Origin of the sequence: Acinetobacter haemolyticus (genome assembly GCF_003323815.1) — a bacterium.
Taxonomy (GTDB): Bacteria; Pseudomonadota; Gammaproteobacteria; order Pseudomonadales; family Moraxellaceae; genus Acinetobacter; species Acinetobacter haemolyticus.
The window spans coordinates 3,287,266-3,344,936 of the sequence record NZ_CP030880.1 but is presented as its reverse complement, the minus strand read 5'-3'; the positions used below and the strand labels follow the sequence as shown (position 1 = coordinate 3,344,936).

Annotated in this window: 57 protein-coding genes and 2 tRNA genes (1 of these 59 running past the window's edge); 43 read left to right on the top strand and 16 right to left on the bottom strand. The window is 41.2% G+C overall.

What is annotated here, in order from left to right:
* Positions 1-469: the beginning of an amino acid aminotransferase gene (locus tag DS737_RS15505; RefSeq protein ID WP_113997894.1), read on the bottom strand. 758 nt of this gene lie to the left of the window's left edge; 469 of the gene's 1,227 nt are visible here — the first part of the coding sequence; it begins with the start codon at positions 467-469; its stop codon lies beyond the left edge, outside the window.
* A gap of 442 nt (positions 470-911) precedes the next feature.
* Between DS737_RS15505 and DS737_RS15500 the strand changes: the two genes are divergently transcribed.
* The 13 genes from DS737_RS15500 to DS737_RS15440 all read left to right on the top strand — a co-directional run bounded on the left by DS737_RS15500 (position 912) and on the right by DS737_RS15440 (position 14,449).
* Entirely contained in the window at positions 912-1,622 is a 711-nt protein-coding gene (locus DS737_RS15500) for a GntR family transcriptional regulator (RefSeq protein ID WP_113997893.1), read from the top strand.
* Entirely contained in the window at positions 1,615-2,496 is an 882-nt protein-coding gene (gene prpB, locus DS737_RS15495) for a methylisocitrate lyase (protein WP_113997892.1), read from the top strand. The genes DS737_RS15500 and prpB overlap by 8 nt, the downstream gene beginning before the upstream one ends.
* Before the next feature lie 117 nt (positions 2,497-2,613).
* On the top strand, positions 2,614-3,771 hold the full coding sequence (gene prpC / locus DS737_RS15490; protein ID WP_113997891.1) for a bifunctional 2-methylcitrate synthase/citrate synthase: 1,158 nt from the start codon (positions 2,614-2,616) through the stop codon (positions 3,769-3,771).
* Entirely contained in the window at positions 3,771-6,377 is a 2,607-nt protein-coding gene (gene acnD / locus DS737_RS15485; RefSeq protein WP_113997890.1) for a Fe/S-dependent 2-methylisocitrate dehydratase AcnD, read from the top strand. Before prpC ends, acnD begins: the two co-directional genes overlap by 1 nt.
* A gap of 98 nt (positions 6,378-6,475) precedes the next feature.
* A complete protein-coding gene (locus tag DS737_RS15480; RefSeq protein WP_162784533.1) occupies positions 6,476-7,567 on the top strand; it encodes an SIR2 family protein in 1,092 nt (363 codons plus the stop codon).
* Between the two features lie 97 nt (positions 7,568-7,664).
* Positions 7,665-8,255, top strand: coding sequence for a hypothetical protein (locus tag DS737_RS15475; protein WP_113997888.1), 591 nt, complete (start codon positions 7,665-7,667; stop codon positions 8,253-8,255).
* A 558-nt stretch (positions 8,256-8,813) separates the two neighbouring features.
* Entirely contained in the window at positions 8,814-8,957 is a 144-nt protein-coding gene (locus DS737_RS15470; protein ID WP_113997887.1) for a zinc ribbon-containing protein, read from the top strand.
* A gap of 120 nt (positions 8,958-9,077) precedes the next feature.
* Positions 9,078-10,034, top strand: a complete 957-nt coding sequence (locus tag DS737_RS15465; protein WP_113997886.1) for a carbon-nitrogen hydrolase family protein — start codon at positions 9,078-9,080, stop codon at positions 10,032-10,034.
* A 171-nt stretch (positions 10,035-10,205) separates the two neighbouring features.
* Positions 10,206-11,093, top strand: a complete 888-nt coding sequence (locus DS737_RS15460; RefSeq protein ID WP_113997885.1) for a DMT family transporter — start codon at positions 10,206-10,208, stop codon at positions 11,091-11,093.
* Positions 11,094-11,841: 748 nt separating this feature from the next.
* The gene (locus DS737_RS15455; RefSeq protein WP_113997884.1) at positions 11,842-12,621 is read left to right on the top strand and encodes a 4-hydroxy-tetrahydrodipicolinate reductase; all 780 of its coding nucleotides are present in this window, start codon (positions 11,842-11,844) and stop codon (positions 12,619-12,621) included.
* Between the two features lie 151 nt (positions 12,622-12,772).
* A complete protein-coding gene (locus DS737_RS15450; protein ID WP_113997883.1) occupies positions 12,773-13,438 on the top strand; it encodes an RluA family pseudouridine synthase in 666 nt (221 codons plus the stop codon).
* Positions 13,439-13,460: 22 nt separating this feature from the next.
* Positions 13,461-13,946, top strand: a complete 486-nt coding sequence (locus DS737_RS15445) for a GNAT family N-acetyltransferase (protein WP_113997882.1) — start codon at positions 13,461-13,463, stop codon at positions 13,944-13,946.
* A 137-nt stretch (positions 13,947-14,083) separates the two neighbouring features.
* On the top strand, positions 14,084-14,449 hold the full coding sequence (locus DS737_RS15440; protein ID WP_004637429.1) for a ribonuclease E inhibitor RraB: 366 nt from the start codon (positions 14,084-14,086) through the stop codon (positions 14,447-14,449).
* 47 nt (positions 14,450-14,496) lie between these two features.
* Here DS737_RS15440 and DS737_RS15435 read toward each other — a convergent pair whose 3' ends face one another.
* Both DS737_RS15435 and DS737_RS15430 read right to left on the bottom strand, forming a co-directional pair.
* Positions 14,497-16,587, bottom strand: coding sequence for a TonB-dependent siderophore receptor (locus tag DS737_RS15435; protein WP_113997881.1), 2,091 nt, complete (start codon positions 16,585-16,587; stop codon positions 14,497-14,499).
* 153 nt (positions 16,588-16,740) lie between these two features.
* A complete protein-coding gene (locus DS737_RS15430) occupies positions 16,741-17,208 on the bottom strand; it encodes an Lrp/AsnC ligand binding domain-containing protein (RefSeq protein WP_004637431.1) in 468 nt (155 codons plus the stop codon).
* A 137-nt stretch (positions 17,209-17,345) separates the two neighbouring features.
* Here DS737_RS15430 and DS737_RS15425 point away from each other — a divergent pair, with 137 nt between their 5' ends.
* From DS737_RS15425 to DS737_RS15410, 4 genes are all read left to right on the top strand, one after another.
* Positions 17,346-18,602: a D-amino acid dehydrogenase gene (locus tag DS737_RS15425; protein WP_113997880.1), complete on the top strand. Its 1,257-nt coding sequence runs from the start codon at positions 17,346-17,348 to the stop codon at positions 18,600-18,602.
* A gap of 24 nt (positions 18,603-18,626) precedes the next feature.
* Positions 18,627-19,754 carry an alanine racemase gene (alr, locus tag DS737_RS15420; protein WP_113997879.1) on the top strand — a complete coding sequence of 376 codons (1,128 nt, stop codon included), beginning with the start codon at positions 18,627-18,629 and terminating at the stop codon, positions 19,752-19,754.
* Positions 19,741-20,100 carry a RidA family protein gene (locus DS737_RS15415; protein WP_004637434.1) on the top strand — a complete coding sequence of 120 codons (360 nt, stop codon included), beginning with the start codon at positions 19,741-19,743 and terminating at the stop codon, positions 20,098-20,100. The genes alr and DS737_RS15415 overlap by 14 nt, the downstream gene beginning before the upstream one ends.
* Positions 20,101-20,300: 200 nt before the next feature.
* Positions 20,301-21,725 (top strand): amino acid permease, encoded by a 1,425-nt coding sequence (locus DS737_RS15410; protein WP_171057913.1) that lies wholly within the window; start codon positions 20,301-20,303, stop codon positions 21,723-21,725.
* A 72-nt stretch (positions 21,726-21,797) separates the two neighbouring features.
* On the opposite strand, the gene DS737_RS15405 is transcribed toward DS737_RS15410, so the two are convergent.
* A complete protein-coding gene (locus DS737_RS15405; RefSeq protein WP_113997878.1) occupies positions 21,798-22,679 on the bottom strand; it encodes a LysR family transcriptional regulator in 882 nt (293 codons plus the stop codon).
* Between the two features lie 166 nt (positions 22,680-22,845).
* Between DS737_RS15405 and DS737_RS15400 the strand changes: the two genes are divergently transcribed.
* From DS737_RS15400 to DS737_RS15370, 7 genes are all read left to right on the top strand, one after another.
* A complete protein-coding gene (locus DS737_RS15400) occupies positions 22,846-24,363 on the top strand; it encodes a CoA-acylating methylmalonate-semialdehyde dehydrogenase (protein ID WP_113997877.1) in 1,518 nt (505 codons plus the stop codon).
* A 13-nt stretch (positions 24,364-24,376) separates the two neighbouring features.
* A complete protein-coding gene (gene mmsB / locus DS737_RS15395) occupies positions 24,377-25,267 on the top strand; it encodes a 3-hydroxyisobutyrate dehydrogenase (protein ID WP_113997876.1) in 891 nt (296 codons plus the stop codon).
* 82 nt (positions 25,268-25,349) lie between these two features.
* Positions 25,350-26,999 carry an AMP-binding protein gene (locus DS737_RS15390; RefSeq protein ID WP_113997875.1) on the top strand — a complete coding sequence of 550 codons (1,650 nt, stop codon included), beginning with the start codon at positions 25,350-25,352 and terminating at the stop codon, positions 26,997-26,999.
* A gap of 11 nt (positions 27,000-27,010) precedes the next feature.
* A complete protein-coding gene (locus tag DS737_RS15385) occupies positions 27,011-28,138 on the top strand; it encodes an acyl-CoA dehydrogenase family protein (protein WP_004956740.1) in 1,128 nt (375 codons plus the stop codon).
* Between the two features lie 21 nt (positions 28,139-28,159).
* Positions 28,160-28,933 (top strand): enoyl-CoA hydratase, encoded by a 774-nt coding sequence (locus DS737_RS15380; RefSeq protein ID WP_005085779.1) that lies wholly within the window; start codon positions 28,160-28,162, stop codon positions 28,931-28,933.
* A gap of 12 nt (positions 28,934-28,945) precedes the next feature.
* On the top strand, positions 28,946-29,971 hold the full coding sequence (locus DS737_RS15375; protein WP_113997874.1) for an enoyl-CoA hydratase/isomerase family protein: 1,026 nt from the start codon (positions 28,946-28,948) through the stop codon (positions 29,969-29,971).
* A gap of 118 nt (positions 29,972-30,089) precedes the next feature.
* The gene (locus DS737_RS15370; RefSeq protein WP_113997873.1) at positions 30,090-31,442 is read left to right on the top strand and encodes an MFS transporter; all 1,353 of its coding nucleotides are present in this window, start codon (positions 30,090-30,092) and stop codon (positions 31,440-31,442) included.
* Between the two features lie 58 nt (positions 31,443-31,500).
* On the opposite strand, the gene DS737_RS15365 is transcribed toward DS737_RS15370, so the two are convergent.
* Together DS737_RS15365 and DS737_RS15360 are read right to left on the bottom strand one after the other, a co-directional pair.
* Positions 31,501-31,576 (bottom strand) — tRNA-Gly (locus tag DS737_RS15365).
* A gap of 45 nt (positions 31,577-31,621) precedes the next feature.
* Positions 31,622-31,697 (bottom strand) — tRNA-Gly (locus DS737_RS15360).
* A 190-nt stretch (positions 31,698-31,887) separates the two neighbouring features.
* Between DS737_RS15360 and DS737_RS15355 the strand changes: the two genes are divergently transcribed.
* The 5 genes from DS737_RS15355 (at position 31,888) to DS737_RS15335 (ending at position 34,721) form a co-directional block, all read left to right on the top strand.
* The gene (locus tag DS737_RS15355; protein WP_017395392.1) at positions 31,888-32,196 is read left to right on the top strand and encodes a BolA family protein; all 309 of its coding nucleotides are present in this window, start codon (positions 31,888-31,890) and stop codon (positions 32,194-32,196) included.
* Between the two features lie 9 nt (positions 32,197-32,205).
* Complete coding sequence (locus DS737_RS15350; RefSeq protein WP_004637451.1) at positions 32,206-32,598, top strand: SirB2 family protein; 393 nt, start codon at positions 32,206-32,208, stop codon at positions 32,596-32,598.
* An 81-nt stretch (positions 32,599-32,679) separates the two neighbouring features.
* Positions 32,680-33,522: a ParA family protein gene (locus DS737_RS15345; RefSeq protein WP_113997872.1), complete on the top strand. Its 843-nt coding sequence runs from the start codon at positions 32,680-32,682 to the stop codon at positions 33,520-33,522.
* A gap of 9 nt (positions 33,523-33,531) precedes the next feature.
* On the top strand, positions 33,532-33,918 hold the full coding sequence (locus tag DS737_RS15340; protein ID WP_004637453.1) for a hypothetical protein: 387 nt from the start codon (positions 33,532-33,534) through the stop codon (positions 33,916-33,918).
* A 212-nt stretch (positions 33,919-34,130) separates the two neighbouring features.
* The gene (locus DS737_RS15335; RefSeq protein WP_004637455.1) at positions 34,131-34,721 is read left to right on the top strand and encodes a LysE family translocator; all 591 of its coding nucleotides are present in this window, start codon (positions 34,131-34,133) and stop codon (positions 34,719-34,721) included.
* A gap of 23 nt (positions 34,722-34,744) precedes the next feature.
* On the opposite strand, the gene DS737_RS15330 is transcribed toward DS737_RS15335, so the two are convergent.
* Entirely contained in the window at positions 34,745-35,386 is a 642-nt protein-coding gene (locus DS737_RS15330) for a DedA family protein (protein WP_004637456.1), read from the bottom strand.
* A 225-nt stretch (positions 35,387-35,611) separates the two neighbouring features.
* On the opposite strand from DS737_RS15330, the gene DS737_RS15325 reads away from it, so the two are divergent.
* On the top strand, positions 35,612-36,034 hold the full coding sequence (locus tag DS737_RS15325; RefSeq protein WP_004637457.1) for a DoxX family protein: 423 nt from the start codon (positions 35,612-35,614) through the stop codon (positions 36,032-36,034).
* Positions 36,035-36,166: 132 nt separating this feature from the next.
* The gene (locus DS737_RS15320) at positions 36,167-36,535 is read left to right on the top strand and encodes a NirD/YgiW/YdeI family stress tolerance protein (protein ID WP_113997871.1); all 369 of its coding nucleotides are present in this window, start codon (positions 36,167-36,169) and stop codon (positions 36,533-36,535) included.
* A 51-nt stretch (positions 36,536-36,586) separates the two neighbouring features.
* Here DS737_RS15320 and DS737_RS15315 read toward each other — a convergent pair whose 3' ends face one another.
* Positions 36,587-37,813, bottom strand: a complete 1,227-nt coding sequence (locus DS737_RS15315) for a DUF445 family protein (RefSeq protein WP_171055760.1) — start codon at positions 37,811-37,813, stop codon at positions 36,587-36,589.
* Positions 37,814-38,260: 447 nt separating this feature from the next.
* On the opposite strand from DS737_RS15315, the gene guaA reads away from it, so the two are divergent.
* On the top strand, positions 38,261-39,829 hold the full coding sequence (guaA, locus tag DS737_RS15310; protein ID WP_004637461.1) for a glutamine-hydrolyzing GMP synthase: 1,569 nt from the start codon (positions 38,261-38,263) through the stop codon (positions 39,827-39,829).
* A gap of 237 nt (positions 39,830-40,066) precedes the next feature.
* Here the strand turns inward: guaA and leuA are convergent, their stop codons facing one another.
* Positions 40,067-41,761 carry a 2-isopropylmalate synthase gene (gene leuA, locus DS737_RS15305; RefSeq protein WP_113997870.1) on the bottom strand — a complete coding sequence of 565 codons (1,695 nt, stop codon included), beginning with the start codon at positions 41,759-41,761 and terminating at the stop codon, positions 40,067-40,069.
* Positions 41,762-41,857: 96 nt separating this feature from the next.
* Positions 41,858-42,667, bottom strand: a complete 810-nt coding sequence (locus tag DS737_RS15300) for an AraC family transcriptional regulator (protein ID WP_228206831.1) — start codon at positions 42,665-42,667, stop codon at positions 41,858-41,860.
* A gap of 224 nt (positions 42,668-42,891) precedes the next feature.
* On the opposite strand from DS737_RS15300, the gene DS737_RS15295 reads away from it, so the two are divergent.
* The 7 genes from DS737_RS15295 (at position 42,892) to DS737_RS15265 (ending at position 48,288) form a co-directional block, all read left to right on the top strand.
* On the top strand, positions 42,892-43,893 hold the full coding sequence (locus DS737_RS15295) for a DUF1852 domain-containing protein (protein WP_113997868.1): 1,002 nt from the start codon (positions 42,892-42,894) through the stop codon (positions 43,891-43,893).
* Positions 43,894-43,920: 27 nt separating this feature from the next.
* Positions 43,921-44,949, top strand: coding sequence for a methionine synthase (locus DS737_RS15290; protein WP_004637464.1), 1,029 nt, complete (start codon positions 43,921-43,923; stop codon positions 44,947-44,949).
* Positions 44,950-45,134: 185 nt separating this feature from the next.
* Entirely contained in the window at positions 45,135-45,626 is a 492-nt protein-coding gene (locus DS737_RS15285) for a flavin reductase (protein WP_005085705.1), read from the top strand.
* Between the two features lie 266 nt (positions 45,627-45,892).
* A complete protein-coding gene (locus DS737_RS16400) occupies positions 45,893-46,042 on the top strand; it encodes a DUF2798 domain-containing protein (RefSeq protein ID WP_017394446.1) in 150 nt (49 codons plus the stop codon).
* A gap of 153 nt (positions 46,043-46,195) precedes the next feature.
* On the top strand, positions 46,196-47,143 hold the full coding sequence (locus tag DS737_RS15275) for a pirin family protein (RefSeq protein ID WP_005085704.1): 948 nt from the start codon (positions 46,196-46,198) through the stop codon (positions 47,141-47,143).
* Positions 47,140-47,538 (top strand): OsmC family protein, encoded by a 399-nt coding sequence (locus DS737_RS15270; RefSeq protein ID WP_075316387.1) that lies wholly within the window; start codon positions 47,140-47,142, stop codon positions 47,536-47,538. Before DS737_RS15275 ends, DS737_RS15270 begins: the two co-directional genes overlap by 4 nt.
* Positions 47,539-47,634: 96 nt before the next feature.
* Positions 47,635-48,288 carry a glutathione S-transferase family protein gene (locus tag DS737_RS15265; protein WP_005085700.1) on the top strand — a complete coding sequence of 218 codons (654 nt, stop codon included), beginning with the start codon at positions 47,635-47,637 and terminating at the stop codon, positions 48,286-48,288.
* A 58-nt stretch (positions 48,289-48,346) separates the two neighbouring features.
* Here DS737_RS15265 and DS737_RS15260 read toward each other — a convergent pair whose 3' ends face one another.
* From DS737_RS15260 to DS737_RS15250, 3 genes are all read right to left on the bottom strand, one after another.
* Complete coding sequence (locus tag DS737_RS15260) at positions 48,347-48,958, bottom strand: SPOR domain-containing protein (protein WP_113997867.1); 612 nt, start codon at positions 48,956-48,958, stop codon at positions 48,347-48,349.
* A gap of 302 nt (positions 48,959-49,260) precedes the next feature.
* Positions 49,261-51,060 (bottom strand): arginine--tRNA ligase, encoded by a 1,800-nt coding sequence (argS, locus tag DS737_RS15255; RefSeq protein WP_113997866.1) that lies wholly within the window; start codon positions 51,058-51,060, stop codon positions 49,261-49,263.
* Positions 51,061-51,231: 171 nt separating this feature from the next.
* Positions 51,232-52,152, bottom strand: coding sequence for a Dyp-type peroxidase (locus tag DS737_RS15250; RefSeq protein WP_075316384.1), 921 nt, complete (start codon positions 52,150-52,152; stop codon positions 51,232-51,234).
* A 160-nt stretch (positions 52,153-52,312) separates the two neighbouring features.
* Between DS737_RS15250 and DS737_RS15245 the strand changes: the two genes are divergently transcribed.
* A complete protein-coding gene (locus DS737_RS15245; protein ID WP_113997865.1) occupies positions 52,313-52,939 on the top strand; it encodes a LysE family transporter in 627 nt (208 codons plus the stop codon).
* Positions 52,940-52,949: 10 nt separating this feature from the next.
* Here the strand turns inward: DS737_RS15245 and znuB are convergent, their stop codons facing one another.
* Genes znuB through DS737_RS15230 form a run of 3 tightly spaced genes read right to left on the bottom strand, consistent with a single transcriptional unit; the run spans position 52,950 to position 55,021 of the window.
* Positions 52,950-53,759 (bottom strand): zinc ABC transporter permease subunit ZnuB, encoded by an 810-nt coding sequence (znuB, locus tag DS737_RS15240; protein WP_004637474.1) that lies wholly within the window; start codon positions 53,757-53,759, stop codon positions 52,950-52,952.
* Between the two features lie 3 nt (positions 53,760-53,762).
* Entirely contained in the window at positions 53,763-54,551 is a 789-nt protein-coding gene (gene znuC / locus DS737_RS15235; protein WP_005085692.1) for a zinc ABC transporter ATP-binding protein ZnuC, read from the bottom strand.
* A complete protein-coding gene (locus DS737_RS15230; RefSeq protein ID WP_004637476.1) occupies positions 54,524-55,021 on the bottom strand; it encodes a transcriptional repressor in 498 nt (165 codons plus the stop codon). Before DS737_RS15230 ends, znuC begins: the two co-directional genes overlap by 28 nt.
* Positions 55,022-55,287: 266 nt before the next feature.
* Here DS737_RS15230 and DS737_RS15225 point away from each other — a divergent pair, with 266 nt between their 5' ends.
* The 3 genes from DS737_RS15225 to atpB all read left to right on the top strand — a co-directional run bounded on the left by DS737_RS15225 (position 55,288) and on the right by atpB (position 57,671).
* A complete protein-coding gene (locus DS737_RS15225) occupies positions 55,288-56,127 on the top strand; it encodes a metal ABC transporter substrate-binding protein (protein WP_005085690.1) in 840 nt (279 codons plus the stop codon).
* Between the two features lie 170 nt (positions 56,128-56,297).
* Positions 56,298-56,696 (top strand): ATP synthase subunit I, encoded by a 399-nt coding sequence (locus DS737_RS15220; RefSeq protein WP_004637479.1) that lies wholly within the window; start codon positions 56,298-56,300, stop codon positions 56,694-56,696.
* A gap of 99 nt (positions 56,697-56,795) precedes the next feature.
* A complete protein-coding gene (atpB, locus tag DS737_RS15215; RefSeq protein ID WP_004637481.1) occupies positions 56,796-57,671 on the top strand; it encodes a F0F1 ATP synthase subunit A in 876 nt (291 codons plus the stop codon).

The following is a 57,671-nucleotide window of genomic DNA, read 5'->3' as shown; positions in this document are numbered from 1 at the left end:
CGCGTGTTTCTGCATCGAAGTATGGGTAGAAGTTGCTCTTGATGCCAGCACCGTTAAAGATTGCCACATGGTTGTCCCATGTTGGTTGGCTCACCCAAACTTCTGAATTTGGGAAATAGGTTTTTAAAAAGTCTGCACCCACTTTTAATGCACCTGAACCACCCAGCGTTTGAATGGTTGCAACACGACCTTGTTGAATTGCAGGGCTATTTGCACCAAACAATAACGCTTGAATCGCATCACGGTAAGGTTTGAAACCTTCCATTGGAAGATAAAGTTTGGTTTGAGTATTTTTAGGTGCAATACGTTTTTGTGCTTCGATAATGGTATCGAGCTGTGGAACGATACTGTCCTCGTTGTAATACAAACCAATACTTAAATTAACCTTTTCAGCGCGTGGATCAGTGTTGAACTGTTCCATTAAAGAGAGAATTGGGTCGCCTGCATAAGGTGGGATATGTTGAAACATTAACAATGTCCTTTTATTCAACAAGGTGCATGGATGTGTCTTGTGGAGCGCTGCTCCAGATGCCCAATAATGTACCAATAAAGCGCTTATGAAGCACGCTGTTATTTACATTTCTGGTGCAGTATTTACTTACAAATTCTGTGGTAAATCGATCGATTATAGAGATTGTCTACAATCAAGCTGTCATACCATAGTCGTAGCATAAACAATATCAATGAGTCCGAAGACCTATAGAATTAAGAGTGGATTACCTGTAGAAAATTTATAAGCACATGTTTTATCTATAATTATTTTTATTTTAATAATGGTTGAGGATAGATCAAATCAGAGAGGATAGAATATCTGACTGACTGCATAGGTCTATTTTATTGTCGACAATCCTATTGCATTATTTCTATTATGCCGTTATAAAATCATCAAAACTGTAGAGATTGTCGACAATATGCAAGATACCCTTGTTCCTCAAGCCATCAGCACAAGTCAGAGTATTACGCTGACGGAACACGTATTTAAGCAAATTCAATCGGCGATTGTATTAGGACAAATTCCTGCGGGCAGTAAGATTTCTGAACCTGAGTTGGCGCGTATTTATGGGATCAGTCGAGGTCCATTGCGTGAAGCGATTCATCGTCTGGAAGGACAGAAATTGGTTGAGCGTACTGCGCATGTGGGGGCGCGAGTTGTTTCTCTTTCTCTACAACAGTTTCAAGAGCTTTACCAAATTCGTGCTTCACTTGAAGGCTTAGCCTGTAAGTTGGCTGCACAGCATATTGATAAAAAACAAATTTTAGCATTGCGTGATGTACTGCGAATGCATGCTGAAGATGAAAATTTTAAAGCAGGTAAGGGTTATTACCTACAAGAAGGTCAAGACGATTTCCATTACTGCATTATCAAAAGCAGTGGCAATAAAACCTTAGAAAAAATGTTATGTGATGAGCTGTATCACCTCATCCGTATGTACCGAATTCAATTTTCAAACACCCCAAATCGACCGAGCAAAGCTTGGGACGAACATATCCGCATTTTAGATGCGATCGCAGAAGGTGACGGTGAACTTGCCGAAATGCTGATGCACCGTCACATCAATGCATCTTACAAAATTGTTGAGCAAACATTGCTGCAAACCCAAGGAGAACATCAACATGGCTAAATCTGCTGGTCAGCTATTCCGCGACGCGGTCGCAAATGAAAAACCATTACAAGTGGTTGGTGCGATCAACGCCAATCATGCATTGTTAGCAAAACGTGCAGGCTATAAAGCAATTTATTTGTCAGGTGGTGGTGTTGCCGCAGGTTCGTTAGGTTTACCTGATTTAGGGATTAGTAACCTTGATGATGTATTGACGGATGTACGCCGTATTACTGATGTCTGTGATCTCCCATTATTGGTTGATGTGGATACGGGTTTTGGTGCTTCAGCATTCAACATTGCACGTACCACTAAATCAATGATTAAGTTCGGCGCAGCAGCAATGCACATCGAAGACCAAGTGGGTGCAAAACGTTGTGGTCACCGTCCGAACAAAGCAATCGTGACCCAACAAGAAATGGTTGATCGTATTAAAGCTGCGGTTGATGCTCGTACCGATGAAAGTTTTGTGATTATGGCGCGTACTGATGCACTTGCAGTTGAAGGCTTACAAGCAGCAATTGACCGTGCAGGTGCGTATATCGAAGCAGGTGCGGATATGTTATTCCCTGAAGCGATCACTGAATTGGCGATGTACAAGCAATTTGCTGACCTAACTAAAGTTCCAGTATTAGCAAACATTACTGAATTTGGTTCTACACCATTATTCACGACTGAAGAGTTGGCTTCTGCGGATGTGAGCATTGCGTTGTACCCACTTTCAGCATTCCGTGCGATGAATAAAGCAGCGGAAAATGTGTATGTGACTTTGCGTCAAGAAGGCACACAGAAGAACGTTGTTGACACCATGCAAACCCGTCAAGAATTGTATGACCGCATTAACTACCATGCGTTTGAACAGTATCTTGATGCATCGTTTGAAAAAGCAAAATAAGAAATCCCCCTAAATCCCCCTTTTCAAAGGGGGACTTCCCTCCCTTTGGAAAGGGAGGGCTAGGGAGGGATTTCAGAACTCATAATTCACATAGAAAGAACAGAAAAGGACAATCTTATGAGCAGTAATGAAACTCCAACAGGCTTCAAGCCAAAAAAATCAGTTGCGTTAAGTGGTCAAGTTGCAGGTAACACAGCACTTTGTACCGTAGGTCGTAGTGGTAATGACTTGCACTATCGTGGTTATGACATTCTTGACCTTGCAGTGGGTAGCGAATTTGAAGAAGTTGCGCACTTGCTTGTACATGGCAAACTTCCAAACAAAGCTGAGTTGAAAGCTTATAAAGCAAAACTGAAAGCACTTCGTGGCTTACCAGCAGCATTGAAAACTGCACTTGAGCAGTTACCACCATCTGCACATCCAATGGACGTGATGCGTACGGGCGTTTCAGTTCTAGGTTGTTTAACGCCTGAACATGAAGACCATAATGAAGCAGGGGCGAAAGACATCGCTGATAAATTGATGGCAAGCTTAGGTTCAATGTTGTTGTATTGGTACCACTTCAGCAACAACGGTCGTCGTATCGAAGTTGAAACAGATGATGACTCAATCGCTGCGCATTTCTTGCATTTGTTGCATGGTGAAAAACCATCTGAGCAATGGATTCAAGCAATGCATACGTCTTTGATTCTGTATGCAGAGCATGAATTCAACGCATCAACCTTTACCTCGCGTGTTGTTGCAGGTACAGGTTCAGACATGTATTCAGCAATTACAGGTGGTATTGGTGCGTTGCGTGGTCCAAAACACGGTGGTGCGAACGAAGTTGCATTCGTGATTCAACAACGTTATGACAACGCTGACGAAGCAGAAGCAGACATCCGTAGCCGTGTAGAGAAAAAAGAAGTGATCATCGGCTTTGGTCACCCTGTTTATACCATCTCTGATCCACGTAACGAAGTGATCAAGAAAGTGGCGCGTGATCTTGCAGAAGCTCAAGAGAACACCAAAATGTACCTCATCGCTGAACGTTTAGAAGCAGTGATGAAAGAAGTGAAGAACATGTTCCCGAACCTCGATTGGTTCAGCGCGGTGAGCTATCACTTGATGGGTGTTCCAACAGCAATGTTCACTCCATTATTCGTGATTGCACGTACAGCGGGTTGGTCTGCACACGTGATTGAACAGCGTCAAGACGGCAAGATCATTCGCCCAAGCGCGAACTATACCGGCCCTGAAAACTTAGAATTCAAACCATTGGCGGAGCGTGGTTAATGACAAATCAATACCGTAAACCGCTGGCAGGTACCCAGCTCGAATACTATGACGTGCGTCAAGCCGTTGAAGATATTCAGCCAGGCGCATATGAAACTTTGCCATACACATCTAAAGTGTTGGCAGAGCAGCTTGTACGTAAAGCTGATGCAGAAAACTTAACTGATTATTTAAAGCAATTGATTGAACGCCGTCAGGACATGGATTTTCCTTGGTATCCTGCGCGTGTAGTTTGTCATGACATCTTAGGTCAAACAGCACTCGTCGACCTTGCTGGTTTACGTGATGCGATTGCTGACAAAGGTGGCGATCCTTCTAAAGTGAACCCAGTAGTTCCAACGCAGTTGATCGTGGATCACTCTTTGGCAGTGGAATATGGCGGTTTTGATCCTGACGCGTTTGAGAAAAACCGTGCAATCGAAGATCGTCGTAACGAAGACCGTTTCCACTTTATCGAGTGGACGAAAACCGCATTTAAAAATGTCGACGTGATCCCTGCGGGTAACGGCATCATGCATCAAATCAACTTGGAGAAAATGTCTCCAGTGATTCAAAACCGTGATGGCTTAGCGTTTCCAGATACATGCGTAGGTACAGACTCACATACACCACATACGGATGCACTTGGTGTGATCTCTGTGGGTGTGGGTGGTTTAGAAGCTGAAAACGTGATGTTGGGTCGTGCATCTTGGATGCGTCTTCCAGACATTATCGGTGTTGAGCTTGTCGGTCAGCGTCAAGCAGGCATCACGGCGACGGATATCGTCTTGGCACTCACAGAGTTCTTACGTAAAGAACGTGTCGTTGGTGCGTACCTTGAGTTCTTCGGTGAAGGCGCAGATACCATGTCGATTGGTGACCGTGCAACCATCTCGAACATGACACCTGAATACGGTGCAACGGCTGCGATGTTCTACATCGACCAAAACACGATTGATTATTTACGCCTGACAGGTCGTGAAGATGCACAAGTGGCATTGGTTGAGCAATACGCAAAAGAAATCGGTCTTTGGGCATCAGATATGACCAAAGCACAGTATCCACGCGTACTTCGTTTTGATCTTTCAACAGTCACTCGTAACATTGCAGGTCCATCAAACCCACATGCACGTGTATCTACTGCTGACTTGAAAGAAAAAGGTATTGCAGGTGTTGTTGAAAACCGTACTGATGGTTTAATGCCTGATGGCGCGATCATCATTGCTGCGATCACGTCTTGTACCAATACCTCAAACCCACGTAACACGGTGGCAGCAGGTCTATTGGCACGTAAAGCGAATGAACTTGGTTTAGTGCGTAAACCTTGGGTGAAATCTTCATTTGCACCAGGTTCTAAAGCGGCTGCACTTTATCTCGAAGAAGCTGGCGTACTGAAAGACCTAGAAAAACTTGGTTTTGGTATCGTGGCGTATGCATGTACTACGTGTAATGGTATGTCAGGTGCGCTTGATCCAGTGATTCAACAAGAAATCATTGACCGTGATTTGTATGCGACAGCGGTACTTTCGGGTAACCGTAACTTCGATGGTCGTATCCATCCTTATGCAAAACAAGCGTTCTTGGCATCGCCTCCACTTGTGGTAGCGTATGCGATTGCAGGGACAATTCGTTTTGACATCGAAAAAGATTCATTGGGTACAGACAAAGAAGGTAATCCAATTTACCTGAAAGATATCTGGCCATCTGATGCTGAAATCGATGCACTGGTAAAAGAAGCTGTGAAGCCTGAACAATTCCGTAAAGTCTACATCCCAATGTTTGACCTCGGTGAAGTTGAGCAAGCGGAAAGCCCACTTTACGACTGGCGTCCTATGAGTACTTACATCCGTCGTCCGCCGTATTGGGAAGGGGCGTTGGCTGCACCACGTACTTTGACCAACATGCGTCCGCTTGCAATTTTGGGTGATAACATCACGACTGACCATTTATCGCCTTCAAATGCGATCATGATGGATTCGGCTGCAGGTGAATACCTACACAAAATGGGCGTACCTGAAGAAGACTTCAACTCATACGCGACACATCGTGGTGACCATTTGACAGCACAACGTGCAACATTTGCCAACCCGAAATTGTTTAATGAAATGGTGGTTCGTTCAGACGGCACGATTAAACAAGGTTCAAAAGCGCGTGTCGAGCCTGAAGGTGAAGTGATGCGTATGTGGGAAGCGATTGAAACTTACATGAACCGTAAGCAACCGTTGATCATTGTTGCGGGCGCGGATTATGGTCAAGGTTCAAGCCGTGACTGGGCAGCGAAAGGTGTTCGTCTTGCAGGTGTTGAAGCAATCGTGGCTGAAGGCTTTGAGCGTATTCACCGTACTAACTTGGTCGGTATGGGTGTTTTACCGCTTGAGTTTAAACCGGGTGTGAACCGTAAAACCTTAAAGCTAGATGGTACTGAGCTTTATAGCGTGATTGGTAATATCTCACCGCGTTCGACCTTAACTTTAGTGATTGAGCGTTCAACTGCTGATGGTAAAGAAGAGATTCTGGAAGTACCTGTGACGTGTCGTTTAGATACAGAAGAAGAAGTTTCTGTATATGAAGCGGGTGGTGTATTGCAGCGTTTTGCACAAGACTTTTTAGAAGGTCAAGTGGCGTAATACTTTGATCTGAAAGTGATTGATTCTGTTTAATAAAAGCCCTATCTTGATGATGGGGTTTTTTAATTAATATTATTAAAATGAATTATGAGGGAAAAATGAGTCGGTTTATTATAACTGATAAAAAGTTTAAAGGAGCTGCTTCTTCAGGAAATTGGGTTTTATGTATTGGGGCAGGAATTTCTAAAGAATTAGTCCCAACATGGGAAGAGTTATCTAGAAGAATTACTAATCAAGTTTTAAATAGTCATTACAGTAGTTCTGAATTTAATGCCCTTGTTTCAAAATCTGGCTGGGGGCTTGATGCTTGGATTCAAGCTGCTGCAAATGTATTTACTCAAAATGGTAATCAACTCAGTGCTTTTAATAACATTTTAGAGGAGTGTCTATATGGAGATTTGATTTCACTAGCAGATAAACATGGGATCAAAAATCAGTTGATTATAGCACTAAATGATCCCCGAAACATTGCAAAAGATGATGTTTTGTGCGTATGTTCGTTTTTCGAAAATAACTTTCCTGACTCTACTTTGATTAGTTTAGCAAAAGTATTAATTTCTAATCATAAAAAAAAGCATAAATTACCAAAGGCTATTTTAACATTTAATGCCGATACATTACTTCATTCAATTATTGAATTATTGCAAAGGAAGGATCACTATCTTGGTTCTCCTCCTCACTCTCATCCTGAATACTTTTATAAAACAATATTAAGAAGTTCAGGTGGATTACCAAATAGTAAAATTCCTATTATTCACTGCCATGGAGCAATAAAGCCTCGTACTCACATATCAGGTCCACATAGACACGATTCAAGAGATAGGCTTATTTTCCTTGAGGATGAATACTTAAAAATTGTTACATCCACATCATCATGGCCTGAAACTATTTTCATGTTTTATGCCCAATCTACAAAAATGATTTTTGCTGGGCTTTCAATGGCTGATCCAAATATTCGTCGATGGATGTCTATCGCTCATCGAACTAATATGAGTGATAAACGAATTATCTCGGGCATAGATGATTCAGATCATTGGAAAGCTAAACACTTTTGGTTAACGACCCTATCGGAAGACGATAAGTTTAATAGTTTAAAAGAAAGTTCTTTAAACCACTTAGGGGTACGACCTGCTTGGTTAAATTCTTGGAAAGATTTGGAGGGTGGGATGTCAAATATTTTAGGAATTTAAGTTTTCATATTTTATGATATTCCATCCAAATATTGTCATGTTTGAGGACATGATACAACTTTATAATTAGACTTGTTAAACAAGTTGAGAGATGAAAATGCAATTTGCTGCAGCATTGGTTGAATATTTAATTTCTGGAATAGTCGCCTCTATTTGGATAGTACTGGTGATTAATGCTTACATTCCATTACCTTTAACAGAGATTAAAGAATATAAAGAGGTTTTTGCCGTTATATATTTTCCTATAGCTTATATCTTTGGTATATACGTAGATGTTGTCTCATCTTTTTTAATTAGACGATTAAAGCAGTTATATAAGAAATTACTAGATAATAAAATAGTAAACTCTATACATAAAGGACTAGCTTGGCTTATTAAAATGATTTTTGGAACTCCAAAAGAAGATGCCTATGAGCGAAGTGCAGAAATTCTTTCGTACTCTAAAGGGGACCTTGTTAGAACAATGGAGGCTTACGTTAGTCGTGACAGGATAGCACGAGGCATGGTACTTAACTCATTTATTGGAGCGATAATGTCTGCTATTTATTTACAGACTCCATTAAGAACATATGTATCAATTCTATGTCTAATATTGACTATTATTTCAGTTTTAATTTGGGTCCGATTACGTAGATTATCATCAACATTTAAAAGAGTTGCTATAGTACAGTTGAATCTAAGAGAGTGATTGAATTTTGTGGTGCATTTTTCGTCTGGATTGTAGGATGCGCAATACCCATTTAGAATTAAATTTTAATTATTAGCTTTGAGATAAATAGCAGATTTTTTAAGCATAATCTTAGATGCAATAAATATCTTTTTAATTATCAAAAATGGCCTTTAGCTCAAAAACCATCAAATAATATGTATATATTAAATCATCGAAAAGTCATTTTGATGCCGACAACAAAACTATTGTATCCGTGATTCAAATTGTGGAGTTAGATGAAAATACAGCATACTATTACACATAAATTTGCAAAAATTTATCAGCAAAGAGGCAAATTATTGTGACTAATGATTTATGGTTCGCTACACATGTAAGAGCAAATAATTGAGTGATAGTGAAAAACAATGCAAAAGAATTTTTATAAATAGAGGAATTAAACGTAGAAAATTATGTAATAGAACAACAAATTACATCCTTAACCTTTCTGCCACTACCAGTTGTCAGGAAGGTCAATAAATAATCAAAACTATCACGCTATAGTATATGTACCATTTCTAAAATCTATGGAGAACAAAGATGGTAACTGCTGGCGAAAAACCTGGAACAGGCTTCTATTTTTGTGTTCAATGCGGACAGCGCACCTATTTAGAAATTGGTACTGATCGTTTACCTCCGTGTACCAAATGCCTTGGCAATCAATTTAACAGTAAGAATGCCTAAGCCGCAAAATACCAAACAGTTACCCACTGTTTTGAAGAAAGCCCTATCACTCGATAGGGCTTTTTTATTACTGTAAAATATGAAATAACAACATAGCTATATACGACAAAAAAGGTTCTCATGAAACTTGTGGCGATTCAGCCTGCATTGCAGTTAGGACAGGTTGAAGCAAATTTAAAAAAACTCGAACAATTGATTTTAGCGGCATATCAAGAGCATACGCCTGATGTGATCGTACTTCCTGAGTCGATGACTTCTCCAAATGTCTATTCACCACAAGCTTTGCTGACACCACAACCATTACAGGGTCAGCCCTTACAGCTTTTAATTCGTTTAGCCAAGCAATTGAATGTGGTGATCACAGGTGGCTTTGTGGCAATTCGTGACGGGCATACCTATGGTACTTATGTCATGGTGGAGCGGAATGGAGATTATCATCTGCATGACAAAGATATTCCAACTGCATGGGAGCAAAATTTCTATCGCGGTGGTTCGGATGATGGAATTGTAGATTCAAGTAGCTTGAACTGTAAGGTTGCATTGCTATCAGGTTGGGAGTGGGCAAGGTCCCGTACAGCCAAACGTGTTCGAGAACAACATGCACAGTTGATTTTAGGTGGAATGTGTTGGTATTCGATGCCGATCAATTGGTATGGATTGTTGGGTACATGGATGCGTCGTGAACATGAAATTTACAAACAACAAAGTGAAGCGCTACCTGCGCAAATGGCACGCTTAACAGGTATTCCCGTAGCGCATGCCGCTCATGTAGGAGAAATCTTGAGTGATATGCCGATGTTACCTTATGTCAAATGGTTAACTGAAATGGTGGGCGAAACGCAAATTTGTGATGCTGCTGGAAATGTATTGGCGCGTATGAGTTTAGCGGATGGTGAGGGCTATATCGCCGCAGAAATTGAATTGGCTGAACCTAAACCTGTCGAGCCTTTACAATCTGCTTATTGGATTCCAGACATGACGATGACTTCAAAATTAGCATGGCATGTCGGCAACTTTCATGGTGGCTTAATGTATCGACTCCGTCATCGTTTTAAAAAGTTTCCATGGCAAAACTAAGTATCAGCCTGCTATTTTTGATTTTTAGTAATGCTGTACTTTCAGTGATCTTTCACTTAAAAACAAGCAATTAAAACCGTATAAATCAAGGTGATTTTTCTAAACTAACGCTCGAAAAATTACAATGAAACGAGTAAATTACATGCATATTTTGACTGTGCATTCGCCGTTATGACTTTTACTTGGATTTTATTTACCTTGATGGCTGCATTTATGCAGGCATGGCGCAACGCATTTCAAAAACAACTCAGTACTACAGTCGATGTTTATGGCACGACACTGGCAAGATTTCTATTTGCACCGATTTTTGCCTTTAGTTATTTGGCTTTTCTCTATAACCAACAACCTGTGACGAGCGAAGTCAGCTTCACCCATAAATTTTGGTTCTATGTGGTGATTGCTGGGGTGAGCCAAATCTATGCAACCGCTTTAATGGTCAAATTATTTCAACAAAAGAACTATGCCATTGGGGTCGGACTTGCCAAAAGTGAAGCAATCTTAGCGGCATTGGTTGGTGTGTTGTTCTTACAAGAGCATTTAACTGCATGGGGATGGGTAGGCGTTTCGATTGGTGCAGTGGCAGTATTTTTAATGAGTAAAGGACGGCAACACACCGAACTTTCAATCAAAACACTCATGATTGGCTTAGGCAGTGGTTTATGTTTTGCGATTACTTCATTGTTAGTCCGTGAAGCCAGTTTAGAACTCGGTATGTTGCCATTTCTCCATCGCGCAGCGTGGGTACTTTGTAGCTTGATCAGCTTTCAATGCATCATTATGTTGATATATCTCGGGATTTTTAGCCGTCAAACCCTATATAAAATGTGGCAACGATTGGGGCTCACCTTTAAGGTCAGTGTTTGCAGTTTCCTTGCTTCATTGGGTTGGTTTAGTGCAATGAGTATGCAAAGCGTTGCGATTGTGAAAACGCTCGGTCAGATTGAGATTTTATTTAGCTTACTGATCTCAGCATTTTTCTTTAAAGAAAAATTAGCAAGAACAGACCATTTGGGTTTATGGCTGGTGATCGTAGCCGCAATTATGGTGATTTGGGCATAATTTTCGTGCCTAAATGAAAAAATACACATGTAAATTTGAATATATCGGAATATAAATCTCATATTTTTACTGGCTATGGGAAATATTTCCAATATTTAAGCATTGATCAGAAATTGTTTCTAAAAACATAAAAAATCTTTTGGTTTTTAGCAAAACAATCCCACATCGATCTGCCTAAACTATGTCTCAAGGGTGTGAAAGGGATCGAAAAGAGTAGCATGCACCGATGCTTACAAAGCAAGTGTGTACGAACCCAAAAGGTCTCGATTCGGCTTAGGACGCTATAGATCAAAAGTTTATAGGCAAAGGTTATGGCTTACAAAGTCATAGGTGTTGAAGTAAACAACATGTTTTCCCTTGATACCCTCAAAATTCTGAAACTAAAAACTAAAAACTAAAAACTAAAAACTAAAAACTAAAAACTAAAAACTAAAAACTAAAAACTGAGCCTCCCTTCATTCTAATTTCTTCATCTTTGTTCAATATAAATCATTGATTATACAAAACTTCTATTGGCTACATATAATGTGACACTTTAATAAGTTTATTATTTTCAAATAGTTATATTATATAGATTCATTTTTAACATGCTTTACTTGATTGACAGTGTCAAACTGAGTTGCTAGTTTGAGCCTGACTTTGGTGTTTTGGAGGGTATTTACACAATTTATGAGATGAATCTTGGTATCTGATAAATCTCGATTGGGGGATGTTGGGAAGCCCTCAAATGCATGAAAGGACAATTCAAATGAAAGTGGGTATTATTGGCTTTGGTAAAACAGGCCGTGCAGTTGCATCAGTATTATTAGAGTCGAAAAAGACCAATTTACAATGGGTTATCCGTCAATCAAAACAGTTGGAACAGCAGTCGGTTGCTGATTTCTTGGGAATAGAATCCGATGAACCTAGCCATATTTTTTCAAAAGATGAATATTCTATAGTTGCACTTTTAGATCGTTATCCAGTTGATATTATTGTTGATTTTTCCTCAGAAAATGGCTTGGATTACTATGCTGAGGAAGCGGCGAAACGCGGTATCACGATTATCAGTGCGGTGTCTCAATATCCTGAGCAGCGAATTCAACAATTAAAACAGCTTGCAACTCAAACTTGTGTCTTACATTCACCTAATATTACTCTTGGGATCAATTTTGTCATTCTTGCAGCAAAGATTTTGAAAAATATTGCACCAGAGACCGATATTGATGTGATTGAAGAGCATTTTAAGGCAAAACCTGAGGTTTCAGGTACAGCCAAAGTCATCACAAGAGAACTTGATCTGCCTGAAGACAGCATTAAATCAGTACGTGCAGGTGGGATTGTGGGAGTGCATGAAATTTTATTTGGTTTTCCATTCCAAACGGTGCGACTCAAACATGAATCCATCACTCGTGAAGCTTTTGGCAACGGTATTTTATTTGCTATTGAAAATCTAAAAGATAAACCGAAAGGGTTTTATAATATGGAGGCATTGTTATTGCCTTTTTTCAAATTGGATGATCAGCCTGAATTACAGGTTTTGACCTAATTAAATCAATTTAAATTCAGTTGAATAAGCTGTGGTTTCACGTGAAACCTCAACCAGATCTTTGCTTATTTGGTAGAAGAAATGCTTTTGCGGTATTGCCTAAATTTCTTTATGATTTGCGCTGATTTTCTCTTTGACTATTTTGATCTACATGGCGCTAAACGACAATTTTATTTACACACCACCGCAGCAACCATTAGAAATCCTCTATGAAGATGATGATTTGGTTGTGGTGAATAAACCAGCGGGTTTGTTGTCGGTTATGGGGCGCTTACCAGAGCATCAAGATAGTGCTTATTTACGTGTTTTAGACAAATATCCATCTGCCAAAGTGACGCATCGTTTGGATATGGCAACATCAGGTTTATTGATGTTTGCCAAACATCGTGATGCGGAAGTGGCAGTCAGCAAAATGTTTCAGGCACGGACAGTCAAAAAATATTATGAGGCATTGGTACAGGGAAAGATTCAAGCTGAGGGCAGTGTCGAGGTGCCACTGATTACCGATTGGGAGAATCGCCCACGTCAGATGGTTCATTTTGAATTGGGCAAACCAGCGAAGACCCTATACCAATCGTTGCATTACGATGCAGAAACGGATCAGAGCCGCGTTCGTTTAGAGCCAGTGACAGGACGCTCACATCAGCTACGCGTTCATATGATGCATATTGGACACCCGATTATGGGGGATAAATTGTATCATCCCGAACCTGCCAAATTTCATTTGAAACGAATGGCACTCCATGCGGCGTATCTGGCTTTTCAACATCCTTTTCATCAGCAAAACATAGAAATTCATACCGAGGTAAGGTTTTAAGCTTCCGCAGAAAGGAGCAATCATGTATCCAGTCCAACGTCGTACTTGGCTTGAGTTGGCAGAGCTGCAACAAGCACAGCTTAAGTCACTTTTGTTTGCAGCAGATCCTGATTGGGTTGTGATCTCGACTTATCTGTTGCAGGCAGATATTTTTGTGATGATAAATGAGCAAGATCAAATTATTGCTCAGCTTTGTTTGATTCAAAATGCAGATCAAGCCGAAATAAAAAATATTGCAGTTGATCCAAGTCAGCAGGGACAAGGTTTAGCCAAGGCCTTGATTTTGTATGTGGTTGGTGCTTTGCAGCAGTCTAGCATTCACACTTTATGGATAAAAACGGGCAACTCTAGCCTTGATCAATTGGCGCTGTATCAAAAATGTGGTTTTCGTATGTCCCATATCGAGCGCAATGTCTTTCAAAACTATCCCGAACTTATTTTTGAAAACGGTATTCGATGCTTGGATCAAGTGGTGCTGTCAATCGAATATGATCTTCAGACAAACTAATTTATGGGGATCATTTAGCCGGGGCGTTCGCTACAATTATTATATTGATGCGTCTAAAAACTGACATAAAAATAGGTTACTCTATAGCCAAATATTAAACCAAATATTAACTAGACAACATAACAAAGGATATTCTTATGACACGCGATTATGACCAATTTCCAGATGATGATAATGGCAATGTACTGTGGCAAATGGTTGAAGATGGGAATGACTTAAGTGAGCCGCATGAGGTTGAATTTTCAATCGTGTTTGAAAAACAAGAACAGGTTGAAAAATGTGCCCTGCATCTTTTACACCAAGAACAAAAAATCTCCCTCTATCAAGAAGAGCTACATTCAGATGGTTCCGATATGTGGGTGTTAAATGTACACGTCAATATGATGCTGGAATATGAAGATATTGCTGATCTAGAAGAGTGGATGGTGCGTATCGCACAAGAATTTTCAGGTGAGTACGATGGGTGGGGTTGTATGAGCTATATCTATGATGAAGATGAATAAACATGGATAAAATGTGACTCAGCCCTCAGTGGGCTGAGCCATATCGATTAAAACTTGAATTGTACCGATACTGAGGCATTCAAAGGTTCACCCGGTTGAACCCATACATCACTATAACTCGAAACATAATAGGTCTTATCAAACAGATTGTTCAGGTTGAACTGATAACGCTGACGATCTGATGGGGCGTAATAGGCATTTAAATTTACCAAGGTATAACTCGGTAAATTAAACCCATTATCCAGATTATGACCACTACGCTCACCGACATAGCTTAGGTTGGCACCGACACCTGCTTTCACTGCACCTTGTTGTAAAAACTCATAGTTGGTACTGATTGAACCTTGGTGTTTAGGAATATTGCTCAAGCGCGCGCCTTTGACCAAATCTTGGTCTTTCTCGATCTTGGCATCGGTATAGCTATAATTGGCATTGAGTGACCAGCGATCTGTGAATTGGCTGTTGAAGTCCAGCTCAACACCTTGGCTGCTGACTTCACCTGCAGCCGTTTGAAAACCATTGTCGATTGGATCTGTGGTCAGCACGTTCTGCTTTTGCATTTTAAATAAGGCAACACTCAGCAGGCTGTGGTCATTGATTCGATATTTACTTCCAATTTCATAGCTTTGACCTTTTTCTGGGGCAAAGTTCTCGCCATTGCGATCCATACCACTGTTCATCGCAAATGAACGACCATAGTTACTATAGAATGACCAGTGGTCTGATGCTTTGAAATTGACACCAAGGCGTGGGCTGGCTTGGTTAAGGTTTTGCTTGTGCTGAGTTTGTTTCAGGTGATTTTCAAAGTTTTGTTCGACTCGATCAAAGCGAGTACCGACCAAGATGCTCCATTGATCATCAAAGAACATCTGATCTTGTAGATTAATGGCGAAATAGCGTTGTCGCTCATCGGTATTGGTAAAGCTCGCGAGATTCGGTAGAGATTGTCCATAATGAGGCTGATAAATATCAATGGTATTTGGGTGATCCGCACTATGATTACGACGTAATTGATATTGGCGGTAATCCAATTGTCCTAATTCTGTAGAAACCACGACTTCATGACGTGCCCATGGCGTGTCTAATTTTCCGAGTAATTCGGTTTGCGCCAGTACATCTTCGCTTTGATAATCACGATAGCGCCGTTGGCGCTCCAAAGTACGTCCATCGGTTTGCATACGGCGGGGTTCAGTCGAGAAACCGACCATTTGCGCATCTTTATAACTGATTGCGCTGTTGAGTTTCCATGCATCATTAAATTCATGGCTTAAACGCAATTGATAAAAATGATCTTTGACGCGCATGTCACCATCCCGTGGCTCACCTGTGAAGGTTTTAGGATTCATCACAAACTGTTTCTGAACAGTACTTACTCCGCGATCAAATGTACCTAAATGTTGGGTAAATTCGCTGTCAAAATCGAGTTGGGTCTGGTCTGAGATTTTCCAGGTGAGCTGGGGTGAAAAGAACCAACGTTCACTACTAACATGATCACGAAAACTTTGATTGTCTTCATGGGCGACGGCAAAACGATAAGCAAGCACATCATTGATTGGTGCCGTATGTTCAAGGCTAATGCGATATTGTTCTTGGCTATTGGCGCGAAGGTTGATCTGGCTTTGGCTTTCCCATTCAGGCTTTTTACTGTTGATATTGAGTAATCCACCTGTTTCTCCACGACCGTAGAGTGCAGCCATCGGTCCTTTGAGGAAATCCAATGATTCGATATTGACCATATCTTTCGGTGCACTTACCCCGCGATTGACACTTAAACCATTGCGAATGGTTGCAGCCCCCAGATTTGGATCACTACTAAAACCTCGAAAGGAGTAATTATCCCAAAACCCACCACCGTAATTATTTTGATGGAAGACGCCGCTAACCAAGGTTAAGGCATCATCTATGCGTTGCACATCTTGTTGTTCGATCACCTGTTGAGAAATAAATGAACGGTTAAAGGGGATGTCGAGGACATCGTGGGAGAATTTGGTTCCGCTACTATTCTGCTGAAGATCTTGTTGTGTTGTATCTGCTTGAATACGAATGGTTTCAAGTACTGTGGTACGATCTTCAGCCCATGTGATTGTTGAGAAAAAACTAAACCCCAAACAAGACCAAAATCCAAGTGTGCGTTGCATAAATCATCAACCAAAGAAAGACAAAAAATAATTATGTAATAGTATAACATTACATTGAATTTTGAATCTTTTTTTATGCGTTCTTAGAAAAAAATACGTCAGCGGTTGCAGTTAATGAACGCCGTACGTATTTTATGGATTGGGGTGTGGGCTTTACTTGCTTACATCCAAATAGAAACTTTCCTTGACCTCTTCCATGACCACATAGCTATGTGAGGATGCTGAAGCAGGTAGTTTTTTTAATAAATCACCTAATAGTCGGCGATAGGCACTCATTTCTTTGAGTCGTGCTTTCACTAGATAGTCAAATTCACCAGAGATGAGATGGCACTCAAGCACTTCTGGAATATCAACTAAATCGCGTGCGACTTGATCAAATACATCGCCTGATTTTGCAGAGAGTTTAATTTCTAAAAATACCAATAAGCTACGCTCGACATGAGCGGGATTGAGTCGAGCATAGTAGCCCATAATAATACCTTCACGTTCCAAACGTTTGACGCGTTCTGAGCAAGGCGTGGTAGACAGATTGACACGCGAAGCTAACTCACTAATTGCAATCCGTCCTTCGCGTTGCAATATATCTAAAATCAAGCGATCAATACGGTCTAATTTACGCATAGATTATTTCCTTTTATTTTAATTTTTTCGCGACAAATTGATTAAATTACCTAGATTATACCCATAAAAACAGTCAAAAAAACTATTGAAGCAAAAATATACTAGTTAAATAAACTAGTGGGCGAGAGGGACCTATTATGCGCGTTATCGTTTTAGGAAGTGGTGTGATTGGTGTAGCAAGTGCTTACTATCTTGCGCAACAAGGTGCCCAAGTGACTGTGCTTGATCGTCAGTCTGGTCCAGCAAAAGAAACCAGCTTTGGTAATGCAGGGCAAATCTCGCCAGGTTACTCAACCCCATGGGCCGCACCAGGTATTCCATTTAAAGCCGTGAAATGGATGTTTCAACATCATGCACCGCTTGCCATTAATATCGATGGCAGTATGTGGCAGTTACAGTGGATGGCACAAATGCTGAAAAACTGTAATCCACAAAGTTATGCAGTCAACAAAGAGCGCATGATGCGTGTGGCTGAATATAGCCGCGATTGTTTACGCCAACTGAGAACTGAAACGGGTATCAACTACGAGAATCGTTCTAAAGGCACTTTGCAGGTGTTTCGTAATGATGCACAACTTGAAGCGGTGCAGCGTGATATCCAAGTCCTGAAAGAATGTGGTGTCGATTTTAATTTATTGAATGCAGAAGAACTCGGCAGCGTTGAACCTGCACTGGCACACTCTGATAAATTGGTGGGTGGATTGCATTTGCCAAATGATGAAACAGGCGACTGTTATTTATTTACCAATGCTTTGGCAAAAGTGGCGCAAGATTTAGGTGTCGAATTTAAATTCGATCAAAATGTTGAGCAATTGATTGTTGAAGGTGATGAAATCAAAGGTGTGCTGGTCAATGGTGTGGTTTTAACAGCTGATCGTTTCGTGCTTGCCTTTGGTAGTTATTCGCGTGATTTCTTAAAGCCATTGCAATTGAATCTTCCTGTTTATCCTGTCAAAGGTTATTCATTGACGATTCCAATTGTTGAGCCAAAATTTGCACCACAATCAACGGTTTTGGATGAAACGTATAAAGTTGCGATTACGCGTTTTGACCAACGTATCCGTGTGGGTGGTATGGCGGAATTAAGCGGCTTTAACTTGGGCTTAAATGATGATCGTCGTGCAACTTTGGAAATGGTGACCCAAGATTTATTCCCAGGTGGTGATTTACAACAAGCTTCCTTCTGGACAGGTTTACGTCCAATGACACCAGACAGTACACCGATTATTGGCGCAACTAAATATAAGAATCTGTTTTTAAATACAGGTCATGGTACTTTAGGTTGGACCATGGCATGTGGTTCAGGCAAATTAATCAGCGATCTAGTGATGAATCATCGTACCGAGATTAGTACCGACGGTTTATCGATCCAGCGTTATTCACACGCGGCATAATTTTAAGTTACAAGGAAGTTGATTATGCCTCGTCCAATTACTGCGATCATTCATACGCAGGCTTTACGCCAAAATCTTGAACTATTGAGAACGACTGTCCCAAATAGCAAGGTGTTTGCGGTGGTCAAAGCCAATGCCTATGGGCATGGAATCGAACGCGTCTATGATGCCTTTAAAATAGCGGATGGCTTCGCCTTACTCGATATTGAGGAAGCCAAACGTTTGCGTGCATTGGGTTGGAGAGGTCCAATTCTGTTACTGGAAGGGATTTTTTCACCCCAAGATTTATTTGATTGTGCTCAATACCAACTCAGTTTCACGGTGCATAGTGAACATCAGCTGGAGTGGTTACAACAACATATTTATCCAGCTCAGTTTGATATTTTTCTTAAAATGAACAGTGGTATGAATCGTTTAGGGTTCAAGCCACAACAATATCGCCAAGTGTGGCGATATCTTCAGCGTCTTAACAATGTCGCGAAAATCACCCATATGATGCATTTCTCCGATGCGGATGGGCAGCGCTTTGGTCAAGCGGGCGTGGACTATCAACTGGCAGAATTTGAGACGCATATTCAAGATTTACCCGGTGAAAGATCGGTCAGTAATAGCGCCGCCATCCTCAGATATCCAACACAACTGCATTCCGATTATGTCCGTGGCGGTATCATGCTGTATGGCAGCTCGCCTGATTTCCCTCAGCACAGTATCCAAGATTGGGGACTTGCGCCAACCATGAGTTTGCGTAGTGAACTGATCGCAATCCAGCAGCTAAAAACCAATGAAAGTGTGGGGTATGGCTCAAGTTTTGTCGCTGAACATGCCATGAGCGTCGGCATCGTCGCTTGTGGTTATGCCGATGGTTATCAACGCATCTCTCCTACAGGAACCCCGATACTGGTCAATGGAATTCGTACCCGAACCATTGGACGAGTCAGTATGGATATGTTGGCAGTGGATTTAACACCTGTACCGAATGCTGAAATTGGTAGCGAAGTTGTGCTTTGGGGGACCTCAAAAACAGGAAGTATTTTACCCATTGATGATGTTGCAGCAGCCTCAGGCACCGTCGGTTATGAACTGATGTGTGGGGTGACCGCACGTGTCAAATTTATCAATCAAGACGAAGGAAATCATCATGTCTCATTCTGATATTCAGAAAATCAATAGCACCGAAGTGATGAGTGCAGTCACTGTTTTTAACAAAGTGGTGTATTTATCAGGACAAGTGCCTAAAAATCCAGACCTCGATATTGAAGGGCAGACTCGAGATATTCTCGCAACGATTGAGCAGCTTCTCGATTCGGCAAATACCGATAAATCACGTCTATTGTCGGTTCAACTTTTTCTAAAAGATCTCTCAGATTTTCCGACAGTCAATGCGATCTATGTCGATTGGTTAAAAGGTTGTGTTGCACCTTCTCGTGCCACGATTCAAGCAGATTTGGTCAATCCAAATTGGCTGATTGAGATTGCAGTGATTGCAGCACAAAAATAAAGCAAACAGAGATCGTTTTGCTTAAATAATATAAAAAAAGGTGAAAAGTAACGTATTTGTTGTAGATAAAACAGCAGTAGATGCGTATTTTCTTGCAATCAATATGCGTCCGCCATTTTAAAAGAGAGCGAATTTTCGCAACAAAATAAAAAGGCTGGCGCATATACGAATAAGAAAAAGGGAACTTTTTTATGACGGTTATGCAACAGCATCCAAATGATCAACACGCGCCAAATGATTTACAACGCAAACTTTCCAATCGCCATTTACAACTGATCGCCATTGGTGGTGCGATTGGAACAGGCTTGTTTATGGGGTCAGGCAAAACCATTTCCTTGGCAGGCCCTTCGATTCTGTTTATTTACATGATCATCGGGACCATGTTTTTCTTTTTGATGCGGGCACTGGGTGAGTTGTTGCTTGCCAATTTACAGTATAAATCTTTTGTGGATATGGCGCATGATTTGATCGGGCCATGGGCAGGCTACTATATTGGCTGGACCTATTGGCTGGGCTGGGTACTGGTCGGAATTGCGGATTTGGCCGCAGTCATTAATTATCTTGGTTTCTGGTTACCTGAAGGTGTGTCATTTACGCCGATGGGACAAGCATTGATTAGTGCGGGTTGTGTGCTGTTTGTGCTGGGACTTAATTTGTTGACGGTACGTTTATTTGGTGAGATTGAGTTTTGGTTTGCCTTGATTAAAATTTTAGCGATCATTGCCTTGATCGGCGTCGGTGGCTATATGATTTTTAGTCACTTCCAAGCGCCTGAAGGTGCGGTAGCATCATTAAGTAATGTTTGGTCGCATGGCGGCATGTTTCCTAAAGGCTTGGATGGCTTCTTGGCCGGTTTCCAAATTGCGGTTTTTGCCTTTGTCGGAGTAGAGTTAGTGGGAACCACAGCAGCTGAAACCAAAGATCCGCATAAAAATCTTCCAAAAGCCATTAATGCCATTCCGATTCGAATCATTTTGTTCTATGTTTTGGCCTTATTGGTGGTGATGGCTGTTACGCCGTGGGATAGTATCCGTGCTGATAAAAGCCCATTCGTGGAATTATTCCTGAATGCAGGGATTGTTACTTCTGCAATTATTATGAATTTGGTGGTGCTCTCGTCGGTGATGTCATCCATGAACAGTGGCGTATTTTCGACCAGCCGAATGTTGTTTGGTTTATCTAAAGATGGTCAAGCACCTGCGGCATTGGGACGTTTATCGAAGAAAGCGGTACCTGCCAATGGACTGTTTTTTTCCTGCGTTTTTATTATGGGGGGTGCAGTACTCCAGTATTTCGTACCGAATACACTGGAAGCATTTACCTTGGCGAGTGCTCTGTGCGTGATTTTATTCATCAGTGTATGGAGCCTGATTATGGTGTGCTATATCCGCTACCGTAAATTACGCCCTGAATTACATGTGCAGTCGAATTTTAAAATGCCGGGTGGCGTTTGGATGTCCTATCTGGTGATTCTCTTCTTGCTATTTGCCTTGGTGATCTTGGCACTTGAACCTGATACCTTGAAAGCATTGTATGTCAGTCCATTTTGGTTGTTGATTCTAGCTGCAACATATCAGTTGGTGTACAAACCACGGTTACGGAAACTTCAACGAGAACTGGTATAAAACAGTCTCAAGTCCTACATTTTGAGAGCTAGTCTACGAGACTGGCTCTTTTTATATCTGTCATTCGAATCGTTAATCAATGAGCAAGTGTTGATATTGATCGGCTTGTTTGCGTAAGTAATCCCAAACCAGTTTAATCCGTGGTTCATGTTGTAAATCAACGAATGTCAGCATCCAAAAGGTATGGTTAAAACGAACTTGTTCAGCTAAAACGGTTTCAAGCTCAGGTTTATCATCTGCTAGAAACTTGGGTAATATGGCTAGCCCAGCGCCAGCACTGACCGCAATCTGCTGTGCCAAAATGCTACTACTGCGAAAATTTGCAGTGAGTTTTAAGGGTAAGCGTTCTAGACAATACAGCTCAGGGCTATAGACCAAATCATCAATATAATTGACAAAACGATGTTGGGTTAAATCTTCTAAACGACGAATGGGGGGCGTGTTGGCTAGATAACTTTTACTGCCGTAAATTTTTAAACAATAATCTGACAAGCGCGTGATGATATAAGGACCAGATGTGGGACGTTCAATCGAGACCACAATATCGGCTTCACGATGCGAAAGCTTAATCATTTTCGGCACAGGAATCAGGTCAATGGTGAGCAGAGGATATCGAATCGAAAACTCCGCCAGCAGTCGTGCAAGAAATGCTGTACCAAAGCCTTCAGGTGTGCCAATTCGCACACGACCTTGCAAGGGTTGATGTGGTTTTTCAATCTGAAGAAAGGCTTGTTCCATTTGCTCTACCTGAGGAACGAGTGCCAACCCTTCAAAAGTCAGTTCATAGCCAGAGGCTTCTCGTTTGAATAAGGTGGTTCCTAGAGCCAGCTCCAATGCTTGAATTCGTCGAGCAACCGTACTGTGCTCGACGCCAATGATGCGTGCCGCACTGGTTAAGGTTTTGGTTCGCGCCAGAACCAGAAAGAATTGTAGATGATCCCAATCCACTTTCATTGTTATTGTGTCCCTTGTGCATATTTGCACACTAATCGTGCATTAATTTGCGTTGGTGGTCAAAGATTTGTTTGCTAGTCTCAACCAAAGGTTAAAAAAAGAAAATACGACGAATCGCTATTTTCAAACATCTGCACACAATAAAAATAGGGCCTATGGAGAGGTTATGAATACAATCCAAAAAATCGAATTGGAAACCGCTAAATTACTCATTAACGGACAATTCATCGAATCTGAAACACAGCAATGGCAAGATATTGTCAATCCTGCGACGCAGGAAGTGATTGGTCGTGTGCCTTTTGCAACGGTTCAGGAAGTGGATGCAGCGATTCAAGCTGCACAAGATGCTTTTGCCACTTGGCGTCAAACCCCAATTCAGGCTCGTATGCGCATCATGCTGAGGTTGCAAGATTTGATTCGTGCCAATATGAAAGAGATCGCGAAAGTACTGACCGCTGAGCAAGGTAAAACCTTGGCAGATGCAGAAGGCGATATCCAACGTGGCTTAGAAGTGGTTGAACACGCCTGTTCTGTCGGTACTTTGCAAATGGGCGAGTACATCGAAGGTGTGGCACGTGGTGTGGATACCTATACTTTGCAACAACCATTGGGTGTTTGTGCGGGTATTACCCCATTTAATTTCCCTGCCATGATTCCATTGTGGATGTTCCCGATGGCGATCGTCTGTGGCAATACCTTTGTACTTAAACCCTCTGAACAAGACCCATTAACCACGATGATGTTGGTCGAACTTGCGATTCAAGCAGGTGTACCTGCTGGCGTGCTGAACGTGGTACATGGTGGTAAGGAAGTAGTCGATCGTCTGTGTACACATCACCACATCAAAGCGATTTCCTTTGTTGGTTCAACTGCGGTGGGTACGCATGTGTATAACCTCGCAGGGCAACATGGCAAACGTGTGCAGTCAATGATGGGTGCGAAAAACCATGTGGTGGTGATGCCTGATGCCAACAAAGAACAAACCCTCAATGCTTTGGTCGGTGCGGCTTTTGGTGCAGCAGGGCAACGCTGTATGGCACTCTCAGTTGCTGTGATGGTGGGTGAAAGCAAACAATGGGTTCAAGAGCTTGTTGAAAAAGCCAAAACTTTGAAAGTTAATGCAGGACATGAGCCGAATACAGATATCGGACCTGTGATTTCTCAACGTGCCAAAGCACGTGTGATTGATTTGATTAATAGCGGTGTCGAGCAAGGTGCAGAGCTGTTACTCGATGGTCGTGATGTGCAAGTTAAAGGTTATGAGTCAGGTAACTTTGTCGGAGCGACCATTTTTAATGGCGTGACCACAGACATGCGCATCTATAAAGAAGAAATCTTTGGCCCTGTATTGGCAATTATTTCTGTTGATACTCTGGAAGAAGCGATTGAGCTGATCAATGCCAATCCATTTGGTAATGGTGTTGGACTCTTTACTCAAAGTGGTGCGACAGCACGTAACTTCCAAAACTTAATTGATATTGGTCAAGTGGGGATTAACATTCCAATTCCTGTGCCAGTGCCATTCTTTAGCTTTACAGGTTCGCGTGGTTCAAAACTGGGTGATTTAGGCCCTTATGGTAAGCAAGCGGTACAGTTCTATACGCAGACCAAAACCATTACCACTCGTTGGTTTGAAGATAGTCATGAAGTTGGCGGTGTAAATACCACCATTAGTTTACGTTAAGGGGGAATCAGGGATGAATATCGCCTTTATCGGTCTCGGAAATATGGGTGGCAGAATGGCCCATAACCTGCTCAAAGCAGGACTTACAGTCTATGGTTATGACCTCAGCGAAGTGGCGAATCAGCACTTTGCTGAAGCAGGTGGCGTGGTCTGCGACAGTCCACAAGCAGTAGCCCAACAAGCAGATGTGGTGATCACCATGTTACCAGCAGCCAAGCATGTCAAAGAGGTTTACCTCGGTGAGGAGGGCGTGCTGGAAGTCTTGAAGGCAGGGGCATTGTGTATTGATAGCAGTACCATTGATCCACAGACCATCAAAGATATCGCTGCGCTTGCACAAACTAAAAATATTCACATCTGTGATGCGCCTGTGTCGGGTGGCACTATTGGCGCGCAAGCAGGTACTCTCACTTTTATGGTGGGTGCCAATGATCAGACCTTTGAGGAAGTCAAACCTGTGCTCAGCCACATGGGCAAGAATGTTATTCATTGTGGCGAGGTTGGCGCAGGACAAATTGCCAAGATTTGCAATAACTTAATTCTTGGAATCTCGATGGCTGCTGTGGCAGAGGGCATGGCATTGGGTGCCAAATTGGGGATCGACCCACAAGCATTGGCAGGTGTTGTGAACACCTCAAGTGGTCGTTGCTGGAGTTCAGAGATTTGTAATCCATGGCCACATATCAATGAAAATGCACCTGCTTCACGTGGCTATCAAAATGGTTTTGCGACACAACTGATGCTGAAAGATTTAGGTCTGGCAGTCGAAGCAGCAGGTCAGGTCAAACAGCCTATTTTGTTAGGTGGCATGGTACAGCAGATGTATCAGCAGATGTGTATGCGTGGAAATGCGCATTTGGATTTCTCCAGCATTATCCAGCAATACCTACCAGACCAAGTTTAAACATCAAGCCATTGGATGGCTTGTATACCAATAAATGCAACTCTGTCGTAAATAACTACAAATCCAGACTGAGGGAATAGAGATGTTGAATTATAAAGATGTGGCAAACGCATTTGATTTTGAAAATACGGCTCAACACATGTTGTCAGGTTCGTTGGATGCACTCAATGCATGCTTTGAGTGTTGTGACCGACATGTAGATGGTGAAAAAGTTGCTTTGTACTGGCAAGGCAAAGATGGGCGTAAAGAACAATATACCTTTGCGCAATTCAAACAGTGGTCCAGTCAATTTGCTAATTTTCTAAAATCACAAGGTGTACAGGCAGGTGATCGTATTTCGGGTTTATTACCACGAACGCCTGAACTGATCGTGACGATTTTAGCCGCATGGCGAATTGGAGCCGTATACCAACCGCTGTTTACTGCTTTTGGGCCGAAAGCGATTGAGCATCGTATTCAACTTGCACAAAGCAAGTTAGTCGTCACGGATGTGGGCAATCGCAGCAAGCTCGATGAAGTTGAACAATGTCCAGCTATCGTGACCGTTGCTGATACAGAAGGTTCAGTGCTCAAAGCCAGCGATTTTAATTTTTGGCAGGAGTTGAATCAGCAGTCTGATCAATGTGAATTAGTCATGCGCAATTTGCACGATCCGTTCTTATTGATGTTTACCTCAGGGACCACTGGACCTGCAAAACCGCTCGAAGTTCCACTAAAAGCCTTGATTGCATTTGGTCGCTATATGCAAGATGCAATTGGCTTAACTGAAGATGATGCTTTTTGGAATATTGCTGATCCGGGTTGGGCCTATGGTTTGTACTATGCGATTACGGGGCCGTTATTCTTGGGACATGCGACTTTGTTCTACGAGGGTGGATTCAGTACGGATAGTTTGTGTCAAATCGTCAACGATTATCAAATTACCAATTTGGCAGGTGCACCAACGGCTTATCGTATGATGATGGCTGCTGATCCAGCACAAATGGCGCCGTTAAAAGGTCAGTTTCGTGTGGTCAGTAGTGCAGGTGAGCCACTGAATCCAGAAGTGATTCGCTGGTTCAAACAAGTTTTAGATGCGCCGATTTACGATCATTACGGACAAACTGAAGTGGGTATGGTGGTCTGTAACCATCACGGTTTAAGCCATGAAATACGTGCAGGTGCGGCAGGTTTTCCAAGTCCGGGTTATCGGGTTGCCGTGGTCAATGAGCAAGGCGAAGAGCTTCCGCCAGACACCGCCGGAATTTTAGCGGTGGATATCAGCCAGTCGCCAATGATGTGGTTTGGTGGTTATAAAGAAAGCCGTAAATCACCTTTTGTTGGCAATTATTACTTAACAGGCGATACCGCTGAGTTACATAGTGATGGCAGTATGAGTTTTGTAGGGCGTAGCGATGATGTGATCACCACATCTGGTTATCGCATCGGTCCATTTGATGTTGAAAGTGCTTTGCTTGAACATGATGCGGTAATTGAAGCCGCAGTGATTGGTGTGCCTGATCCAGATCGTACCGAACTGGTTAAAGCCTTTGTGATTTTAGCGGCAGGTGTACAGTCTACAGTTGCTTTGGCAGAAGAATTAAGCCAATTTGTGAAAAAACGTCTTTCTGCGCATGCATATCCGCGTTTGATTGAGTTTGTCACCGAGTTACCGAAGACGCCGAGTGGTAAAATCCAACGTTTTTTATTGCGTAATCAGGAAATTGCGAAACAACAAGCAAAAGCAGGGTAAGGGAAATAACGATGCAATTTACCGAAGAACAATTGTTAATTCGTGATATGGCGAAAAGCTTCGCCCAAGAACAAATTAAACCGAATGCCAGTGATTGGGATCGAGATGGCACCTTTCCCAAAGCTGCGTTAGCCCAGATGGGGCAGCTTGGTTTTATGGGGATGCTAGTCCCAGAGCAATGGGGTGGGTCAGATACGGGCAATTTGGCTTATGTACTGGCACTCGAAGAAGTTGCAGCGGCGGATGGTGCAACCTCAACCATTATGAGCGTGCATAACTCGGTAGGTTGTGTACCGATTTTAAAATTTGGTAATGACGAGCAAAAAGAACGATTTTTAAAGCCCTTAGCTCAAGGCGAAATGATTGGCGCATTTGCTTTAACCGAACCCCATACGGGTTCAGATGCAGCAGCCATCAAAACCCGCGCGGTTAAAGACGGTGACGATTACATTCTAAATGGTGCAAAGCAGTTTATTACTTCTGGTCATAATGCAGGGGTGATTATCGTCTTTGCCGTGACTGACCCAAGCGCAGGTAAAAAGGGTATTAGTGCCTTTCTTGTGCCACGTGATACACCGGGGTATGAGGTCATTCGTGTCGAAGAGAAATTAGGTTTACATGCTTCAGATACCTGTCAGATTGCTTTGACCGATGTGCGTGTGCATAAAAGTTTGATGTTGGGTAAAGAGGGTGAGGGTCTGAAAATTGCACTTGCCAATTTAGAAGGTGGCCGTATCGGGATTGCAGCACAAGCAGTAGGTTTGGCGCGTGCAGCCTTAGAAGAAGCCACGCACTATGCTAAAGAACGTCTGACATTTGGTAAACCAATTTTCGAGCATCAAGCGATTGCCTTCCGTCTAGCCAGTATGGCAACAGAGATCGAAGCTGCACGACAACTAGTTCATTATGCTGCACGTCTCAAAGAAGCGGGTCAGCCTTGTTTGAATGAAGCATCGATGGCGAAATTATTTGCTTCTGAAATGTCTGAGCGTGTCTGTTCCAGCGCGTTACAGGTCTTTGGTGGTTATGGCTATCTGAAAGATTTTCCAATCGAGCGAATTTATCGTGATGCACGAATTTGTCAGATTTATGAAGGTACTAGCGATATTCAACGTTTAGTGATCGCACGTAGTCTATAAAACTCAAACAAGGATTGAATGATGCAGTGGCAAACTATTTTATTAGAAAAGCGTAATGGTGTTGGGTTAATTACCCTCAATCGTCCTAAAGCTTTAAATGCGCTAAACAGTGAATTGATCAGTGAAGTGAATCAAGCTCTCGACCAACTGGAAAAGGATCGTGAGATTGGTTGTATTGTGTTGGCAGGTTCGGAAAAAGCTTTTGCAGCAGGCGCGGATATTAAGGAAATGGCGCAGCTGAATTTTCCTGATATTTATTTTGATGATTTTTTCCATCTTGCTGATCGTATTGCCCAACGCCGTAAACCTTTGATTGCTGCGGTGAGTGGCTATGCTTTGGGTGGTGGTTGTGAATTGGCACTGATGTGTGACTTTATCTACTGCGCTGATAATGCCAAGTTCGGCTTACCTGAAGTGACTTTGGGCGTAATTCCGGGAATTGGTGGAACACAACGTTTAACTCATGCCATTGGTAAAGCCAAAGCGATGGAAATGTGCCTCACCGCACGACAAATGGGTGCAGTAGAAGCTGAGTTAAGTGGTTTGGTTGCACGTGTATTCAACAAAGAAGACCTACTCGAACAAACCCTACAAGCCGCTGAACAAATTGCGACACGTTCTCTGACCGCAAACATGATGCTGAAAGAAACCATTAATCGAGCTTTCGAAGTCAATTTGACCGAAGGATTACGATTTGAACGACGCATGTTCCATTCTATTTTTGCCACTGCGGACCAAAAAGAAGGCATGCAAGCATTTGTAGAAAAGCGGCAGGCAAATTTTAAAAATCAATAAGAGATCAATAAAATGAACAAAGAAAATCACTTAATGATTGAGCAACAAGGTGGTCTAGGCATGATCACCTTAGATCGAGTGACACATCTGAATGCATTATCACTAGAGATGATTGAGGGGATTCGAGCCCAACTTGAGCTTTGGCGAGATGATGCTGCTATCCAAGCGATTTTAATCAAATCGAATAGCCCGAAAGCCTTTTGTGCAGGAGGCGATATTCGCTATCTGTATGACAGTTATAAACTGGGCACGACAGATCATCAGGGTTATTTTAGTGCCGAATATAAGATGCTCACCACCATACGTGAGTACCAAAAACCTGTCATCGTTCTGCTCGATGGTTATGTGCTTGGTGGTGGTTTTGGCTTAGCGCAAGCCTGCCACATTATTGTGAGTAGTGAAAAATCACGCTTTGCCATGCCTGAAACAGCGATTGGTTTTTTTCCAGATGTGGGTGCAACTCATTTCCTATCTCGCTTGGATGATATTGGCGTATATATGGCGATCACGGGCGAGCAAATCAGTAGTAGTGATGCACTCTATCTAGATTTGATTGACTACCATGTACCGAGCGAAAAGCTTCAAGCTTTGCAAGATGCATTGGTTGAGACGTCTAGCTTAACGAAAGAAGAAATTGAACACGTTATTGCTCAATTTATTACTCGTCCTGTTGAAAGTGAATTAAAGCAATTGGCTGAAGCGATTCGTAAACATTTTGGTTTCCAACATTTAGATGAGATTGAGCAGAGTCTTGCAAATGAACAAGATGAGCATTTAAAAGCATGGGCGGACAAGATGCTCAACATTTTGCAACAGCGTTCATTCAGCGCGAAACAAACCAGCTTGAAACTACAATATTTAGGTCGTGGACTTTCCTTGCAACAGTGTATGCAACTTGAGCGCGATCTACAGGATATTTGGTTTGAGCATGGTGACTTTATTGAAGGTGTGCGTGCACTGATTGTCGATAAAGATAAACAACCACAATGGAAACAAGCCAATCCAGAACTGGAGCAAATATTAGAAAAGCTGAGCTAAATTCACCTGATAAAAATAACAAAAGCTCACTGAAATATAGAGCGTTAAAACGCTTATGGTCAGGGTTGTCCATAAGCGTCAAAGTTAAAACAAAAAGATCTAAATAAGGATAATTGTGATGCAAGCAACAGATGGAAACGGTTCGTCCCCTAAAAAGTCGTCACATCGACTAGCAGGGATTTCAAGCATGGTTGGTACCACCATCGAGTGGTATGACTTTTTTATTTATGGTGCGGCAGCAGCACTGATTTTCAACAAATTATTTTTTCCTAATCTTGATCCACTGACAGGTGTACTTGCTGCATTTGGTACTTATGCAGTGGGTTTCATCGGACGACCTTTAGGTGGCCTAGTATTTGGTCACTTTGGTGACAAGATCGGGCGTAAGTCCATGTTGTTACTGACTCTAATGTTGATGGGGATTCCCACCGTATTGATTGGATTGTTACCCACTTATGAAACAATCGGCTATTGGGCTGCGATTTGTTTAGTGATCTTGCGCTTTATTCAGGGTATGGCAATGGGTGGTGAGTGGGGCGGCGCAGTGCTGATGGCGGTTGAACATGCACCTGACGGCAAAAAAGGGTTTTGGGGCAGCTTGCCTCAAGCCAGTACCGGTGGTGGTTTAATGTTGGCCTCAATAGCGCTTGGCTTGGTGTCCTTACTGCCCGAACAAGCATTGTTTAGTTGGGGCTGGCGTATTCCATTCCTCGCAAGTATCGTTTTACTGGGTGTAGGATGGTATATCCGTGTCAAAGTGCCTGAATCTCCTGACTTTGAGAAGATTAAGCAACACGCTGAAAACATTAAAGTTCCTGCTTTAAAGGTCTTTAAACAACATCCGAAACAGCTGTTTACGATTATTGTGGCGCGTGCTGCTGAAAACGCATGGTTTTATATTGCATCAACATTTACCTTGGCTTATACCACGACCCAATTGGGTATTCCGCGACAAGATATTTTGTTTGCTACCATTTGTGGTGCAGCCGTGATTTTGTTTATGACACCTTTATGTGGACATTTGTCTGATAAGGTCGGTCAGCGCAATATGTTTATGTTTGGCTTATGTGTGCTGGCAGTATTTAGTTATCCATTCTTTAGTATGCTCAATACCAAAGATCCTGTACTGGTGTGGACTGCGATTGTATTGGCGATTGGTGTGGTGTTCCCGATTATGTATGCGCCGCAAGCACAATTATTCGCGCGTCAGTTCCCAGCTGAAATTCGTTATAGTGGGATATCTATCTCAGTGCAGTTGGCAGGTGTATTGGGTGGTGGTATTGCACCGTTGATTGCAACCAAGTTATTGAGTGTCGGTGGTGGCAATCCATATTTGATTATGATTTATATTGGTTCGATGGCAATGATTGCGATAGTCGCAACAACCTTTATGCCACGTGACCGAATAGCTCAAACTTATCAGCAATCAAATGAATTAGATTTAAAAACGAAGATTACTGATCAATCCTAGTTGCGAAATCTATAGATAAGAAAAAAGCCCCAATCTTTCGATTAGGGCTTTTTAAATTTGGAGCGGGAAACGAGACTCGAACTCGCGACCCCAACCTTGGCAAGGTTATGCTCTACCAACTGAGCTATTCCCGCATATTGAGCAGTTTTTACAAAAACTTACACTTAAAAAAACCAATCTGGAGCGGGAAACGAGACTCGAACTCGCGACCCCAACCTTGGCAAGGTTATGCTCTACCAACTGAGCTATTCCCGCGTGCCAGCTATAATACATTAAGCAAAATAAGGGTCAACAACTTTATGCAGAGAATTGGCTTAATTGCATAAAATAAAAGCATTTTCGTGGTCAAAAATAGAAAAAAGCAAAATTTTGCACAAAAGTTTAACCAATCTATGGGTAATGTATACTAATGGGCAATCTAGATCTGACCTTAATAGAGTGACTGATGAACTTAGAACAACAATTGATTGAACGCTTACAAAGCCTTGCCCCAAGTCATCTTGAGGTAATCAATGAATCGGCTGGGCATGGAGGGTATTTTCCAGGGAAGGAGTCCCACTTTAAAGTGATTGTGGTGAGTGAAGCATTTCAAGGATTACGTTTAGTTCAACGTCATCAGAAAATTTATGCAGTCGCAGCCGAATTAATGAGTCCAGGAAAAATACATGCATTGGCCATTCATGCTTATGTACCAAGTGAATGGCAAGGCCAAGCACCTGCAAGTCCAGACTGTGCACATGCACCTAAACAATAAGGATTGATCATGGACGCACATTTACTTACCAAAATTATTCATATGTCGGCAGTGAGTCTGTTAATCATTGCTTTTGTTGCACGTGCAGCAACATTATTTGTCGGTGTTAAAAATGAACAACCGAATCCTACCGCGCGGAAAAGCTTAGTGGCGATGCAGCATTTATCCTTGACCGTGATTTTGATTACAGGAGTGATCTTGTTGGTGATGAAAAACTTTGATGTGCAACCTTGGTTTTATGCCAAAGTCATTTTATTCATCGTGTTATGTTCATCCTTGATCAAAGCTTTTCGTAAAGACGACAGTATTTTACTGGTACAACGCCGTGCAGGTATTATCATCGGTGCAGTTGCTTTGATAGGTACTTTAGGTTTAGTCATGATCAAACCTGTTTTTGCGTAATTGTTGGACATTGTCTTAGTAATTGTTTTGGCTCTAGGTTAAACTGCGTGCAGTTTACAAAAAATATTGTAGAGGGAAATCATGTTAACGCGTGTGGTATTTAACCAAAAAGGTGGTGTGGGGAAATCAAGTATTACAATCAATCTAGCTGCAATCAGCGCTAAACAAGGGCTAAGAACCTTGGTGATTGATCTTGATCCACAAGCAAACTCCAGCCAATACCTTTTGGGTGAAGATGCAACATATTCTGCGGATAAAGCGGCACTAGAGCCAAATATTGAAAACTTCTTTGAAGATATCTTGGGTGTAACCCAGCAAAAAAGTTTGATTGGCAATGCCTTAGGTTCAATCCTGAAAGTACCTCGTGGCAAAGGTTTAGACAGTTATGTACATCGTACATCCTTTGCAAATTTAGATGTGATTCCTGCAAGCCCAAGCTTGGGTGCACTAGAACATGCACTAGAGAGTAAACACAAAATCTATAAGTTGCGTGATTCGATTCAATCACTGAGCGCGCGTTATGATCGTATTTTTATCGATACTCCACCGGCATTCAATTTCTTTACTTTATCGGCATTGATTGCTGCCGATCGCGTGCTGATTCCATTTGATTGTGATGTATTTTCTAAACGTGCGTTACAAACTTTGATTGAAAATGTGATCGAAACGCAAGATGATCATAATGATCGCTTAGAGATTGAAGGGATTGTGGTCAATCAATATCAATCTCAAGCAAAATTACCACGCGAAGTGGTTCAACAGTTAAAGGATGATGGTTTGCCTGTACTTGAAAGTATGTTGCCACCATCTGTATTGATGAAAGAATCACATCAGAAGAATTTACCTTTGGTTCATCTCGCAGCTGAACATAAATTGACCCTTGCTTATGTCACTTTGTTCAATGAGATTGAATCTAAGCAATAAGAGAACATTATGAAACGCTTCTATTGGATGCCAGTTTTGGCTGTCAGTTTATTATTGGGTGCTTGTGCATCGACGGTTAAACCCGCTTATGTTTCGCCTACCCAATATCAAGCTTTGAACTGCCAACAGCTACAAGCGGAGTACAATCGTATCCAACACTATATTGATAATGGTGTGCAAACACCAAAACGTACAGGTGTTGGGGTAGGCGTTGGACTTGGCGGTGGTTGGGGCAAAGGCGGTTGGGGCTTTGGTCCTTCTGTTTCTGTCAATATGGGTCAGTCCATGAATACCAAGAACACTGAATTGGCGAAAGTACTGGGTCAACAAGATGCAATCGTACAAGCTGCACAATTTAAGGGATGTCCAATTATTGTGAAGCAGCGCACAAATTAATTATTTTCTATCGATTTATCGCTGTAGTTAACTATGGCGATAAAACTAAATATTAGCAAAATGTTTCAAATAAAAATAATAAAAATCAAATATTTGTAATTTATATGATCCATTATTATCTCCTTCAGCCTTGATTGCTTATTTCTTAGTGCTTGTCTGTCTGCCCTAAATTCGTTTATCGTGGCGCCCATGTATGGCTGTTCGGTATATCTATGATTGAGAGTTGGTTTTTTGTTTTGGCGATGCTGGCGGTATTACTTATCCCTGGTCCAACCAATGCTATGCTTGCCAGTGCAACCCACCAACAAGGTGTTCCCAAAACGCTTGTTTTTATCCCAGTGGAATGGTTGGGGTATATTTACGGCATCAGTTTATGGGCGCTATTTATTCATCTATTTGAACCGATTTGGCCTGCTTTTGATGTGATGCTGCATATTGGCAGCTTAATATATGTATTGTGGATGGCATTTCATCTTTGGAAAAGCTCTCATCTACAGAAACATGATCAACGCCACCAACACATTCGTCCTACTCAACTGTTTGTATCGACTTTAAAAAATCCGAAAACGGTGTTGCTAGCAGCAGGGATTTTTCCAGCAGAAGCTTGGAATTCTGTTCAAAATGCGGCAATTGTATTTACCATCTTTAGTTTGATTTTAATTCCTGTTTCAATATTTTGGATGGTGTTTGGACGTGCTTTGTTGACTGGAAGTTTTGCAGGAATTAAAGCCGATCACTTATATAAAGGATCGGCAATGCTATTGATTATTTGTATGTTACCTATGGTGTTTCGAGTATTTTAAGCCATTCAAACGAGTGCTTGGCATCATGAGGATGCTTTACGTTGATTCATTTTTTGGCGAGCAAAGCCAATCACACCCGGCAAAACACTAACAATAATGATACCGAAAATTAAATAGGTGAAATTATCTTTGACGATCGGCATGTTTCCAAATAAATATCCGAGCGTGATAAAAGAGGAGATCCAACAGAACGCACCAATCACATTGTATGTCAGAAAATATCTATAATTCATACTGCCTGCACCTGCGACAAATGGCGCGAAGGTACGTGCGAAAGGCACAAAGCGAGCGAAAATAATGGTTTTGCCACCATGACGTTCAAAAAATTGTTGGGTTTTCATGAGGTGCTGCTTGTTAATAAATCTGGAATTGGTTTCAAATACTTTAGGACCAATATAGTGACCAATATGATAATTAACGGTGTCACCCAAAACAGCTGCAATAAATAATAAGACACCCAGTACCCAAGGATCCATCACACCCGTTGAAGCTGCTAATGCACCCGCAGCGAAAAGTAAGCTATCTCCAGGCAAAAATGGCATCACCACAAAGCCTGTTTCGACAAAGATAATTAAAAATAAAATGGCATAGATCCATACGCCGTAATTATTAATAAATTCGAGTAGGTGTTGGTCAACGTGTAGAATAAAATCAATGAGTTCCATGAAAATGTTAACGCTATAAATTTGAGCTAAATCCTAGCAGTGCAGGGATGGAATGTCAGTATAAAAAGCAAATTAATTGGTAACAGGGGTTGACGTGAACAGGTGCAATAATTTTATTTTTGTTTCAAATATAGAACGATGCATTAACTAATATCATGTTTATTGCAAAATAAAACATACATACACTGTTGTTATGTTAAAAAAACAAACAGTGTGGAATCAATTATGTTTAATCCGAATGTTGTTGTCAAAAATATCGTAACACAAACAGGCGTTGAAAATATCGTCACTTTAATTGCGCGAATTCTCATGGCATATATTTTTATTGTTGCTGGTTGGGGCAAGCTTACTGCTTATAGCGCGACAGCAGGTTATATGGAAGCGATGGGCGTACCTGCTGCCTTATTACCGTTGACCATTCTTGTTGAATTTGGTGGTGGTTTGGCGTTGTTATTTGGTTTCCAAGCACGTTTTGCTGCCTTTGGTTTAGGTGTATTTAGTATTTTGACTGCTTTTCTCTTTCATGGTGCAGATGATCAGGCACAGCAAATCAATTTTATGAAAAACTTAGCGATGGCTGGTGGTTTATTTTATCTGATGCTATACGGTGCCGGGCGTTTGAGCTTAGATCATAAAATCGAAAACTAATTTGTTGCCCCCTTAGTTAATGTGACTAATGGGGCTTTAATATTTAAATTTACCGATTATTACAAATGTAAGCCGACATGCAGCTATTTTTTTGTTTAGCTATGATCAGATTTAAAAACAAGGTAAGTAAAAATGAGAACAATCATTGCGGGATGCACGCTTGGATTGATACTGTCATTATCGAGCCAAACTTGGGCAGGTAAGGAGGATCATGTACTTATACAGGAAGCTGCTCAAAATATTGTGACCGTGAGTCAGGTTGCTCAATTATCTGATGAAACTGGCGTTACGTTAACAGGGCAAATTACCAAACATTTACACAGTGACCATTACGAATTTAAAGATCGTACTGGAACGATTAGCGTTGAGGTCGATGATGATATCTGGCGTAAAGCTGGATTGAAGGTCGGTGATCATGTTCGTTTAGTTGGTGAAGTTGATACCCATCGTTATAAACCTACTGATATAGAAGTGATCAAGATCGAAAAACATCATCACTAAGCTTAAAAAAGGAAGCACTCGCTTCCTTTTTGTTTTCATGGGGCGCTTAGTTTAAAGCATAAACAAAATTTGCATCTCACCGACCATAAAGCCAAGTACTGCACCGACGATAATCAGTGCCCACTCATCTTCTTTAAAGGCAGGGCGGAGCATGCCTTCAAACTCTTCTGGGCTCAGCTTCTGCATGCGGTCAACCAAGGTATTGCGAACATTCATGGCATCTTCAGCATAGGATTCCACATAACGCATCGTCTCTGGTAGTTGTTGCAAAATACGTTCAGCAACGTCCGCTTTTAGGTTTTGATATTTTTCACCACCAATTGCATACACCACCAGTGGGCGAACTACACCCGCTTGTAAGTCAATTTCTTGTTTTACATGGCGGCTGACCAATTCAATCACTTTGTCAGAATGCGTACCTGAGAAAAGCTCTTCCATCATGTTACGAGAGGTAAGTAACTGTTTAGAAATCAAGGCAGCATAATCGGCGGCAACTTCATTTTGGCGTTTAATGAATAAACCTTGCCATGTAAAGCCCATCACCTTCTTTGGATGGAGAGGTCTAAACATCATTTGTAAGGCGATCCAGTCACTAAAGAAACCGACGAATCCACCAAACAATGGCAACATCCAAGGGTATTGTCCTTGTGTCACAACCCAGCAGAACATTTGGATCACACCAATCCCGAAGCCAAAAATAAAGCCGACATTGCTAAAGAATTTAAACTCTTGTTTGCCGACTTTCTTAAAGATTTCGTTGAGTAAGCGTTTATCTTTGAGTAGGTTGTTGACGACCATGTGTTTAATATCGAAGTACTTGGCTACATCTTTTTGTACTTCGCCCATAATATGTTCAACAATCTCAGGCGCTTTGGCTTGTACACGTTTAATGAGCTTTTGACGTGCAAACTCTGGCATTCCTTCCCATAAACCTGGTTGATACTGTTGAGCAACTTCACGGGTAATATCTTCTGCCGCTGCCATGAGCGGTTTTTCGATTTCTTGTGCGATGCGTTTTGGATCGAGCCGAGCAAAAATCTCTTCTGGTTTGATCAGCTTTGAGGTCATTAGCTCAACGGCTGTGGTCGCCATTTTTTCAGCTTTGCGTGGAACAATCCCTTGCCACCCAATGGGTAAACCAAATAGTTTAAGGCCTTTAAATTCAAGTGGTGAAAACATCATTTGAACAGCAACGACTTTCGTCACATAGCCAATTAAACCACTGATAAATGGGATGGAAATATATAACCAGAAATTCTGTTGAAAATCCGCAATCATTTCTTGAAACATTATTTTATTGGTCCTTCAAGTCCTAATTGTTGCTCATGAAGAAGCAAGCCATGGATGATAGTGATATGGTTGGGGTATTGGTCATTCACCAATAATAAAGTTAGGCTTTCAGTCCCCTTTAGTTTTCCTTTTTCTCAAGGACATCGAAACCCATTAAATCGGAGGAAACGATGGCGGTAATTGAGTACCTTTCCGTGGTAATGCAAATTTTCGCCACATCATCTTAGCACCAATTTTTGTTTTGTGTTGAGCAGAATTCACTAGAAATGTTGATTCGGCTCTCTTTTTATCGGTTGCCTTGCAAATTTTTAACTTAAATATCAGTAGCGATTGCATATAGAAACTAAAAAATCAGATAGATGATGAATTGCGATGCGCCAAAGCATGAAAAATGTTAGAATATGGCGCTTATTTCATTTGCCATTCTGATTAGCCATGACGACCAATACTCAAATTACTGAAGATCGTATCCTTATCTTGGATTTCGGCTCTCAATATAGCCAGCTCATTGCACGTCGAGTACGTGAAGCAGGTGTCTATTCTGAAATGTACGCATATGACATGTCTGAAGAAGACATTCGTGCATTTAATCCAAACGGGATTATTTTATCAGGTGGCCCTGAGAGTGTGCATGAAGAAGGCAGTCCACGTGCACCGCAGATCGTATTTGAATTAGGCGTGCCTGTTTTAGGTATTTGCTATGGTTTACAAACCATGTCTGAACAACTTGGCGGAAAAGTAGAGCCGGGTACAGTACATGAGTTTGGTTATGCAGAAGTCGATATTTTGGTGCGTGACCAATTAATCGGAAAATTACAAGATCGTGAGAACCAACTTCATGTATGGATGAGTCATGGCGATAAAGTCAGCGCGATTCCAGAAGGTTTCCAAGTAACAGCAAGTACACCAAGCTGCCCATTTGCTGCGGTGAGCGATGAAAAACGTCGTTTCTACGGCGTGCAATTCCACCCAGAAGTGACGCATACAGCGAAAGGTGCAGAATTACTTTCGAACTTCGTTCATCAAATCTGTGGTTGTCGTGGTCTTTGGACACCTGAACACATTATCGATTTACGTGTAGAACAGTTACGTGAGCAAATCGGTAATGAAAAAGTTTTATTAGGTTTATCGGGTGGTGTGGACTCATCTGTTGTTGCTGCACTGTTGCATAAAGCGATTGGCGACCAGTTGACTTGTGTATTTGTAGACAATGGTTTGCTTCGTCTAAACGAAGGTGATCAAGTGATGCAGATGTTCGCAGATAACATGGGGATCCGTGTGATTCGTGCAGATGCCGAAGAGCGTTTCTTGACGGCATTGGCGGGTGAAGTTGATCCTGAGAAAAAACGTAAAATTATTGGTCGTGAGTTTATCGAAGTATTTGCTGAAGAAGCACGTAAGTTAGATGGTGTGAAATTCTTGGCTCAAGGTACGATTTACCCAGATGTAATCGAATCTGCTGCAAGCAAACAAGGTAAAGCACACGTCATCAAATCACACCACAACGTGGGTGGCTTACCAGAAGATTTAGCTTTTGATCTTGTTGAACCATTACGTGACTTGTTCAAAGATGAAGTGCGTAAATTGGGTACAACATTAGGCTTGCCGCATAGCATGATTTATCGTCATCCATTCCCAGGTCCAGGTTTGGGCGTGCGTATCTTGGGTGAAGTGAAAAAAGAATATGCAGATATTCTTCGTCTTGCAGATGACATCTTCATGCAAGAACTTCGTGCGAGTGGTTGGTATGACAAGACTGCACAAGCATTTGCTGTATTCCAACCTGTGAAATCAGTGGGTGTAGTTGGTGATGGTCGTCGTTATGCATGGGTGATTGCACTTCGTGCGGTGGAGACTGTTGACTTTATGACAGCGCGTTTCGCTCATTTACCGTATGACTTAGTTGATAAAATCTCAACCCGTATCATGAATGAAATCAAAGATGTTTCACGTGTTGTTTATGATGTGTCATCTAAGCCACCAGCGACGATTGAATGGGAGTAAATTTGGGTTTTCTAAAAGCGATAGCTTTTAGCCAAATTTACGTTACAGGCTAAGCCTGCGAGGGTATGGGATTTCAAGAAGCGAAGCTTCTTGCGTGAATTACGCTATGAACGAGTTTTAAAGTGAAACTTTAAAACGAAGTGCAAGACGCTTTCGGCAGTAAAGATTTCTAAAAATTAAGAAAAGCCGACTTTTCCAAGTCGGCTTTTCTGTATCTATAAATAAATTTTGAAGTATTCAATGAGTTTTAATTTTCTGATAATTCAAATTATGGAACTTTAAGAAAGCATTCAGTAGTGCTTGCATTGATGCCGTTGCAATATCTGTATCAATTGAAACTCCCCAATATGCTTTTCCCGTAGAGTCTATACAATGAATATAGCTAATTGATCGGCTATTGGTATGTTTACCTAGAGTATGTTCATAATATTCGGCAATTGTAATTTGATAGGGCCATTCCAGATTTAAAGCTTTGACTGACGCAGATAGTAATCCATTCCCATACCCTGAAATCTGTAAAAGTTCTCCCTGTACGTCAATAGACATTTCGATCTTATACACATCCTCTAGTTTATATGATTGATAATTTATGAGTTTAAATTCCCTTTGATTCGAGCTGACGCCATATTCCTCGCGAAATAAAGCCCATATTTCAGCATGAGTTAGTTCTCTATTATTTTTATCAGTTACCTTTTGTACAATCTGACTAAAATCTTTTTGCAAGTTTTTCGGTAAATTTATACCGTGATTTTGCTGTAGTATCCAAGCCGCCCCACTTTTTCCAGACTGGCTATTGACACGGATAACAGCTTCATAACTAGACCCTAAATCAGCTGGATCTATAGGCAAATAAGGAATCTCCCAGAAAGGATGATCTTGAGTTTCTCTAGCTTTAAAACCTTTTTTAATAGCATCTTGATGACTCCCTGAAAAAGCTGTAAACACTAATTCACCAACATAAGGATGGCGGGGATGTATCGGCAACTCATTACATTCCTTGACAACTTCTGCAACGTTTTTGATATCAGAAAAATCAAGTTCAGGAGAAATTCCTTGTGTATACATATTTAAAGCTATATTAACGAGATCAACATTACCTGTACGTTCACCATTACCAAATAAACAGCCTTCCACTCGATCTGCCCCTGCGAGTAAAGCCAATTCAGCCGTCGCCACACCTGTGCCTCGATCATTGTGTGGATGAATACTGATACAAACGAGCTCTCGCTTAGAAAAGTGTTTACAGAAATATTCAACTTGATCTGCAAAAACATTTGGCATACTTACTTCCACTGTTGTGGGTAAGTTAATAATCATAGGGTTTTGGGGGGTAGGATCCCAAGCTTCAGCAACAGCTTCACAAATCTCCAAAGCAAACTCAATTTCTGTAAAGCAAAAGGTTTCTGGAGAGTATTGATAGGTCCATTTTGTTTCTGGATACTTTAGACATAAAGACTTAATTTGTTTTGTTGAACTAACGGCTAGCTCAATGATTTCCTGTTTAGATTTTTGGAAAACTATTCTCCGAAATACTTCTGCGGTTGCATTGTAAATATGAATAATCGCTTGCTTCACCCCAATTAAAGACTCAAAAGTTCTTTCAATTAAATCTGATCTAGCTTGGGTCATAACTTGAATAGAAACATCATTTGGAATCATATTTTGTTCAATAAGATATCGAACAAAATTAAAATCAGTTTCTGAAGCAGCGGGAAATGCTACTTCTATTTGCTTAAAGCCGCTTTCAATTAGTAATTTAAAGAATTTTAGCTTTCTATCATGATCCATTGGGTTGGCCAATGCTTGGTTGCCATCTCTTAAATCTGTAGAGCACCAAATTGGTGGATGAGTAATTTTTCTACTGGGCCAAGTTCTTTCAGGAAAATCTAAAAATTTAAAGGCACGATATTTATTTTGAGGATGACTTAACATGATGCTTTCTCTATATTTCACTGCTATCATCATGAGTCATTGATTTGTGGTGTTCCTTCGACTAAAAGACAAATACTATCGAGGAAGGGACAATATTCATTTGGATTTTTTCTTTAAATATTCTGTTGGTGTCATTCCCATTTCTCTTTTGAACATATAGGAAAAGGCACTAGGACTTTCATAACCTAGATCTAAGGCAATATTTAATATAGGTTTTTTCATTTCTAAATCAGTCAATGCTTGTAATAATTTTGCCTGCCGAAGCCATACACTAAAACTCATGTTTAACTCTTTTTGAAATAGTCTTGAAAGTGTTTTGGGACTTAAATGGTATTGTAATGCAATATTTTTTAAATTATTTACAATAGACAGATCTGCTTTAATATTCTGACAAATTTCTTTGAGTACCTCAGATTGTGCTTCTGGTAACTGAAAGGGGATTTCTTCTAGAAATCTTAATTCATCTAAAATGAGTTCTAAAAGCCGTTCATTTCTTGTATGAGGTAAGATGTCATCCTTAATCTCTACAGCTTGATTAATCAATTCTGAAAGTAGTCTTGGGATAGCCACAACGCAGCATTGAGTGTTGAAGTCTGCACGAGCAAAGGGATCTACGAATATTCCTCTCGCTTCAACTTCACCAAATATAGTAATTGAATGCTCTTTGTTTTCAGGAATCCAAATTCCTTTAGATGGTGGAATTACCCAGATACCTTCAGCCGTTTGAACATGAATGACCCCAGAAAGTGTATGCAATAATTGGATACGATCATGTTGGTGAGTTACCTCCAGATGCCCATCGGCATATGACTGTGCGTAAGCATAAATAGAATAATTTAACTGACCATGGGAATAATGCACTGTGTACATCCCTTTAAGCATTAAAAAATTTTTTATATTTGACATCTTTTAATACTTAAAAATATCAAAAACTAGATGTTTAATGGATATTTATTAAGTGGCGAATAGAAAATACTAATACAACCAATTGTTAATAAATAATAAATTTACAAAGATGAATTTTACTCACTTTTCTATGAAACTAAATCATTTTTATTCATGTTGTGAATCAGGTATAAATCACATCATAAAGAAATGAGATTTATCACGGAAATTAGGGTGTCAGATCAATGAGTAAAGAATTTAAATTTACGATAAAGAGTATTCGTTTCGATGAAGACTATCGCCCTTCGGACAATACTCGCATTACCACCAACTTTGCGAATTTGGCTAGAGGCGAAAGTCGTCAAGAAAATTTACGCAATACTTTAAAAATGATCGACAATCGTTTCAATACTTTGGCACATTGGGATAACCCAAATAGCGATCGCTATTCTGTCGAACTTGAAATTATTTCCGTTGAAATGAAAATTGATGCTGAAAGCAATACAAATGCATTGCCTTTGATTGAAATATTAAAAACCAATATTGTTGATAAAAAAACCAATCAGCGCATTGAAGGCATTGTCGGAAATAATTTTTCTTCTTACGTACGTGATTATGATTTTAGTGTGTTATTGCTTGATCATAATAAAAATCAGTCTGAATTTAAAACACCAGAAAACTTTGGTGATCTACACGGCAACTTATTTAAGAGCTTTATTAACTCTGATACTTACAAAGCAAACTTTAAAAAACAGCCTGTGATTTGCCTCAGTGTTTCGAGCAGTAAAGTTTATCGCCGTAGCGAGAATCAACATCCGGTTTTGGGTGTCGAATACCTGCAAGATGAATACTCTTTAACGGATGAGTATTTCCAAAAAATGGGCTTAAAAGTTCGTTACTTTATGCCGCCAAATAGCGTTGCGCCTTTGGCTTTCTATTTCTCAGGTGATTTGCTAAGTGATTACACCAACCTTGAGTTGATCAGCACAATTAGTACCATGGAAAGCTTCCAAAAGATTTATCGTCCTGAGATTTATAACGCTAACTCTGTGGCAGGAACGTTTTATCAACCGAGTTTGAAGAATCAAGATTATTCACTGACTCGCATCGTATATGACCGAGAAGAGCGTAGCCGATTGGCGATTGAACAAGGCAAATTCGTTGAAGAGCAGTTCATCAAACCCTATCAGAATGTTCTTGAGCAGTGGACAAAGAACTACGCTGATCAAAACTGTGCTGCTGTTTAACTATTCATATTGAGAAGATGATTGACGATGAAAATATTATTACCGACTTCAACAGCTGGCAGCTTACCAAAACCATCTTGGCTTGCAGAACCAGAAAAGCTTTGGTCACCTTGGAAGTTGCAAGATGAAGAGTTGATTCACGGCAAACAAGATGCCTTACGTTTGTCCTTGCATGAGCAACAACTTGCAGGCATTGACATCGTTAGCGATGGTGAACAAACCCGTCAGCATTTCGTAACTACATTTATTGAACATCTTGACGGTGTAGATTTTGAAAAACGTGAAACCGTTCGAATCCGTGATCGTTATGATGCGAGTGTGCCGTCAGTTGTAGGTGCTGTAAGCCGTCAAAAACCTGTTTTTGTTGAAGATGCTAAGTTCTTACGTCAACAGACTAAGCAACCGATCAAATGGGCGTTACCAGGCCCAATGACCATGATTGATACACTATATGATGGTCACTACAAAAGCCGTGAAAAACTCGCTTGGGAATTTGCCAAAATTCTTAATCAAGAAGCGAGAGAGTTAGAAGCCGCAGGTGTAGATATTATTCAGTTCGATGAACCCGCATTTAATGTTTTCTTTGATGAAGTGAATGATTGGGGTGTTGCGACTCTAGAACGTGCACTTGAAGGTCTTAAATGTGAAACTGCCGTGCATATTTGCTATGGTTATGGGATCAAAGCCAATACTGATTGGAAAAAGACCTTGGGTTCAGAATGGCGTCAATATGAAGAAGCATTCCCTAAGCTGCAAAAATCCAAGATTGATATTGTTTCCTTAGAATGCCATAACTCTCGTGTACCAATGGATCTGATTGAACTGATTCGAGGTAAAAAAGTAATGGTGGGCGCGATCGATGTAGCAACTAATCAAATTGAAACACCTGAAGAAGTTGCCGATACCTTACGCAAAGCACTTCAGTTTGTGGATGCTGACAAACTCTATCCATCGACCAACTGCGGTATGGCACCTTTAGCACGTGACGTCGCAAGAGGCAAACTCAATGCTTTAAGTGCTGGTGCTGACATTATTCGTAGAGAGCTTTCTGCTTAAAATAGATACTGAAATAGTAATGTGTATAGGATTGCCGATTTTATTTGAGTAAATCGGCAATCATGATTTTGATGAAAAGCAGATCTCATTTTACTCAGCATGTCTGTAAACTAAATGCTGATCTGATCAAGTCGAATGATATAGCCAAGCACATAAGCGTATGGCTCAATTGCTGGAACTGAATGATGATTGAATCAATAGACTTTAGAAATGCGATGTCTTTGTTGACCAGTGCCGTGAGTGTTGTGACGACTACTGGTTTATCAGGTCGTTATGGATTTACTGCATCTGCAGTATGTAGTGTGACGGACACGCCGCCGACATTATTGGTTTGTATGAATAAATCATCGAGTTCACATGTACACTTTGTTGAAAATAAAATTTTAACTGTCAATGTCTTAGGCGCACATCATGAACATATTTCTAAAGTATTTTCGTCTAAATTAGCGCCCGAAGAACGCTTTAAACATGGTATCTGGACCGAGTTAGAAACAGGTGCTCCTGTTTTGGATGATGCTTTGGTAAGTTTTGATTGCGAAATTGATCAAATCCAAGAAATCGGGACGCATACTATTTTTATTTGTCCTATTGTAGCGATTCAACGTAGTCAGCATGACCAAAGTTTGGTGTATTTTAATCGTGCTTATCATCAGGTTGGGCAGGTGGAAGTGGTGTAAGATAGGGGTTAAACACTTGTTTTGATATTATTATTGCTTCAGATAAAAAAACTTCTATGCTAAAAAAACTAAAAACAGCATGCCAAACCAGTTTGTTTATGAAAAACTTCATGCTAAATGTGAAGCGTTGATTTGATCTTCACTAACATGGTATTGAGAAGCGAAAATTGAAATTTAAAAAACTACCTGCCAAATATGCGGTTTGGATTGTACCATTCTTATTATCAGCTTTAATGAGCGGAATCATATCGTTTATAAATCTGTCGATGAATTTAGGTTTTATACCCGAATTTGTTTCAAAATGGTTTGCGACATGGATGTTATCTTGGGCAATCGCATACCCAACGGTATTGGTGTGTCTGCCATTGGTTCGGCGTTTGACGGCTTTGTTTGTGGACCTCCCACCACAGCCTTAAAAATTTGTTGCACCAATGATCGTGAAAACAGATTTTGATTGTCTCATGAATGGTACTCAGCGTATTACCAAAAGACTATATTGAATCGTGTTTGTATTGCTAAGATCAATAAAACAACTCATTGCAATAGCATAGGTAAAAGAGAGCGAAATCATGAGCAATAATAACGACTATGATATTTCTGATTCAAAAGACTGCGAAACTTATATCAATCAATTTATTCAAGAATTTACGATTCGATCTGCAGAAATAGGCAAGGGCACCATGATTAAGCGTGCGTTGCCTAGTCGTCAAAAACGCTTGGTCGGAGCTTGGTGTTTTCTCGATCACGCAGGCCCAGTGAGCTTTCCCGCAGGCGATGGCTTAGATGTCGGGCCACATCCGCATATTGGTTTGCAGACTTTTACATGGATGATTGAAGGCACCATGATGCATACTGATAGTCTAGGTTCTAAGCAACTTATACGTCCTAAGCAGGTCAACTTAATGACAGCTGGCCGTGGTATTTCTCATACTGAGGTTGCACCAGAGATCGAAACCAAGATGCATGCAGCGCAACTATGGATTGCTTTGCCTGATGATAAGCGCAATATGGAGCCTAATTTTCAGCATTATCCAGAATTACCTGTTGTGGTTAAAGATCAAGTTGAATTTACAGTGTTGGTCGGTGAGTTTCTAAATACGCTTTCACCTGTTGAGGTGCATACACCTTTGGTTGGCGTGGATTTAACTGCACAAACCGATACTAAAACCCGAATTCCGCTCAATCCAAAATTTGAATATGCCTTTATGGCATTAGAAGGTACAGCCCGAGTCAATGGACATGAGCTTAACACGGACAATATGGTGGTTCTAGAAACTGGATTAACTGAAATAGAAGTTGAGTTAACCCAAGGTCACCGTGTGCTGTTAATTGGTGGAGAGCCATTTGAGTCGCCTATCTTGCTCTGGTGGAATTTCGTCGGACGTACCATGGAAGATCTAAAACAAGCACGTGAAGATTGGATTAATCATCATTCTCGTTTTGGAGAGATTCCTGATTATCAAGGTAAACGCTTAGAGGCGCCTACATTACCAGATCAAATGAGGGCTTCGAAATGAGTGTGATTGCAAGTGCAAAAGTACAGGCATTGACTGCGCCGTGGCAAGGTGAAGTAAGCAGTGGTACACATCAATTTTTGACCGATAAACCTGAAGCTGCTGGTGGGCATGATACTGGGCCAGCGCCGTATGATTTTCTCACGGCTAGCTTAGCATCGTGCACGATGATTACTTTGCGTATGTATGCTAAACATAAAGAGATAGAACTCGGGGATTTTTCAGTTGAAGTTGATTTTCATACTAATCGTGAACAGCAGGAACATATTGAGCGTCGAGTAATATTTACTCAACCTGTTTCACAAGATTTAAAAGAAAAACTTCTCAATGTCTGTAGTAAAACACCAGTAACTAAAACTTTGTTACGCAGTTTAGACATACAGACGGTGATTCTTTAACATGATAATGCTATTGTGCTTGGGCAAAATATAATTCTAAACGCAACTGTGAGAGGGATTTAAACAACAGTTGCGTAGCACATGGCAGGCATAAAAATGATTACCTTACATTATCTGCAATGCTCACGTTCATTTCGAATACTGTGGGCATTAGAGGAGCTTGGTATCGATTATCAAGTTGAATACTACCAAAGGTCGCCCAACTACACCGCTCCTGAAAGTCTTAAGCAAATTCATCCGCTAGGCAAGGCTCCGATTTTGGTTGATGATGCACAGGTCATTGTAGAATCTGCCGTGATCTTGGATTATTTACAACAACGTTATGATGAGCAGCAACAGTTTAAACCGCAACACATGGAAGATCAGCATCAATATCTGTATTGGATGCATTATGCTGAAGGTTCTTTGATGCCTTTGTTGGTGATGACTTTAGTATTGAATAGTGTGAGTAAACACGTTCCTTGGGTAATTCGGCCAATTGCCAACAAAATTACGGATGGTGTCAAAGCAGGCTTCGTTCGCCCTCGTGTCAAAGAGCATATTATTTATTTAGAAGATTATTTGGCAGAACATGATTATTTTGCAGGAGCGTTTTCTTTTGCAGATATTCAAATGGCATTTCCATTGATGGCATTACAAAAGCGTTTACATGGTAAATATCCAAATATACAGGCTTTTGTTCAACGAGTTCAGGAACGTGCTGCTTTTCAGCGCGCTGAGCAGAAAAGTTTAGATTCTGAATGCGTTTAAGAGACACCCATTAAAAAAGGAACGAGTCATCGTTCCTTTTTTTGTTGAGTATATCGAATTAACGTTTAATGACGATGGAATCAATCCCACTGTGTTGCAAGGTTTGTTGTGCGGCAAGAGCAGCTTCTTGACTATCATAAGGACCTGAAATGACCCGATACCACGTTTGACCATTCTCAACACTTCTCACCACATCCGCAGATAAACCATTCAGAATGATCTCTGCACGACGAGCATCTGCACTGTCAGGATCTGGATAGCTACGAACTTGTAGAATATAGGTCGGTGCAGTAGGTTGAGTTTCTTCACTGGCAGTGATACCACCCTCAGATTCCTCTGTTGTGGTCGCTTCAACTCGAGGTGACTCGATAATCACGACATTACCTTGCTGTTTGGTTTCTGGTACAGCTTGTTCAGGAATAGGAGTGACTTGCTGTTGTGGAAGTAAGTCGTAAAAACGGTAGTCTTTATTGGTATTTTCTTCTTGATAATGTTCAGACGTGATCTGACTTTTAGCTGGAACGGGCTGCCATGGTTTCCACAACATCAGCATCACGATTGCACATAAGATTGCAAGAATTGCAACAAGCATGCCCAACCACTTTGGAATCAGTGGTTTTTTGGGTTTATTTGGTCGTTCAGATACACCACGTTGCGTTTTTCCAAACACCGGAGATTCCTCTTAATCCTAAGGGGCTGTTTATTCAGCCATGCATTGCGTTATTGGCTAGAACCACTCAAACAATATGACGCGCTAAGAACAGCGATTCCCTGATTGAGCTTATATTATTTGTAACTTGAATCTTGAAAGAAACAAAGCATTATCTTTAAAAATAATGCTTTGTTTGTCCGATATCAATCAAGGTTTTGTCATTATTTTGCTTTACAAAGTGCCATTTCATTTATGAGTGACACTTCGGGCGTAGCCCTCCGTCTTGCGACATGAGCAGCAACGCTGAGTAAGAGTGTTGCTTACATTGCCTCAGGAGCGGACACACCCAATAATTCTAAACCATTACGCAATACTTGCTGCACGTTGATTGAAAGTAATAAACGCGCTTGAGATAGTGGAATATTTGCTTCATCAACAAATTTAACGCCATCTTGTGCATACCACCCATGAAATAACGCAGCAAGATCTTTTAAGTAGTTGCCAATTTGATGTGGTTCACAGACATTCGCAGCACGAATTACAATTTCAGGGTAAGCTGCTAATTTAGCTAAAATTTCTGTTTCAGCATCTAATGTTAATAAGTTGGCAACTTGGCGTGCAGATGCAACGTCAAATGCAATGCCTTTCTCTTTAGCACGGTTCACAATACTGTTTACACGCGCATGCGCATATTGAATGTAATACACTGCATTGTCTTTGCTTTGTGAAACAGCAAGATCTAAATCAAAGTCGATATGTTGCTCAGATTTACGCATGACATAGTAGAAACGAGCAGCATCGTTACCAACTTCCTTACGCAAGTCGCGTAAAGTTACGAATTGGCCTGAACGAGATGACATTTGTACCATTTCACCACCGCGCCATAAACTCACGAACTGAACTAAAAGTACGGTCAGTTTCTTCGAGTCATAACCCATCGCATCAATCGCTGCTTTCACACGTGAAATATAACCGTGGTGGTCAGAACCCCAGATATCAATCAGGTCGGTATAGCCACGTTGTAATTTATTCAAATGGTAAGCAATGTCCGAGGCAAAATAAGTGGTTTGACCATTACGACGTTTTACAACACGATCTTTTTCATCGCCAAATTCAGTCGATTTAAACCAGATATTACCTTCTTTTTCATAGAGGTAGCCACGCTGATCAAGAGTTGCTAATGCTTCATCAATTTTTTCTGTTAAAGATGCTTCACTGAACCACTTATCAAAAGTCACACCAAAATCAGCAAGGTCATCTTTAATGTCGTCTAAAATGGCATGTAACGCTGCTTGATGGAAAACGCGATAGCCTTCGCCTAATTGTTGTTGTGAGTTGGCAATTAGTCCATCGATATGTTTTTCTTTGTCACCAGATAGCACAACCTTATTGCCTTCAGCATCTAATGCTTCAGCGTATTGCACGTCTTCTGGTACATCTTTATAGATGTCTGCTACTGCACGAACATAGGCATTGCCATCTTTATTAATAATTTCTTGTGCAATTTCTTTGACATAGTCGCCTTGATAGGCATTTTTAGGGAAAACCAGTGTTTGTCCCGTCAATTCTAAATAACGGAGATAGGTTGAAGTCGCCAAAATATCCATTTGACGACCAGCGTCGTTGACATAGTATTCGCGATCAACTTTTGCCCCAGTTGCTTCCAATAAGTTCGCAACAGTCATGCCATAGGCAGCTCCACGTCCATGACCGACATGTAAGCTTGACGTTGGATTAGCAGAGACGAATTCAACCTGAATTTTCTTGGCTGCATTGACTTGGCTACGACCATATTGATCTTTTTGCGCTTCAATCTGATCAAGTACAGCAAAACGTTGATCTGCGTTTAAGAAAAAGTTAATAAAACCAGGACCTGCAATTTCTGCTTTGCTGATGTCTGCAACCTCAGGGAGTGCTGCCAATATCTTTTCAGCAAGATCACGAGGCTTCATGCCTGCTGCTTTAGAGCCGATCATCGCAATATTCGAAGCAAAGTCTCCGTGACTTCGGTCTTTAGTACGGGTTAAATGGCTCGTGTTGGTCCAATCTGAAGGAAGTACGCCTTGTTGTTGCAGGGTGTGTACCGCATGATCGAGAGCTGCTTGTATTGCCGTATTCATAGTTACCGAAATAAATGTCGCGGAAAAACGCTAAATATAGCAAATTTTGCAGCTTTAAGGGGAGAGGGATTTGTGAGGATTTAAGATATTCCTATAAATCTTTTTTTGTTCGGATTTCATCACATGAGAAAAAAGATGCTATGTCACTGCATTGACATAGCATCTGGTCATTCAGACTTCTAGAATTTCAGCTAACAGTTCATCACTAGGTGCAAAATAATAAGCACCATCTACCGCAGTGGTGAAGTGTAATAGACGATCATGGATACCATCTCCAGTGGTACCAAACATGCGTTTTAACATTTCATCAATGATGTTTAAGTTGTTGGTATATGCGACGAAGAAAAGGCCTTGTTCACCCTTGCCATCACCATAAGGTAGGCTATGACGTAAAATTTCCATTTCTTCGCCAGCATCATCTTCGACAACCGTACGAGCAACATGTGCATTTTCAGGCTTTACATCGTCATCAAGTTCGATTGATTCGAGTTTCGTCCGCCCAATCACATGTTCTTGTGCATCAACTTTGAGTTGGTGCCATTTGGCTAAATCGTGGACATAGCGTTGTGCAAAAATAAAACTACCATCCGCAAATACACCTGCTGAATCTGGGATGAGGGTTGCTTCTGCACGGTCTTCAGGGAATTGTGGGTTTTCCGTGCCATCAATAAAGCCAGTCAAATCACGGCCATCAAATTGGCGGAAACATGCGCGTTCATCAAGCACTTCAACTTTATCTTGTATACCCGCAAAGAAGGCTTGGCTCATTGCAAAGCATAGATCCGCGCGGGCGCTGGCAATATGAATAAATACATCCGCAGGCACGACAGGCATATTAAATGCCCCTTGTTCAGGATTAAGTTGTTTAAAACCTGTGGGTGTTTCTGCGTAGAGTTTTGCCCAAAGTTCAGGGCCAAAGGCAATTGCTGTTTTAATTTGACCGTTTGGATGTTGGCTAATCAGGCGATCACGAGTTGAAAGTAGAGCATCAATCTGTTGTTTTAATTCAAGAATAGTTAAATCTTTTAAGCGCAAAACAATAAAACGGGCATGATCAGATGGTAGTGGAAGAATGACAGATTGAGCAGTCATTAAAAACTCCTTCATTATTTTTTAAAGGTCGGAAAATAAATCATTGTGCCTGATGTTGATTGAGCTTAAAAGTTTATTTGCTCAGTTTTATGGTCTTATCACATAAGATCATGGCAAAATAAAAACGGTATAATTCCACTTTTTATGTTGCCGTGTTGCTATGTCTTTACAAGTCTGGTTTGCGTTTATGTTGGCCTGCTGGGTGATTAGTATTTCACCTGGTGCGGGAGCAATTGTCTCCATGTCGAGTGGCTTAAATCATGGGTTTAAGCACGGGTATTGGAATGTGATAGGGTTGCAAATTGCATTGCTGCTTCAAATTATGATTGTTGCTGCGGGTGTCGGTGTATTGTTTGCGACAACACCTTGGGCGTTTCAGTTGGTGAAATGGTTCGGCGTTGCCTATTTACTTTACTTGGCGTATCAACAGTGGACAGCACCCATTCAAGCCATTGAGATTGAAAAAGAATACATCCACAAATCTGCTTCTGCTTTGATGTTTAAAGGATTTGTGGTCAATATGAGTAATCCCAAAGCGATTGTATTTTTATTGGCGGTGTTGCCGCAGTTTTTGGACTTAGGGCGATCACAGTGGTTGCAATATCTGATTATGGCGATCACCATGGTGACAATCGATTTGATTGTGATGGCGGGTTATACAGGGTTAGCTTCAAAAGTATTGAGATTATTGCGATCGCCAAAACAGCAGAAATATTTAAATCGAAGCTTCGCGATGATGTTTAGCTGTGCTGCATTGCTACTTGGCGCAATCCAGCAATCCAATTAAAAAATGCGGATTAGCTTGTCTGTGACGATCTATTAAATTTTTGAAGCATAAAAATCACGGCGAAGATCAGCGCCATAAATAAGACAATACTTAAGCCGGTCGCGATATTTAATGCTGCACTTGACCATAAGCCAACTGTAATACCCAATTGTGCGAGCAAGAATGCCCAAAGCACCATTTGTTTAGGCGAGTGAGCAAGGAGACGTGCACTCAATGCTGGGATGACTAATAGCGCACCCATGAGTAATGAGCCTACAGCACGCAGTGCTAAGACCGTAAACAAAGCCAGAAGCAACATAAAAATTAAGCGTTGCCAATTGGCATTGATCCCTTCGCTCATCGCGATATCTGGATCAATTGCGATTTGGATTTGTGCAGACCATGAACGATATAACACCACCAAAGCGATCATGATGACTACCGCAAAAATAGGTAAGTCTGACCATTCAATACTGAGTAGATCGCCAAATAAATAGCTTAATAACTCTGGTCTTAGGCTTGGGACTTGTTGAATCAGTAGTAAACCAGCACAGAGAAGTGTGGCTGAACACAACGCCAGCAATGCATCATTAGGTAGCCGAGAATCATGAAGAACCCATAAGATGGCAACTAACAATAGCGCTAAAAAACCAACGCCTAACCAAAAAGGAAGACTCAAAATTCCTGCGATTGCGACCCCGAGCAACGTACCGTGAGCCATCGTATCTGCAAAGAAAGACATTCTGCGCCATAGCATTAGACAGCCGAGTGGTGCGGTCAAGAACACCAGTAATGTTCCCATAATCCAAGCGGGTAATAGCAGTTGTAACCATTCCATCATGGCTTAGACCTTTGGTTCGGGATGAATATGGGGGCGAGGGTCATGCGCACATGGCTCAGCATGATCACTATGCACACAGTGGTTATGATGGTGCTGGTAAAACATCCGTTGCGTCCCAAATATAGCTTGATACTCAGGATGCTGTTGGATACTTTCAGGTAAGCCACTACAACAAATATGTTTATTTAAACAAACCACACGATGTGTTCCTTGCATCACCCATTGTAAGTCATGTGAAACCATCAGTACTGCACAGCCATAGCGTTCAGGTAGGCTGCGAACATATTCATACAACTCTGCTTCGGATTGGATATCTAAACCTTGCATTGGCTCATCTAGAATGAGAATGTCAGGTTGACGTAATAATGCACGAGCTAGAAGAACACGCTGGCGTTCGCCTCCAGACAATTGTTGGACTCTAGATTCTTGTAATTTTGAGATGCCAGTATCGTGGATAATTTCTTGACGAAGACGTTTCTCGCAAAACTCTAAATCCAATAGGTCTTGAACACGAAGTGGTAAACTTGCAGATGGATTGAATTTTTGTGGGACATAAGCCATTTTTAACTTTTTCGAAAAATGAACTTTGCCTTTATTGGGAGACATGATGCCCAGTAATACTTTAATGAGGGTTGACTTTCCTGCGCCGTTTGGACCGATGAGCGTGACAATCTCTTTGGCATTTAAGTCAAAATCAACATTTCTCAAAATCTCTCGTTCATCACGTTGAACAGAGATATTCTCCAACTGGATGAGTGGAGTTGTTAGGGTGCTGTGCTGCACTGATGACATTTCCCAGAAATTTCAATAATGCTGTGCTGAGCAGTGAATTGATCGGAAGCAGCCAATTGATCAAGTTGCTGGATCAGTCCTTGAGCAGACGCCTCTTTAACCATATGGCATTCTGTACAAATTAGGAATGCAGCTTGATGCCCTTCACGTGGATGACAACAAGGTATATAGGCATTAATTGAGGTGAGACGGTGAATTAAGCCTTTTTCCAACAAAAAGTCGAGTGTGCGATACACCGTTGGTGGGGCAGCAGGGCGATCAGCTTGGCCTTTTAATTTTGCCAACAAATCGTAAGCACCCATCGGTGCAGAGGCATTTAAAATGAGTTCAAGGACTTCTTTGCGTAAAGGTGTGAGCCGTGCACCAGTTGTGGTACACAGATATTCTGCTTCAGCAAGTCGTGCTTTGATATCATGATGACCATGAACACCGTGTAAAGCATTGTCATGTTCATGTGAACAAGAACTCATAAATGGACCTCATTATTAGCCAAGGGTCTATTGATCTTCACGCACACATTAAAAAGTGATCCAAGCCACTAGATTTAGCAAGCATCTAAAAAATAGAAATGTGTAGTGTGTTCAATAGACCCTACATCATACCATGCAATTCATTGAGAACTCACTATATAAGTCATACTTGTGATAGAAGCTGTGGCAAATATAGAAAATAGACATAGGCATTTTTGAACTTTTGTTATATTATAACATGCCTTGCCAAGTTGAGTAGTGTTGTAATGTTGCGCCTTGTTTTGTTCGTCACCTTTTCCTTATTAAGCACATGGGGCTGGACGCAAAGCTTAGTCGTGTCAACACAGCCAATTTATTTGATTGCAAAAGAAGTGACCAATGGTGTGGAAACGCCAACCCTTCTTTTAAGTGATCAGACGGGACATGATGTCCACTTAACGCCTGCACATCGCAAAATCATTCAGGATGCTTCCTTGGTGATTTGGTTGGGCAAGGCACATGAAGCACCATTAGATAAATTGTTAAGTCAGAATAGAAAAGCCATTTCACTTTTAGATGCGGGTATTCTGACAATTTTACCACAGCGTAGTTTACGTGGTGCATCATTGGATAATACAGTTGATAGTCATGTTTGGTTAGAACCTAATAACGCGGTTCGAATTGCATTTTTCATCGCGGCCTTACGCTCGCAACAATACCCAGAAAACAAAGCGAAATACACAGCCAATGCACGAGAGTTTGCGCAGCAAATGCGACAAACAGCGCAACAATATGAAAGTAGTCATAAGTCAAAACCATATTGGTCTTATCATGATGCATATCAGTATTTAGAAAGAGCACTGAATTTGAAATTTGCAGGTGCTTTGACTGATGATCCACACATTGCACCAACAGCCGCACAGATTAAGTATTTGAATGACAATCGTCCAAAAACACAGATGTGTTTGTTGGCTGAAATTTCAGCGAATCAAAATGTCTATCGCAGGTTAAATCCCGTCATTTTTGAAACAGTGGATGAAAGCATGAACGGTGAGGACAATTTTATTGCTGCTTGGAAAAAATTGGCTTCAAAAACCGATAAATGCGTGATAAGTGTTCAAAATTGATCAAAAAAATAAAAATGCGTTGACTCTATCGTCAAAAAATATGGTAACGAAAAAAGCAGACTTAGGTCGATAAAAGATTGCATGTTCAGGGGTGTAACTCTATAATGCCAGCGATTCGAAACGATCATGATTAAAACTTGTCAAGCAGTTATGCTGTGAGTGGGTAAAAAATGAGCCGAACTAGTCGCTTGATTGACCGACGATTAGCAAAAGCTTTGGTCTTCTTACAAGCATGTATGATTCCAGTTGCAGCTTTGCTGGCATGGATGATAAATGATAGAACTGCTGCTTTGAGTGCTGCGCTTGGGGCCTCGGTTTGTTGGTTAGCATATTGTTATTTTGCTTGGCAGTCGTTCAGGACGGCTGGTGCTAGGGCATCAAAACAAGTCATGCTCAACATGTATCGGGGAATGCTCGGTAAGTTTGCGATTGTGATCGTGGGTTTTATTTTGATTTTGAGCAATGTTAAACCGCTGTCACCGGTTGCATTGTTGGGTGGATTTATTCTCGTTCAAGCAATGTCGTGGGTTGCGCCATTTTGGGTGTCACGATTGCAACAACGAGAATAGGGCACATTTAAAGATTTTTGGAGGGTAGAGTGAGATATTTGCAGTCCGCAATATTCATTTTTCCTCTTTTTAATGATTGACATTGACCAGGTGTGATTTATGGCTGCTGAAGAACATGCCCTGACTTCGACCGAGTATATCAAGCATCACTTGACCAATATGACCTATGGCAAAATGCCAGATGGGACATGGAAATTGGCTGAGTCTGCTGAAGAAGCTCAATCGATGGGGTTCACTGCAATTCACTTGGATTCAATGGGTTGGTCTATCGGACTTGGTATTATTTTCTGTTTGATGTTCTGGATTGTTGCGAAAGCTGCTAACGCAGGTGTTCCAACAAAATTCCAGTCAGCAATCGAGATGATTATCGAGTTTGTGGACTCAAGTGTCCGTGACACCTTTCATGGCAAATCACGTTTAATTGCACCATTGGCATTAACCATCTTTGTGTGGATTTTCCTCATGAACTTGATGGACTTAGTGCCTGTTGACTGGATTCCTGTCCTAGCTCAACAAATCGGTGCTCACGTATTTGGTATGGACCCGCATCATGTTTACTTCAAGATTGTACCGACTACAGATCCGAACATTACCTTAGGTATGTCGTTATCTGTGTTCGCCTTGATCTTGTTCTATAGTATTCGTGAAAAGGGTGTAGGTGGTTTTGTTGGCGAATTGGCACTTAACCCATTTAACCCAAGTAATAAATTTGCAAAAGCGTTATTGATTCCAGTGAACCTTGTATTGGAGTTAGTAACTTTCCTTGCTCGTCCAGTTTCGTTGGCTCTTCGACTGTTCGGTAACTTATATGCGGGTGAGTTGATCTTCATCTTGATCGCATTATTGCCGTTCTGGATCCAGTGGGCGTTATCTGTGCCTTGGGCTATTTTCCACATTCTTGTAATCACCTTGCAAGCATTTATCTTTATGATGCTGACCATCGTTTACTTGAGCATGGCAAGCGAAAAGCATTAA

Bases quoted from the DNA above. Each gene is read 5' to 3' on its own strand.
- DS737_RS15500 (WP_113997893.1), top strand. From the start codon at position 912: ATGCAAGATACCCTTGTTCCTCAAGCCATCAGCACAAGTCAGAGTATT.
- prpB (WP_113997892.1), top strand. From the start codon at position 1,615: ATGGCTAAATCTGCTGGTCAGCTATTCCGCGACGCGGTCGCAAATGAA.
- prpC (WP_113997891.1), top strand. From the start codon at position 2,614: ATGAGCAGTAATGAAACTCCAACAGGCTTCAAGCCAAAAAAATCAGTT.
- acnD (WP_113997890.1), top strand. From the start codon at position 3,771: ATGACAAATCAATACCGTAAACCGCTGGCAGGTACCCAGCTCGAATAC.
- DS737_RS15480 (WP_162784533.1), top strand. From the start codon at position 6,476: ATGAGTCGGTTTATTATAACTGATAAAAAGTTTAAAGGAGCTGCTTCT.
- DS737_RS15475 (WP_113997888.1), top strand. From the start codon at position 7,665: ATGCAATTTGCTGCAGCATTGGTTGAATATTTAATTTCTGGAATAGTC.
- DS737_RS15470 (WP_113997887.1), top strand. From the start codon at position 8,814: ATGGTAACTGCTGGCGAAAAACCTGGAACAGGCTTCTATTTTTGTGTT.
- DS737_RS15465 (WP_113997886.1), top strand. From the start codon at position 9,078: ATGAAACTTGTGGCGATTCAGCCTGCATTGCAGTTAGGACAGGTTGAA.
- DS737_RS15460 (WP_113997885.1), top strand. From the start codon at position 10,206: ATGACTTTTACTTGGATTTTATTTACCTTGATGGCTGCATTTATGCAG.
- DS737_RS15455 (WP_113997884.1), top strand. From the start codon at position 11,842: ATGAAAGTGGGTATTATTGGCTTTGGTAAAACAGGCCGTGCAGTTGCA.
- DS737_RS15450 (WP_113997883.1), top strand. From the start codon at position 12,773: ATGGCGCTAAACGACAATTTTATTTACACACCACCGCAGCAACCATTA.
- DS737_RS15445 (WP_113997882.1), top strand. From the start codon at position 13,461: ATGTATCCAGTCCAACGTCGTACTTGGCTTGAGTTGGCAGAGCTGCAA.
- DS737_RS15440 (WP_004637429.1), top strand. From the start codon at position 14,084: ATGACACGCGATTATGACCAATTTCCAGATGATGATAATGGCAATGTA.
- DS737_RS15435 (WP_113997881.1), bottom strand. From the start codon at position 16,587: ATGCAACGCACACTTGGATTTTGGTCTTGTTTGGGGTTTAGTTTTTTC.
- DS737_RS15430 (WP_004637431.1), bottom strand. From the start codon at position 17,208: ATGCGTAAATTAGACCGTATTGATCGCTTGATTTTAGATATATTGCAA.
- DS737_RS15425 (WP_113997880.1), top strand. From the start codon at position 17,346: ATGCGCGTTATCGTTTTAGGAAGTGGTGTGATTGGTGTAGCAAGTGCT.
- alr (WP_113997879.1), top strand. From the start codon at position 18,627: ATGCCTCGTCCAATTACTGCGATCATTCATACGCAGGCTTTACGCCAA.
- DS737_RS15415 (WP_004637434.1), top strand. From the start codon at position 19,741: ATGTCTCATTCTGATATTCAGAAAATCAATAGCACCGAAGTGATGAGT.
- DS737_RS15410 (WP_171057913.1), top strand. From the start codon at position 20,301: ATGCAACAGCATCCAAATGATCAACACGCGCCAAATGATTTACAACGC.
- DS737_RS15405 (WP_113997878.1), bottom strand. From the start codon at position 22,679: ATGAAAGTGGATTGGGATCATCTACAATTCTTTCTGGTTCTGGCGCGA.
- DS737_RS15400 (WP_113997877.1), top strand. From the start codon at position 22,846: ATGAATACAATCCAAAAAATCGAATTGGAAACCGCTAAATTACTCATT.
- mmsB (WP_113997876.1), top strand. From the start codon at position 24,377: ATGAATATCGCCTTTATCGGTCTCGGAAATATGGGTGGCAGAATGGCC.
- DS737_RS15390 (WP_113997875.1), top strand. From the start codon at position 25,350: ATGTTGAATTATAAAGATGTGGCAAACGCATTTGATTTTGAAAATACG.
- DS737_RS15385 (WP_004956740.1), top strand. From the start codon at position 27,011: ATGCAATTTACCGAAGAACAATTGTTAATTCGTGATATGGCGAAAAGC.
- DS737_RS15380 (WP_005085779.1), top strand. From the start codon at position 28,160: ATGCAGTGGCAAACTATTTTATTAGAAAAGCGTAATGGTGTTGGGTTA.
- DS737_RS15375 (WP_113997874.1), top strand. From the start codon at position 28,946: ATGAACAAAGAAAATCACTTAATGATTGAGCAACAAGGTGGTCTAGGC.
- DS737_RS15370 (WP_113997873.1), top strand. From the start codon at position 30,090: ATGCAAGCAACAGATGGAAACGGTTCGTCCCCTAAAAAGTCGTCACAT.
- DS737_RS15355 (WP_017395392.1), top strand. From the start codon at position 31,888: ATGAACTTAGAACAACAATTGATTGAACGCTTACAAAGCCTTGCCCCA.
- DS737_RS15350 (WP_004637451.1), top strand. From the start codon at position 32,206: ATGGACGCACATTTACTTACCAAAATTATTCATATGTCGGCAGTGAGT.
- DS737_RS15345 (WP_113997872.1), top strand. From the start codon at position 32,680: ATGTTAACGCGTGTGGTATTTAACCAAAAAGGTGGTGTGGGGAAATCA.
- DS737_RS15340 (WP_004637453.1), top strand. From the start codon at position 33,532: ATGAAACGCTTCTATTGGATGCCAGTTTTGGCTGTCAGTTTATTATTG.
- DS737_RS15335 (WP_004637455.1), top strand. From the start codon at position 34,131: ATGATTGAGAGTTGGTTTTTTGTTTTGGCGATGCTGGCGGTATTACTT.
- DS737_RS15330 (WP_004637456.1), bottom strand. From the start codon at position 35,386: ATGGAACTCATTGATTTTATTCTACACGTTGACCAACACCTACTCGAA.
- DS737_RS15325 (WP_004637457.1), top strand. From the start codon at position 35,612: ATGTTTAATCCGAATGTTGTTGTCAAAAATATCGTAACACAAACAGGC.
- DS737_RS15320 (WP_113997871.1), top strand. From the start codon at position 36,167: ATGAGAACAATCATTGCGGGATGCACGCTTGGATTGATACTGTCATTA.
- DS737_RS15315 (WP_171055760.1), bottom strand. From the start codon at position 37,813: ATGATTGCGGATTTTCAACAGAATTTCTGGTTATATATTTCCATCCCA.
- guaA (WP_004637461.1), top strand. From the start codon at position 38,261: ATGACGACCAATACTCAAATTACTGAAGATCGTATCCTTATCTTGGAT.
- leuA (WP_113997870.1), bottom strand. From the start codon at position 41,761: ATGTTAAGTCATCCTCAAAATAAATATCGTGCCTTTAAATTTTTAGAT.
- DS737_RS15300 (WP_228206831.1), bottom strand. From the start codon at position 42,667: ATGTCAAATATAAAAAATTTTTTAATGCTTAAAGGGATGTACACAGTG.
- DS737_RS15295 (WP_113997868.1), top strand. From the start codon at position 42,892: ATGAGTAAAGAATTTAAATTTACGATAAAGAGTATTCGTTTCGATGAA.
- DS737_RS15290 (WP_004637464.1), top strand. From the start codon at position 43,921: ATGAAAATATTATTACCGACTTCAACAGCTGGCAGCTTACCAAAACCA.
- DS737_RS15285 (WP_005085705.1), top strand. From the start codon at position 45,135: ATGATTGAATCAATAGACTTTAGAAATGCGATGTCTTTGTTGACCAGT.
- DS737_RS16400 (WP_017394446.1), top strand. From the start codon at position 45,893: ATGAATTTAGGTTTTATACCCGAATTTGTTTCAAAATGGTTTGCGACA.
- DS737_RS15275 (WP_005085704.1), top strand. From the start codon at position 46,196: ATGAGCAATAATAACGACTATGATATTTCTGATTCAAAAGACTGCGAA.
- DS737_RS15270 (WP_075316387.1), top strand. From the start codon at position 47,140: ATGAGTGTGATTGCAAGTGCAAAAGTACAGGCATTGACTGCGCCGTGG.
- DS737_RS15265 (WP_005085700.1), top strand. From the start codon at position 47,635: ATGATTACCTTACATTATCTGCAATGCTCACGTTCATTTCGAATACTG.
- argS (WP_113997866.1), bottom strand. From the start codon at position 51,060: ATGAATACGGCAATACAAGCAGCTCTCGATCATGCGGTACACACCCTG.
- DS737_RS15250 (WP_075316384.1), bottom strand. From the start codon at position 52,152: ATGACTGCTCAATCTGTCATTCTTCCACTACCATCTGATCATGCCCGT.
- DS737_RS15245 (WP_113997865.1), top strand. From the start codon at position 52,313: ATGTCTTTACAAGTCTGGTTTGCGTTTATGTTGGCCTGCTGGGTGATT.
- znuB (WP_004637474.1), bottom strand. From the start codon at position 53,759: ATGATGGAATGGTTACAACTGCTATTACCCGCTTGGATTATGGGAACA.
- znuC (WP_005085692.1), bottom strand. From the start codon at position 54,551: ATGTCATCAGTGCAGCACAGCACCCTAACAACTCCACTCATCCAGTTG.
- DS737_RS15230 (WP_004637476.1), bottom strand. From the start codon at position 55,021: ATGAGTTCTTGTTCACATGAACATGACAATGCTTTACACGGTGTTCAT.
- DS737_RS15225 (WP_005085690.1), top strand. From the start codon at position 55,288: ATGTTGCGCCTTGTTTTGTTCGTCACCTTTTCCTTATTAAGCACATGG.
- DS737_RS15220 (WP_004637479.1), top strand. From the start codon at position 56,298: ATGAGCCGAACTAGTCGCTTGATTGACCGACGATTAGCAAAAGCTTTG.
- atpB (WP_004637481.1), top strand. From the start codon at position 56,796: ATGGCTGCTGAAGAACATGCCCTGACTTCGACCGAGTATATCAAGCAT.